Below are 56,835 nucleotides of genomic sequence, written 5' to 3'. Positions count from 1 at the left end.
CATCCTCAAGCGCTACATCAGCCGCGAACTCTTCCGGCTCCTCACAGCCACCCACACATCCCCGATGACCACTTGACAGTCATAGAAGCATCTCACTGGCTCTCCGCGGACCGATTCCGCAGCCGGTTCCCGCACGTCGAGCTGGACCCAGGGGTGCTCTACGTGGACGAGGGGCGGATTCTCACCGCGGCCGGCGAGGCATCCGGGATCGATCTCTGCCTACACCTGATCCGCAGGGACTTCGGGGCGGCGGTCGCCAACGACGTCGCCCGCCGGACCGTGGTGCCGCCCTACCGGGAGGGCGGTCAGGCGCAGTACGTCGCCCGCCCGGTCGCGCCGGTGGGCTCCGGGGCGGGCACTGCCGAGCTGCGCGGGTGGATGCTCGACCGGCTCGATCAGCCGCTGTCGCTCGACGGTCTGGCTGCACGGCTGCACATCAGTGTCCGCACCCTCACCCGCCGGTTCCGCGAGGAGACCGGGTTGAGCCCGCACGAATGGCTGCTGCGCCAACGCGTGGAGCGGGCCCGCGAGCTGCTCGAGCTCGGCGACCTGTCGATCGACCGGATCGCCGTCCGGTGCGGGTTCGGCACGACCGCCGCCCTGCGGAGACACTTCACCGCGCAGCTCGGCGTTCCGCCGGCCACCTACCGCCGGACGTTCCGCGGGAGCGAACAGCGACCGGCCCCACCCGGGCAGCCCCCGCCGGGCGCACCGAGGAGCGCTTTCCCGGACATGACCGTATCGAGTGCGAATCCGAACCCAGGGTGATCTGCTCACACGATGGAATTGCCTGAATTGAGTCCTGGATTTCGGCCGAATACGGTGCACGGCAGCCGATGTGGGCTCCCCCATGTCATCGCATCGGCACCTCGGCGGTCGTTCCCGGCCGCCCACGAACCGACAGGAGAGAATCTGTGCTGAAGAAGGCTGGAATGGTCGTGGCGGCATCGGCCGCGTCGCTGCTCGCGGTGAGCCCGATGGCGTTCGCCTCGGACGACAACGAGATCGACAAGAGCGCCGACGGCCTCGTCGCCGCCGGGAACGGCAACAACCTCGACGTGCCGATCCAGGCCTGCAACAACAACGTTCCGGTCAACGTGCTCGGCGTGCAGGTCCCGGTCGAGGACGCGGCCGCGGGCAACGGCCTCACCGGTGCGCTGGGCCTGCTCGGGTCCGGCCAGGCCAAGAGCGGTGACTCGGTCACCGACCAGTCCGACGTGTGCGCGCAGGAGTCCGGCGCGGGCGACTCGATCGACGGCTGAGCGCTCCGCTCGCGGACGGGTCACGGGACACCGTGACCCGTCCCGCCGGGTCGGGCAGGATCGCCTCGCATGGACCCTCACCGACCCCGGGGAGTTCCTGCGCTGGTTCCGGGCCCACACGTCGACGATGCGGACACCCGCACCGCTTGGGACGGCCTGCTCACGACCCTCGCCGAACTGGACCGTTGAGAGCTCCCACTGGATTCCGGCCCAGCCGGTCCGGGACCTCCGTCCCCCGGCCGGGGTTCGGATTCCCCTGTCGCGCACCGGGCGCGGTACGTGACACTCGGCCTCGAGACATGACGCGGGCGACGGGAAGGGGCCGGACGTGACGGTCGACGGGCAGGGGGTGCCGGCGGTCGTCGTCGGTGTGGACGGCTCGGAGTCGGCGCTGGGTGCGGTGCGCTGGGCCGCCGGGGAGGCGGCCCGCCGGAGCGCACCGTTGCGGCTGGTCGGTGTGCTCGAATGGTCGGCCTACCGGCCGCCGGCCGCCGCCGGGGTGCTCCCCGACGGGGACCGTGACGTGTTGCTGGAGCACCTGCGCAAGGAGCTCACCGGAGCTGCGGCGCAGGCGCGCGCGCTCGTCCCGGAGCTGACCGTCACCTATGACATCCTGATCGGCTCCCCGAAGCGGGCGCTGCTCCAGGAGGCGGGCACGGCAGCGCTGCTGGTGCTCGGCAGTCGTGGTCGCGGCGGGTTCACCGGACTGCTCGCGGGGTCGGTGTCGATGGCGCTGTCGGCGGCCGCGCCGTGCCCCGTGGTCGTCGTCCGGGGGAAGGGCGTGCCGGACGGGCCGGTGGTGGTCGGCGTCGACGGGTCCCCGGAGAGTGCACGCGCGCTGCGCTTCGCCGTCGAGTCGGCGGCCCGACTCGGTGCCCCGGTGCTGGCGGTACGGGCGTGGAGCCACGACCGGATCGATCCCTACGTGCTGGAGCTGGTCCAGTGGGACGGCGTCGAGGACGACGAACGACGGCAGCTGGAGAATTCGGTGCTGCCCGCCCGGCAGGCCCGTCCGGACGTGCCGATCACGACCGAGCTGGTGCGCGGACATCCCGCACAGGCCCTGCTGGCGGCCGGTGAACGGGCACAGCTGCTGGTCGTCGGGTCCCGGGGCAACGGCGGGGTGACCGGGCTGCTGCTCGGCTCGATCAGCCGCTCGGTGCTCCACCACGCGCACTGCCCGGTCGCAGTGCTGACCGAGCCGCCCGAGCCGGCCGTGTCCGATATCCAGCCCTGACCGCGGGCCGGGTGTCGGGTCCACCGCAACCGCGGGCGTCGTGCCGGTGCGACGCCGACCGGTCGTCGCGGGGCGCCGTCGACCACCGGTGACGGGTCCCGTCCGGCCGGCCGGGGCCTCGTCGAGAGCCGTCCCGGTGCCGTGACGGGATACGTCGAGGCCCCGCTCGGCAGGCGCCGCCCGGCGTTACTCCGCCCGGCCCGTGACCCTCGCGAGGAGCGTCTCGGTGTCGTCGGGGAGCGCGTCACCGCGCCACGCCACGTGCCCGTCGGGGCGGACGAGGACGAGATCCCGCTCGTAGACACGTCGGACGTTCGGGTCGTCGAGGGTCAGCAGTTCCAGCGGAACGCCGGCCGCCGCCGCGTCCTTGACCAGCTTGTCCGCAACAGACGCACCGACGAACGAGACGAGGGTGAATCCTGCGCGGAAGTGGTCGAGCGGGGAGGACCCGTCCGCCAACGGCACGTGGGGCGCGCGTGCACCCGGTGTCGTGGTCGGCGAGTAGGTCGCACCGTCGAAGGGTGGCGCGGGTTCGTCGTCGCCCAGCACGACCGGCGAGTCCGCGTAGCGGTACCCCATCTCGACGCCCCAGCTGCCGTGCTCGCCGGTGTTGGCCGCGAAGTACTCGGCGAGCTCCGCACGATGCTTCTCCCCGTCGGGGGTGTCGGCCTCGATGAGGTCGGGATCGGCCAGCTCCTGGGACTTGACGTGGACGCCGAGGTGCCGGAACGACCAGTCCCGTCCCAGGATCGCCACCGGGCGACGCTCGATCTCGTAGCTGTCCAACAACCGCTCCCCACCGAAACCGCGGATCACTGCGGCGAGCTTCCACCCGAGATTGACCGCATCGGCGAAACCGGTGTTGAGCCCGTAACCACCGGTGGGGATGAACTCGTGCGCCGCGTCGCCCGCGACGAACAGCCGCCCCTGCCGGTACCGGTCGGCCACCAGGACGTTGGCCTGCCAGATGCTGCTCTGCAGCACCTCGTCGATCTCCAGGTGCCGCCCGCAGACACTGTCGAGCAGCTCCTGCTTGTCCACGTCCTCGGTCGCGACGCCGTCGGTGATCGCGGTCGTCTGGAGCGTCCAGGTGTCGACCTCGTCCTGGGCGATGATGGCTCCGACCCCGCCTCCCACGAAGAAGGTGTGCCAGAACTGGCCGTGCGAGTGCAGCGTGTCGAGGTCACGGGACTTGAAGTGGACCTGGCAGAACGTGACGACTCCGCGCTCGCCCTCCATCTGCGCGTCGATCACCCGGCGCACGACGGAACCGGCACCGTCGGCACCGACGACGTAGTCGGCGCGGATCCGGAGCTCGGCACCGTCGGTCCGCGAGACGGCGGTGACATCGGCACCGTCGTCGTCCTGGGCGATCGAGGTCACCCGCCACGGACGGACGACCTCGATCCGGGGGTCGGCGAGGCAACGCTCCATGAGTGCGCGCTCGACCTCGATCTGGGTGACCCGCTGCCACGCCTGGGCGGGGGCCGTCCCGTCGGTCGTCTCCCGGATCCACGTCCACATGTCGTCGACGCTCGGGTAGTGCCAGCGCCCCACCTGCGGACCGGCCATGGAACGGGCGAACACCACGTCGAAGGAGTGCTCGGCGGGCACCCCGATCGACCGGATCGTGTCGGCGAGATCGAGCCGATCGAGCAGCTCCATGCTGCGGGCGTTCGTCAGGTCCATCTTCGGGAAGGGCGTGGTGTGCGGCGCCTGCTCGATGAGCGTGCTCGGCACACCGTGCAGGCTCAGCTCCAGGGCGAGCACCATCCCGACCGGGCCCGCGCCGGAGATCACGATGGATCGCCGGTTCGGGGCACCACCGAAGACGAGTGCGGGCTGGGGCGCGGGGGCAGTCATTCAGGGCTCCGATTGGTTCGTGATGTCCGGAGATTGCGGACCGAGCAGAGGCACACCGGTCGTTCATCGAGGCGGTAGGGATGTTCGGGCCTGCCGGCCGCGTCGCGCGGCCGGTCGCAGCGGGGATCTGCGGCCGCTACGGCCTGTGCCCCCCGGCAGCCCGTCGCAGGGCGGAGGGCGTCTCATCGAGCGGACCGTCCGCCACGGGGCGGTGACGCAGGCGACCGTCGACGGGACGGCACGGCCGGCGGACGCACCACGGGGACACCGCTCGCCCTTGGGTCACGGCAGGAAGATCAGGAGTCTGACCCGCCGAGCACGGTTGAAGCGCTCACTGCCGGATACAGCCATGACGTCTCCTTCGACGAGGCCCGGTAGGCAACTGGCTTGGCGTTATAACACCGGTCACAGCTGTTATAGCAGTCGCTCCAGGGCCCGTCAACGACGCCGGAGAGAGCGCGTCCGCACACGGATCCAGGTCAGATCGACGTGCCGACGGCGGCAGTTCACACTCGTTCCGACCTCGACGCCAGGAACAAAAGACCCTTGCTGCTATAACATATACCGGGTAGCGTTCGTCACCGTTCCGGATCCACGCGGCAGCGGGTGTCGTGTCCACGTCCCGCGTTCCCGAGCGTTCCGATCACCTGACGCACGACGCCGCCGAAGCCCTCGAGCTGCACCGCAGCAGCACCATGGCGTGGCGATCACGCCGCAGACATCGCTCCGACCTCGGGAGTCAATGATGACCCACAGTCAGGACACCGCCGGATGGGACCAGGAGGTCGACGTCCTGGTCGCCGGCAGCGGCATCGGCGGGCTCGGCACGGCCGTGATCGCGGCGTCGCACGGTGCCGAGGTGGCCGTCGTGGAGAAGGCTGCCACGATCGGCGGAACCACCGCGAAGTCCGCGGCCTACATGTGGATCCCCAACAACCGCTTCCTGCGCGCATCAGGACGCACGGACCCGCGCCCGGAAGCCTTGCGCTACATGGCCAGGTTGTCCCGGCCGAGGCTCTACGACCCGGACAGCCCGACGCTCGGCCTCCCGGCCTGGGAGTACCGGGGCATCGCAGCCTTCTACGATCACGCTTCCGAGGCGGCCGAGACCTACGAACGGCTCGGGGTCCTCGAGTTCGGACACGCCGCCGACTTCCCGGACTACTACGCGCACATCCAGGAGGACGCGGCACCCACCGGCCGGATCCTGTTCCCTGCCGAGAGCCAGGGCGGCCCGACCGGCGGCCGGGTCCTGGTCGACAAGCTCGCCGAGGCGTGTGAGCGCGCGAACGTTCCGATCACGGTCGAGGCCCGGGTGACCCGGGTGGTGCTCGAGGACGGGGCCGTGGTCGGCGCCGAGATCGAGCAGGCCGGTGTGCTCCGCCGCGTCCGAACGCGGCGCGGCGTCGTGTTCGCGACCGGTGGCTTCACCCAGGACCCGGGCCTGCGCCTGCAGTACCTCGACCAGTCCTACGTGGGTGGTTGCGCGGCCCGGACCAACACCGGTGACCTGCTGTCCATCGCTCGCGAGGCCGGCGCCGACCTGGTGAACCTCAACCTCGGCATGCGCGCGCCGATGGTGTTGGAGCGGTTGGTCGAGGACCCGGCGGGGGTGCGCGGATCCTTCATGATCCCCGGTGACTCGTTGATCGTCGTCAACCGGTTCGGCCGGCGGGTGGTCAGCGAGAAGCTGCCCTACCACGACTTCGCCCGCACGTTCTTCGCGTGGGACGGCCAGCTGGGTACCTACCCGAACAACCCGCTCATCGCGATCTGGGACGAGGCCGCCACACGCTTCGGCGGTGAGGGATTCGGGAACCTGATCCCCGCTCCCGGGGACGACCCGTACTGGGTGGTCACCGCCGATTCCCTGGCCGATCTGGAGCAGGGGATCGCCGCCAGGCTGGACAAGCTCCGCCCACTCACCGGGCAGGCCGAACTCGACGCCGGGTTCGGTACCGCGCTGGCCGGGACGGTCGAACGTTGGAACGGGATGGCGACCGAGGGCGTCGACCACGACTTCGGGCGGGGCAGCACCCCCATCGAACAGGGCCTGAGCGCCTACTTCGGGTGGGGGGACGGACCCAACCCCATGATGGCGCCGCTGTCGGGCAACGGCCCCTACCACGCCACCGTCCTCGGACCGGCCCTGATCGACACTGCCGGGGGCCCACGCTGCGAACCCGACGGGCAGGTGCTCCGACCCGACGGTGACCCGATCCCCGGCCTGTTCGCCGTCGGCAACTGCGCCGCCGCCCCCTCTGGCGAGGCCTACTGGGCCGGTGGCCACACCATCGGCCTCATCCAGTGCTCGGCCTATCTCGCCGGCCGCGCCGTCGCGGCCTGACCAGCTCCGCACGACCACCGATCGAGAGGAACCCACCCATGACGAGCTCGACGACCGACCTGGCCGGTGCGACCCGCGCCTTCTACGCCGAGGTCGACGCGAACGACCCTCAGGTTTTCCAGAAGCGGCTCATCCCGAACGCGGTCTTCGCCTTCAACGACGTCGACCCGGTCACGGGGCCGGAGGCGATCACCGAGTTCGTCGGGTCCTGGAAAGGCAACTTCCGCTCCGTCACCCACGAGCTCGGGCCCCTCACCATCGACACCACGAACAACCGGGTCGGCGTCGAGATCGTCGTCAGCTACGTCTTCCCGGACGGCCACGAGGTGAAGGTGAAGGGTTGCTCCTTCCTCGACTTCGACGGCGATTCGCTCAGCGGCTGGCGCGTCTACGTCGACACGAGCCGCCTGACCTGACGCCACCGCACAGCGCCATGACCCCGGTCGACACCGGACGGGGACAGGACGGACGTGCCGGTGCGAGCACGGCAGCGTCACCTCATCAGATCCACGAGTCCCCGACGGAAGGAAGAACGACATGGGACGCGTGGAGAACAAGGTAACCCTGATCACCGGTGTTGCACGTGGTCAGGGCCGGGCCCATGCGATCCGGCTCGCCGAGGAGGGCGCCGCCAACGCGATCCCCGTCCAGTGGCCGGACTCCGTCGACGTCAGCAACACCGTGCTCCACCTGGCTTCCGACGAGGCCCGCTACGTCACCGGTGTCGCGCTGCCGGCCGATGCCGGCTTCCTTCTCACGTAGCACACCCCAACGTCGTCGTCCTGCTGTCCAGAAGCCGGACCGTCAGTCGGACGCGCGGCACCGACACATCACGAAGGAATACGTGGTATGACCTACGACCTGCAACGTCTCGAGGCGGAAGACGCGATCACCCGCTTGCTGTTCGCCTACTGCGAGGGAATCGACTCGGGGAACCTCGACGACACCGCCCGCCTGTTCGCCGACGGCACCTGGTACCTCGATCCGGACACCCCCCTGCGCGGTTTCGACACCGTCTCCCGATTCCTCTCCGAGAACGTGATCCTCTACAACGGTGTGCCCGCTACCCGCCACACCGTGTCCAACATCCGGATCGACCTGGCCGAGGACCGGCAGTCCGCGGCAGCGCACAGCTATGTCGTCGTGTTCCAGGCCGTACCAGGAACCGCGCCCCACATCATGTTCCAGGGCACCTACGCCGACGTGTTCGCCCGCGACGGGCACGCATGGCGGTTCGACGAGCGCCGGATCCACGCCGACGGTACCGGCGACATGTCATTGCACCTACGGGGCGCCGTCGCCCAGGCGGTCGGAGCAGGCTGAGCATTGCCGCTCCCGCAACCGCCCCCACTTCCCGGAGGATTCTCATGTTCAGCACGATTCTGACCATCAGGAAGAGACGCGACATCTCGCGTGAGGATTTCATCGACTACTACGAGAACACGCACACTGCGCTGATCGGCCGGCTGCTCCCGGCGACGATCCTGCAGTACCGGCGCAACTACATCATCGACGAGGCGCCGTTGTCCCGACGGTTGGCCGAGGGCCGCGGTGACGACACCGAGCTGCCGGACATCGCCGTCATCACCGAAGCTCGCTTCGCCACCCGGGAGGACGCGGAAGCTCTCGTCGACGCGTTCCTGTCCGACGACGTCCTGCCCCGGGTGCTCGCCGACGAGTCCAACTTCATCGAGCCGGGCGGGGTCCGCTGGCGAGTCGTGGAGGTCTACGAATGAGCACGCTCGAATCCGACGTCCGCAGGCTGCTCGACCGCGCCGAGATCAACGACCTGCTCCTGGCCTACGCCCGGTGCGCGGACACCAAGGACTGGACCGGTTTCGCCGACCTCTTCACCGACGACGGTCACCTCGTCCTGCCGTTCGGCAGGCTGGAGAAGAAGGACATGGCCCGCACCGTCGCCGCCGTGCTCGCCCCGTGGCAGGCCACCCAGCACCTGTTCGCCAACGTCGCGATCACCATCGACGGGGACCACGCCACGACCAACCACTACCTGCAGGCCACCCACGTACCGGATGCGGACAACGCCTCCGAGCACGCCGATATCGGTGGTTGGTACGACAACACCTGCCGCCGTACCCCGCGCGGCTGGAAGCTGGTCTCGGTGGACCTCACCTTCGTCTGGCACGACGGCATCCCTTTCGTGCCCGGTGAGCTGTAGGGAGACGACCGGCCTCTGAGAGGTGAGCGCTCGGACCGCGGGCAGGTCCAGGCACAACGGCCCTGACGCCGGGGGCTGCCCGCGGCACCTCCACTCGCTGACCGATGCCCACACAGATGCCGCTGCACTCGTGACCGCTGGCGGCGACCGGTCGACCTCCCGCCGGATCAGGTCCGGTGGGCGACCACGGTGAGCTCGATGTCGACCATCCGGGACACCCCCGCGAGCGGAGGCAGCATGGGGAAGACCGTGCGATCGAGGCGGGTACTCGCCGCGATGTGCAACCGGTCCCCCTCGCAGTGCGACGTGGTGATCGCCATCGGCACGGACCTGCTGGTCCCGCGCACGGTCACCGTGCAGTCGACGGTGTCGGAACCGAGATCCGCGTCCGTCGCGGAGAGAGTGATCTGCGGATACCGCTTCGTGTGCAGGTAATGGGAGCTGCGCAGATGCCAGTCACGTGCTCCGACCCCGGTGGCGACCCGGTCCGCGGCGACCGCCCCTTCCCCGCTGAGCCGGCCACCGCGGACATGCAGGGTCCCGGCGACGACGGGCATCGTCCCGCGGACCCAGAGCAGGGTGAAGGCCTTGGCCCGGAACCGCAGTGCACACGCGGCCGGATCGACGGCGTAGGTTCCGTCGGGCACCGTGCCGTCACGGCGCCCGGGGGGTGTGGGGCGGATCTCGGTCATGTGTCCTCCTGACTGGTGGCATTCACTCGGGCGCGGGCCTGCGGCGAACCGGGGACGGGCCAACGGCCCGGTGGTACGGCCGGCACGAGGCTCGGACCGATCGAGTGTTCGCGCCGTCGTTGCTCGTCGACCGGCGCTCGACCCGATCGGATCGCGACGGGCACCGCCCGGCAGCCGGGCGCGCGAGCAGGCCGGACCCGCTGCTGGATGCGTACCGGCTGCCGGGCGCCCGTCCGTCGAACCCGTACCCCGGGCCGGCCCGGTCAGGAGGCGTCGGTGACCGGGGACGGATCCATGTAGATGAGGTACTCGACGACCTTGTCCCCGTCGATACGGGTCCGCGTCACGGCAGGCAGGGTGAAGCTGGCCCCGCTCTGCATGGTGTAGGTGACGTTCACCCGTAGCGCGGCGGTGTCGTCGTTGTAGAACTCCTCCAGGATGTCGTGCTTCATCCCTGCGACGGAGCCGAGGTACCGACCGACCCACGCCATGATGGCGTCCTTGCCGGTCACGACCTCGGAGTTGCCCATCCGGAACTCGGTCTCCGGGGTGAAGAACTCGAAGAACGCCGGGATGTCGGTGTCGGCGGCCTCCAGCAGCCGGCGGGCGACGGTCATGTCAGGGGCTGTGTCGACGGGCATGGGGCACTCCGGTGTGCAGTGGTGCAGTGATGGGTGGTCGGGGGTCCGTCTGACGAGGCGGTCAGTACACCTCGGGCAGCAGGATGTCGGCGGGCGGGTTCTCCGGTGCGTACTTCCCCGCGTGGGCCCCGGCGTGGATCTCGTCCTTCGACAGACCCTGCTCCCTGGCCTCGACGAGCTTGTCCGGGTCGAAGAACTGACCGATGGGGTTCTCGGCGAACTCGCGGGAGGCCCACATCCACTCCTTCGACACCGCCCAGTCGCCGAACGCGTCGACCTGGATCTCCACGCCGTTGCCCTCCGGGTCGGCGTAGTACATCGACATCGTGATGCCGTGGTCGAGGCACATGAACGGGACGATGCCCTCGTCCTTGAGCCGGCTGTAGTTGTCCAGCCACTGGTCGAAGTTCGCGTACTCGAACGCCGTGTGGTGCAACCCGGCGCTGGTCGGCTTGTCGACCGGCTTCTTGATCGCGGGATGGGCGACGAAGGCGACCCGGTGGTTCGCCTCGTCGTTGGTCAGCCAGGCGGCGCCCTCGCTGTAGTGCACCGGGGTCAGCCCGGCGACCTTCTCGTACCACGCGACCATCTCGTCGAGCTTGAGTGTCAAGAAGGTCGAGTGGTGCAGCTTCGGCGCGATCACCGGGCGCGGCTTACGGGCGGGGGCGGCCATGACGATTCTCCTCGCGAGGACGGGGGTGGATGCTCCGCAACGACCGGCGACCGGTCCGCCGGAGGGGGATACCGGGGTGCCAGGTTCTGGACCTGCACCTCGCGGCGAACATCAGGGTCCGGCCAGGGGCACGTCCGGGCAGCGCGTGACGTCGGTGAAGACGAGCATCATCGTTGACACCTCGTGGTCGGATCCCTGGACCGGCGGGCGGGCCGCCGCTGGTGGCCCTGATTCGCGACCCATGGTACCGCTTGATATTCGTTATAACAACATCTGACCGAGCGGGTTCCCGCCCTTCCCTGACGCCGGGCGGTGGTGCATGTTATCTCATATAGCGTTGCGCGCCGCGAGCGCGGACGTCACCCACCACACCGGCACGGTTGCCGCCGCCGGGATGCTCGACGAGGGAGAAGGCTGACCGTGGACGAGTCCGACCGGATGCTGACCGAATGGCAGTTGACCGGGTTGAGCCAACGCTTCGCCTATTTCCTGGACAACAACGACTTCGAGGCCATGATCGATCTCTTCGCCCCGGACGGGGTGTTCGACCGCGGCGGCACGCCGCTGCGCGGGCACGACGAGATCCGCACCGCGATGCGTGACCGCCCGGCGCTCACGACGCGCCACCTGCTGACGAACTTCCACTTCCCGGAGCTGACCGCCGACTCGGCGACCGGTGTCATCGGATCCCTGGTGCTCCACGGCCCGATGGCCGACGGTGAGGGCCCGGTGACCTACGCGACCGAGCAGGGCCGGGTGGTGGAGTTCCACGACCGCTACTCGCTCACCCACGCGGGCTGGCGACTGGCGTCCCGCGAGGTGCGTCCGATCCTGCAGCCGGAGATCTGGCCGTAGAGCGGCTGACGGCCTCCCCGGCCGGCCGGCCCGTCCTCCGGGGCAGGACGGTGCCGGCGGCCGGGTCGGAGCGGGTCAGCGTGCCTCGGCCGCGGGATCGACCGAGGGCTCCAGAGCGTGCAGGGCGATCTGCTCGTTGTGCGCGAGGTGGTCGTGCACGGCCTGGCGAACCACCTCGACATCGCGGCTGCGGAAGGCTCGGAGCAGGTCGTGATGAGCATGCTCGCGACGACCGTGCTCACGGGGGTCCGGGTCGAGCCGGCCGAACCCGATCCGGATGTAGCGCTCGGCCGCCCGCCAGAGGGTGCCCAGGATACGGGTGTCCCACTCGGTCGCCGCGGGCTTGAGCAACGCCAGGTGGAAGACGTGGTGGGCCTCGTAGATCTCGTCGATTCCGCGGTCATGGTCACCGAACTCGGTGGCCTGCCGGTCGAGACGGTCCAGCTCGGCGTCGGTGAGCAGCGGACACGCCCGGGCGGCGAGATTGGGTTCCAGATCGTGCCGCAGCCGGTAGATGGCATGCAGATCGTCCAGGTCCAGGGGCGCCACCATCGAGCTCCGCCCCGGCCGGTTGATCACCAGGCCCTCCGCTTCGAGACTGCGCAGGGCCTCACGAACGGGGATGAAACTGACGTTGAGCATTCCTGCGATCTCGCGGAGCGAGAACTCCTGCCCGGGTGCCAGCGCTCCGTTGACGATCGAGCGACGCAACTCGAAGGTGACCAGCTCGGCGACCGACCGCGACTCGATCGGCCGCACCGTCGAACCCGACGACGCCATGAACGCTCCCACTCTCTGCACGGGGATCGTCCCGCACGGTGTTATGCATGATAGCTCCCGTGCGGGCGTGGCCGGGCCGGAAGGCAGCCCGGCCCGTCGACGGATCGACGACCCGCCGACGGAGACCGGGTACGCGCCGTCAGATCAGCCGGTCCTCCAGGGGCAGGCCGAGGGCTTGCCTACCGATGGTCTCCGCGGCGGTGTCGATGTCGAGGAAGGCATGCACGGACACCACGTTGATGTCGCGGAAGAAGCGTTGCAGCGGTGAGTGCGTGCGGAAACCGTCGCCGCCGATCCCACGGACGACGTCGTTGACCGCATCCCGGCACAGATTGCTGATGAAGGCGCCCCTGAGCTTCATCTCGGCCCGGTCGCCCGGGTCCGCCCGGGTCGGACGGCGATCCAGGATGCGGTCCACGTAGTGCCGCAGGAGCGCTTCGGCCGCATCGGCCGAGGCGAGTGCCCGACCCAGGCGGATCTGAGCCGCCTGCTTGCCCACGGCCTTCTCCTGGCTGATCGTGCCCTGCCGCTCGGCGGTGCGGGTCGTGAAGGCGGCGGTGGCACCGCGGAGCGCACCCACCACCACGGGCACCACCTCGCACATCGTGAACGGCACGAACGGCAGCTGGTACATCGGGTTCGGGTGCAGCAGCTGTCCCTCGGCGGTGCCGTTCAGGGCGTCCACGAACGAGGCCGCCCGGTACTCGGGGACGAACACCTCCTCCACCCGGACGTCGTTGCTCCCCGTGCCCGCCATGCCGCTGATGTGCCAGGTGTCGACCACCTCGGTCTGTTCGCGCGGCACCATGAACAGCGTCGGAGCGGGCACGCCGTCATCCACGACCACGCCCATGAACATGATCCACTCGGCATGGACCGACCCGGAGCTCCAGGCCGTCTGGCCGGAGATGACGTACCCGCCGGGCACCCGGCGGGCTTCGCGGATCGGCGCCGCCTGGCCGGCGCCGAGGACGTAGGGCTTGTCGGCGAAGATCTCCCGTTGGACCTTCTCCCCGAACAGGTTCGCCCGCCACGCCGCACCGATGTAGAAGGCGGCCACCCATCCGGTGGACGGGCATCCGGCGCTCAGCGTCCGGATGATGTCGGTCATGTCGTGCAGACCGAGCTCGTACCCGCCGTAGACCTTCGGGACCACGGCCGAGAGCAGCCCCGAGTCGACGAGGTCGCGAACGGACTCGTCGAGCGGCGCCCGGTTCGCCTCGGTCCGGGCCGCACGTCCGGCGAACACCGGCGCGAGCTCGCGCGCCCGCTCACGCAGCTCGGCGGCGACCCGGTCGGTCGACCGCTGGGCGAGGATCTCTGTCATCTGTGTGACCTTTCGTCATGCGGCTGTCGTAGCCGCGACGGTGCTGCAGCTGCACTGAGGCCCCGGCTCGGGCCGACCACGCCTTCCTCGACGGGGCCCGAACCCCGGTGCCGGCAGCGTCGACGAGTCCGTGGACACCGCCCTCAGATCAGGTCGAGCGCGGCCGCGACGATGCGGTCGCTGTCGAGGCCGTGGTGCCGGTACACCGAGTCCAGGTCGCCGGACTGTCCGAACCGTGTGACACCGAGATGGGTTGCCCGGACGTTGTTGATCCCCGCCAGGAACGCGAGGGTGTGCGGATGGCCGTCGAGCACGGTGACCAGGGGGGCCGCCCGGCGGGCCGGGAACGCGGCCTCCAGGATCCAGGTCTCGGTGCGGGGACCGCGCGCCGGGGCTCCGGCACGTGCCTGCACGGCGTCGAAGAGCAGACCGGGGCTGGTCACGCACACCACATCGACCGCGGTACCCATCTTCTCGAGCCGCTCCGCCGCGGCGAGTGCCTCCGGAGTGACGGCGCCCATGACCGCGAGGGTGACCGCGGGTGCCCCGGCGCCCGTCCGACGGATCGGGTAGGCGCCGGCGACGACCTGCCGTCGGCGCCGTTCCCGGGCCGCGGGGTCGGTGGGCACCGCGGCGAGGGTCTGGTCGACCGGGCGGGTCGAGAGCCGCAGGTACGCACTGCTGCCGTCCGGGCGCCCGAGCCGGGCCAGCGAGGCGAACAGCGTCCACTCCGTGTCGACCGCGAACGCCGGCTCGTAGGTGATGCAGCCCGGTTGCTCCAGTCCCACCGACGGGGTGGTGATCGACTGGTGGGCGCCGCCCTCCGGTGCCAGGGTCACCCCGGACGGGGTTCCCACCAGGATCGACTGTCCACCTGCATAGATTCCGTAGGACCAGGGCTCCAGCGCCCGCTCGACGAACGGGTCGTAGAGCACCCCGATCGGCAGCAGAGGCTGGCCCCAGCGGCTCCAGGTGGCACCGAGCTCGCCCAGTAGCCCCACCAGGTTGCCCTCGGCTATCCCCAGCTCCACGTGCTGTCCGGTCGGCTTCTCCCGCCAGTGCAGGATCGTCTCCGGGTCGTCCTCGAACCAGTTGCGCCGCTCGTCCGACGACCACACACCGACCTTGTTCACCCAGCCGCCGAGGTTCGTCGACGACGAGACGTCCGGGCACAGGGTCACGACGCGGCGGGCCGCCTCGGGAGCGGATCGGGTCAGGTCGAGCAGCGCGCGGCCCAACGCGGCCTGCGTGGTCGCCGTACCCGACGGGGTGCGCCCGGTGTCGGTCGGGAGCGGGCCGACCGGCGTGTACTCACGAGGCTCGCGGCGCAGCCGCTCAGCTGCCACCGCGCACGCCCGGCCCGCGGGGCTGTCCGCGGCGAACTTCTGCCACGGGTCGTCGAGAGAGGTCCCGCACCGCTCGGCCAGCTCGGCGATCTGCTCCGCGGACAGCAGCGAGGAGTGGTTCTGCGGGTGGCCCTCACTGGCCAGGCCGCGCCCCTTCACCGTGTAGGCGAAGATCACCGTCGGTCGGGTGTCGTCGATCGCGCCGAAGACGTCACCCACCGCCCGCATGTCGTGGCCACCCAGGTTCCGGATCGCCGCGTGCAGCGTGTCGTCGTCGAGCGTCGCGACGAGCTCCTGCACTTCCGGGGTGTCGGGTAGCCGCTTCCGCAGTTCCGCCGGGGTGCAGCGCAGCAGCCGCTGGTACTCCGGGTTGGTCATGTCGTCGATCCGGCGGCGTAGCGCACCACCTCCCGGCCGGGCGAACAGCTCGTTCAGCAGCCGGCCGTACTTCACGGTGAGGACCTGCCAACCGGCCGCCTCGAACATGCCCTGCAGCCGGGGCGCACCGATGTCGGGGACCACCCGGTCCAGGCTCTGCCGGTTGAGGTCGACGATCCACACCACCTCGCCGAGCTCGCCGACCATCGGGTCGAGCACGGCCTCCCACACCGCACCCTCGTCGAGCTCGGCGTCACCGACCAGGGAGTACTGACGCCCGGTACCGGCGTCCCCGCCGTGGGAGTTGACGTAGCGACGCGACAGCGCGCCCCAGACGGGAGCCGTGGCTCCGATACCGACCGACCCGGTGGAGTAGTCCACGGTGTCGGGGTCCTTGGAGCGCGACGGGTAGGACTGGAGCCCGCCGAACGAACGCAGCGTGGTGAGGTAGGCCTCGTCGAGGTCCCCGAGCAGGTAGTTGATCGCGTGCAGCACCGGTGAGGCGTGCGGTTTGACCGACACCCGGTCCTCGGCACGCAGATGTTCGAAGTACAACGCCGTCATCAGGGTGGTCATCGAGGCGCACGACGCCTGGTGCCCGCCCACCTTCAGCCCGGTCGGGTTCGGGCGCACCCGGTTGGCGTGGTCGATGATCGCCGTGGACAACCACAGCACCCGACGTTCGATGTCCTCGAGCACCGCGAGGCGCCCCGGGTCCTGTTCGAGCGGGGTGAGGGCAGCCGTCATGACGGCTCCTTCCGGTTCGTGAACGGTGCGACCTCGGCGGCGGACGGGCGGGTGATCCGTCCGGTACGAGGCACCGTCAGGTGTTCCTGAACGTGTGGCGCATCTGCCCGATCCCCTCCGCACCGGTGACCAGCTCGTCCCCCGCGCCGATCAGCAGCTTGGGGTCGCGCGCCCAGCCGACTCCGGAGGGGGTTCCGGTGAAGATGAGGTCACCGGGCCACAGGGTGACCACGGCCGAGAGGAACTCCACGATCGCCGGGATCGAGAAGATCATGTCGCTGGTGCGGGTCCGCTGGACCTCCACACCGTTCAGCGTGCAGCTGATCGCGATGTCGTCGGGGTCGTCGAACTCGTCCGGGGTGACCAGCACCGGCCCGACGGGGGCGAACCCGGGGTAGGACTTGCCCATGCTGAACTGCTGTGGCGCGGGGCCGGCCAGCTGCAGCTCCCGCTCGGAGAGGTCCTGGCCGACGGTCAGGCCGGCGATGTGAGTCCATGCCGTGGCCGCGTCGACCCCCGAGGCCGCACGGCCTACCACCGCGACGAGCTCCACCTCGAAGTCGACCGACCCCTTCGGCAACGCGATGACACCGGACGGGCCGGTGACCGAGGAAGGGAACTTGGTGAAGACGACGGGGATCTCGGGCAGATCCAGACCGGCCTCCGAGGCATGCTCGCGGTAGTTCAGCCCCACCGCGAACACCTGACCCGGCCGGGGCGCCGGGGCGCCGAGGGAACCAGGTTCGACCGGCTCCCGCACGGACCGGTCGAACCCGCCCTCCGCCCAGGACACGAACTCGTCCCACTGCTGGTAGACGGACTGGGGGTCGGGTCCGAAGCGACCGGCGCTGGCGTGCGCGACGTCGACCGCGTGGCCGTCGTCGACCTCGATCGCCAGTCGGCCGGACAGGTTCAGGATGCGCATGTCTGCCTCTCGGCCGGCGGGTCACCCGCCGGCGGTACGGGTCGGGACTCAGGAGGTGAACAGCTCGCGGTGAGCGAGGACGAAGTCGGCGACCGTGCGCGGTGCTCGGCCGGTCAAGCGGGAGACCGGTACCGGCATCAGCTGCTCCCGTCCGCGGGTGCCCGCACCCGCTCACCGGCGGGGTCGGGGTCTGCCGTGCCTGCACGCCGTCGGGCCCCGAGCTCGGTGAACCACTGCAGCACCTCGGGGGTGTCGACCACGCCGGCGTTGACCGCACGGGCCGGCTCGAACCCCTGGAGGAGCCGTTTGACCGGCACCTCCAGCCGCTTCCCGGTCAGGGTGTGCGGGATGGCGGGCGCCTGCAGGATCTCGTCGGGGACGTGCCGGGCCGAGCAGCTGCGGCGGATCTCGTCGGCGATCCGGGCCCTCAGGGCGGCGTCGAGGACCTGACCCTGCGCCAGCGTCACGAACAGCGGCATCCAGTAGTCACCGGCACCCAGTTCGGCCCCGATGACCAGGCTGTCGGTGACCTCGGGGATCCGGTCGACGGCGGCGTAGATGTCGGCGCTGCCCATCCGCACACCGTGCCGGTTGATCGTCGAGTCCGAGCGGCCGTGCACGGTCGCGGTACCGCGGGAGGTGATGGTGATCCAGTCCCCGTGCCGCCACACGCCGGGGTAGACGTCGAAGTAGGCCTCCCGGAACCGGGAACCGTCCGGGTCGTTCCAGAAGCGGACCGGCATCGAGGGCATCGCGGCGGTCACGACCAGTTCACCGATCCGGTCCGTGGCGTGACGCCCCTCCTCGTCCCACGACTCGACCCGGGTCCCGAGGAAACGGCATTGCATCTCGCCCGCGTGGACGGGGCTCAGCGGGTTGCCACCGACGTAGGGGGTGCAGACGTCCGTACCGCCGCACGGTGCGTCCAGCCAGACGTCGCCCTTCACGGCCTCGTAGACCCACCTCCACCCGTCGACCGGGAGCACGGAACCGGAGTAGAGCACCGTCCGCAGCGCGCTCAGGTCGTGGTCGCGTCCCGGTGTCAGCCCGGCCTTCTGGGACGCGGTCAGGTAACCGGCGCTGGTGCCGAACTGGGTGGCCCTGCTCTGCGCGGTCAGCTCCCAGAGCCGGTCCGCGCCCGGCCGGTTCGGCGCACCGTCGTAGAGCACCACCGTCGCCCCCAGCAACAACGCGGACACCGAGGCGTTCCAGACCATCCAGGCGGTGGAGGTGAACCAGAAGAACCGGTCACCGGCCCGTACGTCGTCGTGCAGACCGAGCCACTTCAGATGCTCGAGCACGATGCCGCCCTGCGAGTGGACGATGCCCTTCGGGAGCCCCGTGGTACCCGACGAGTACAGGATCCACAGCGGGTGGTCGAACGGCACCCGCTCGAACACCGGCTCGGCCGGGGTTGCGGCCACGTCGGCCCAGGGCACCACCGGCACCGCGACGTCGAGGCCCACCGCGGCCCGCAGGCGCGGGACCACGACGACACGTTCCAGCGAGGGCAACCCGGCGACGATCTGCTCGATCTCCTCGGTCCGGTCCACGGGCCGGCCGGCGAAACGGTAGCCGTCGGCAGCGACGAGGACCTTGGGCTCGATCTGGGCCAGCCGGTCGATCACGGCGTCGGTGCCGTAGTCCGGTGCGCAACACGCCCACACCGCGCCCACCGCGGCCGACCCCAGCAGCGCCACCACCGTCTCGACCAGGTTCGGCAGGTACCCGACGACGCGGTCCCCCGGGCGCACCCCCCATGCGCGCAGCGCAGCGGCGAACGCACCCACCCGGCCGCGCAGCTCGACCCAGGACACGTCGACGGGGTCACGGTCCTCGCTCAGCTGAACCAGCGCCGGACCGCGGGCGTCGTCTCCGCGCAGCGCGTGCTCGGCGTAGTTCAGCTGCACCTGCGGGAACCAATCGGCACCGGACAGCTCGTCGACCCCGGGGGTCCGCTCCACGGTCCAGTCGCCGTCCGAGGCGACCTCGAAGAACTCGGCCAGTGCGGCCCAGAAGCCGGAACCGGGCCGGGTCGACCAGGCCCAGACGGCTTGATAGTCCTCCGGCACGCCCTCACGCTCGGCGACCCACCGGAGGAATCGGGCCATCGCGGTCGCGGCCGCGCGCTCGGCGGGCGGGACCCAGAGGATCTCCCCGCCGTCGTCCCGGGTCGGTGTCGACCCACCGCCTGCCGTCACCTGCGATCCCCCTCGACCACGTCGCGAATGCGCCACCAGCACGCCGGAGGAACTATAACGCAATATGTAATAACAGCAAGCAGCGGAAGCTGGGCCGCCGACAGGCGGCTCGACGGTCTCGGGCGACCGGGCCGTACGACACGGGGGTGCGACGGCCGCGTCAGACCGCGTGAACGACGTGGCAGGGTAGCCGGGCGACCGGCTCGCCGAGACGTGCGATGATCACGCAGCGTGCCGAGGCGTCGACCGCTGCGGGAGACGGGCGGGGCGTGGAGCGCGCCGGGGCACCCCGGAGCCACCTCCGATCCCGGGTCGCTGCACGGCCGCCCCGCATCGGACCGGGTTCAGCCTGCGGCCCGCGGTTCGCGGGCGGGTGACTCGGGCCGGCCGCCGGCGGCCGACAGAGCGGCGAGCAGCGTGTCCCGGCGGTGGTCGTTCATCACCCGGATGCAGAGCGCACGGTCCCGGGCGGCGAGGGCATCGACCAGCTGCTCATGCTGCAACCGGATGTCCTCGGTGTCCGACGCCGCCAGGTGCCGGAGGCGGAAGGGCTCGGCGAGCGCCCAGTACCGCTCGGCCTCTGCCACGTAGACCTTCAACGGGGAGAGCGAGTAAAGGGCGAAGTGGAAACGCCGGTTGGCGTCGTTGGTCGCGATCGGGTCCTCCGAGGCGACGGAGAGCTCCGAATTGATCTCGCGGAGTTCCGCCACCTCGGCGTCGGTCGGCCACCGGGCGGTTCTGATCAGCTCGATCTCCAGGAACTCCAGGAGCGCCACGATCTGACGGAACTCGTCCGGGCTCAGGCTCGCGACGAAGTAGCCCTGGTTGAGTCGGTGGGTGAGCAGACCCTCGGCGGCGAGCACCCGCAGCGCCTCGCGCAACGGGACCCGGCTCACGCCGAGGGTCTCCGCCATCTCGTCCTGACGGATCTGGTCACCGGGCCGGAGCACTCCGCGGACGACCAGATGCCGCAGTCCGTCCAGGGCAGCGCCTGCAGCGCTGCGCACCGCCCCCTCCCCCGCCGAAGCGGATCCCAGCCCTGCCACGATCGACCGTCCCTTCGCCGCCGAGCCCCTTTCGACAGGGCGGGCCCATCATGACAGCCGCGTCGGCGGTCACGTCCCCTGCGGACCACCACCGTCCCCAGCGGGCAGGCCCCGGTCGAGGCCGTAGAGTGCCAGGGTCGACTCACCGGCACGGATGCGATCGATGATCTCCCGCTCCTTGTCCTCCCGTTCGGCGGAAGCGCGGACCGCCTGCGCCGCCTCGGTCGCCGCGACCACCACGACCCCGTCGACGTCGCCCACGACGAGATCACCGGGCCGGACGGTCACCTCGCCGATCCGGATCGTCGCGCCGAGGGTGATCGCCGATGCCGGGTCCTTGACCGTCCCTCGGATGCAGACCCCCGCCGAGAACACCGCCAGGCCCGCCGTGCGCAGGTGCGCGACGTCGCGGACGCCGCCGTCGATCACCAGGCCAGCGAGACCGCGCTGCATCGCCGCCTCGTTCAGGATCTCGCCCCAGTAGCCGTACTCGAGGTGACCTCCGGTGTCGACGACCAGGACGTCCCCGGGCGAGGCCTCGTACAGCGCCCGGTGCAGGCCGAGGTTGTCACCCGGTGCGAGCCGCACGGTGAACGCCGGCCCCTCGACGTGCATGGAGTCGGCGACCGGTTTGATCCGCGCGGGGAGGGCACCGCGACGCCCTGCGGCCTCGTGCACGGTCGCGGCGGCGAGCTGGTGGCTCCGGGTGGCGGAACCGGACATGGGAACTCCTTCAGCGGTTGTCGTTGTCGCCGAGACCGGCCGGGGCCACCTCGTCGACCTGCCCGGTCAGACCGGGCCGGGCGCGGGGAAGACCGAACAACACGATCCCGGCCAGCAGGACCAGTCCTGCTACGGCGATGTAGAGCATCTGCGGGGTCGCTCCCCCGTCCAGCAGGGCTCCGGCGGCGAGGGGCGCCAGGATGGCACCGATCCGGCCCACCCCGATCGCGGCGCCCATCGCCGTGGCCCGGACACCCGCGTCGTACGAGGTGGGTGTCAGCGCGTAGAGCCCGCCGATCGAGCCGTTGAGGAACATCCCGATCATCACGCCCACCAGGACGAGGAGCGGGAGTGCCTGCGCCGAGGCGATGAACAGTGCGAGCATCACCGAGCTGATCCCGAGGTAGCTGATCACCACCGTCCGGATGCTCAGCCGGGCGGTCAGTGCGCCGAACGCGATCGCACCGAACATGCCGCCGACGTTGAGCAGAACACCTCCGGTGATACCACCGCTGGCCGAGAGCCCCGCATCGACCAGCAGCGTCGGCGTCCAGCTCGTGACGAAGTAGAAGCCGGACATCACGAGGAAGAACGCTGCCCACAGGACGAGGGTGGTGCGACGGCGCGGAGCGGCCAGGAGCGTGGCGAGGCCCGGTGAGTCGACGGCGGTCGACCGGGCCGGTTCCGGGAGTGCCTCGACCGGCGGCTGCCCGAGCCGGCCCACCAGACGATTGACCCGTTCCAGGGCGTCGGGGCGGCGTCGGGTCAACAGGTGGTCCATCGATTCCGGGAGGGCGAACACGACGAGGACGAGGACGAGGAGCGTCACGACTCCCCCGACCATGAAGACCGAGCGCCAACCCCAGCTGCCGATCAGCGCCACGGCCAGCAGGCCACCGAGCGTGGCACCGAGGGCATAACCGGTGGCCTGCAGGCTCACGGCCATACCGCGCCACCGCCGCGAGGCGTACTCGGCGGCGATCACGTTCGTGCTGGCCAGGATCCCGCCCACCCCGATACCGGTGAGCACTCGGAGCAGGCCGAGCTGGAGCGCGGACTGGGCCACCGCCGAGAGCACCATCCCCGCACCGGCGATCACCAGACACACGATGACGACCGGACGCCGGCCGAACCGGTCCGCGTACGGAGCGACGAACAGAGAACCGAGGGCGAGACCGAACAGGCCGGCGGAGAGCAGCAGCCCCACCGTGGAGCCGCTCAGCTGCCACTCGGCTGCGACCGACTGCGCGGTGAAGGCCATGACCAGCACGTCGAAGCCGTCGATCATGTTGAGGACGACGCAGATCAGGATCGCGCGCCACTGGAACCAGGTCATCGGTCCCTCGTCGAGGGCCGCGCGCAATCGGTGTGGTGTCATCGGATTCATAGCGATACTCCGTTGTCTCGCAGGGGCGGGCTGGATTCGGATGCGGTGATCGGCAACGACGATCACCAGGAGGTCACGACGGCCTCGACCTCACGGATCGAGAGCCAGGGTCTGCATCACGGGCGCGACGGGGCCGGGCATCCCGGTACCGCACACCTCGACCGCCCCATGCCCTCGGGACGGGGACCCTGACGCCAGGACGGGCGGCCGGGCGACAGCGTCGGTGCGACGGCGGGGGGCGTCGACCCGAGCCGTGCCGGTGCCGCACCCGCGCGGGGCCACTCGATGACGGCCTCCCCGACGGTGAGCCGCTCACCTGCTTCGAGGGCGCCTGCTGTCGTGCGCATGGACCGCTCCGTCCTGGCATGCATCGGCCTGAATGAACCTGCGCTGAGGCGGCCACGACCGCGGCAGGTTCGTGCGGGATGGGCCGAATCCCACCGTCGCGGCGCGGATCGTATAACAATCGCCGAGGTTCTGGCCAGCCCGATCGTCGCCAGATCTCCACAGGCAGGCCGGCCGCCCTTCGAGCCGGCCGTCCGTCCTGCCATCTGACGTGCATATTCCTGCCGGCTTGACCCTCCGCCACGTGCCACGTGAAGAGGGTGAGCACTTGTGCCGCACCAGTGAGACTGGTAGCAATGGGCCGCAATTGGATTAAATCTAGTTCCGCAAGGAGGCGGCTACGTGGCTGATCGTGACTGCGGCCGGGTGCAGGAAGTTCCGGTGCTGATCGTGGGCGGAGGCCCTGCCGGGTTGACGACGGCTCTCGAGCTCGCCCGCCGTGGCGTCGACGGGCTGCTCGTCGAACGGCGCGGGTTCACCAACCACTACCCCCGCGCGCACCTGCTCAACGTGCGGACGATGGAGACCTTCCATGACGTCGGCGTGGCCGACCGGATCTACGCCCAGTCCCCGCCCGAGGACCAGTGGCACCGGGTCGCCTGGTACACCTCGCTCGCCGGCCCGACACCGTTGCACGGACTGAAGATCGGCCACGTGCACGCCTGGGGCGGCGGCACGGATCTCGAGCGCTACCGGCTCGCGAGCCCGCGACCGTTCGCGAACCTGCCGCAGATCCGGTTGGACCGGATCCTGTGGGAACAGGCGGACCAGGCATGGCCGGGCCGCATCCGCGGGCACAGCGAACTCGTCGCGCTCGAGTACGACGACTCCGGGGCCACCGCCACCATCCGCGACACGCAGGAGGACCGGACGTACCAGATCCGCGCCCGGTACGTCGTCGCGGCCGACGGCGGCCGGACCTGTACGGAGCTGCTCGACGTGCAGATGGTCGGGCCCCGCGCACTGCTCGACCTGGTCAACATCTACTTCTCGGCCGATCTGTCCGCGTACGCGGACGAGGAGGCGCTGATCACCTACATCATCAACCCCGAGGGACAGGGCAGCTTCTCCGGTGCGCTGCTCGGCCTCGGCCCGGGACCCTGGGGCGCCCGTTGCCGGGAGTGGTCGATGACGATGGCGTTCCGGATCGGCGACCCCGCAGGCGAGGACCACGCATCGCTGGTCGAACGGGTCCGGCGCACCCTGGGCATCCCGGACCTGGAGATCGACGTCCATGCGGTGAGCCACTGGCAGTTCGAGGGCGTGGTGGCCGACCGGTTCCGGGTGGGGCCCGTCCTGATCGTCGGCGACGCGGCCCACCGGCACCCACCGACGGGCGGGCTCGGGCTGAACACCGCCATCGGCGACGTCAGCAACCTGGTGTGGAAGCTCGCCGCGGTGGTCACCGGTGTCGCCGACGACGCGCTCCTCGACACCTACGAGAGCGAGCGAAAACCCGTTGCCGCACGCAACGTCGAGCATTCGCTGCGCAACGCCGGCCGGCACGGTCCGATCGCCGCCGCCGTCGGCCTGCAGGCGGGCATGGACGACGCGGAGGGATGGCGACAGATCGGGATCTGGGCCGGTGACACCCCCGAAGGCGAGCGACGCCGTGCGCTCGCGACCGAGGCGGTCGCGGCGAACGCCGAGGACTACAGCCAGCTCAACATCGAGGCCGGTTTCGCGTACGAGTTCGGCGCCGTGATCCCGGACGGCACCCCGCCACCACCGCACCACGAGTCGGCCACGATCTTCGAGCCCTCCGCGCGCCCCGGCCACCATCTCCCGCACTGCTGGCTGCGCAGGGACGGGGCCCAGGTCTCCACCGTCGACCTGGTCGCGAAGGACGGCTTCACCCTGTTCGTCGGTGACGCGGGCGCGGACGAGTGGAAGGCGGCCGCCGCTGCCGCCGCGGAATCGACCGGGTTCCCGATGACCGTGGTGCACGTCGGCCGGGGCGGGGACCTGCACGACATCGACGCCCGTTGGGCCGAGGCGTCGGCCACCTCTCCCGACGGGGCGCTCCTCGTCCGTCCCGACCGCCACGTCGCATGGCGCTCGACCGATGCCCGGGCCGGCAGCCCCGAGCTGACCGGGATCGTCCGGTCGCTGCTCGCCGGCGGCGGACGCACACCCGCTCCCGATGGCGATCAGCTGGCGAGCATCACCGAGGCCGGCGAGGCGTTGCGGACCGGCCCCTCCCGGGAAGCCCGGATCTTCAGCAGCACCACGCCGGTCTGACCCGGCCCCGAGACAACGCGACACCCGGTCGACCGTCGGGGACGAGTCGACCGCCCGGCCGCGCCGGACGCCCTCGACCCTCGGCCGCGGCGACAAGGAAGGAAGCCATGGCACCCACTGTCACCGACACGTACCGCGCTGCGCGGGATCTGTTGCAGGATCTGTCCACCGACTACACCAGGGCCGTGTCGGAGTTCACCTGGCCGGACCTCGGCGACCGCTTCAACTGGGCGGTCGACTGGTTCGACGCCGTGGGCCGCGGGGTGGACCGGACGGCGCTGTGGATCGTCGAGGAGGACGGATCCGAGGCGAAGTACTCCTTCGACGAGATGGCACGGCGCTCGGACCAGGTCGCCGCACACCTGAGCGCACACGGCGTGCGGCGCGGCGACCACGTGCTGATCATGCTCGACAACCAGGTCGAACTCTGGGAGGCGATGCTCGCGGTGATGAAGCTCGGCGCGGTCATCCTCCCGACCACGACCGCGCTCGGCCCGACCGACCTCGCCGACCGCGTCCGGCGGGGCGAGGTGCGCCACGTGGTGGTCAACTCCCGGGACACCGGCGTCTTCGACACCGTCACCGGGGACTACGGGCGGATCGCGGTCGGCGAGGCCCTCCCGGGATGGGTCCGTTACGCCGACGCCTACTCGGCCGACGTCCCGCCGGCCGAGCACCCGGGCACCGCGCCGTCGGACCCCCAGCTGCTGTACTTCACCTCCGGCACCACCAGCCGTCCGAAGCTGGTGGAGCACACGCAGGTCTCCTACCCGGTAGGGCATCTCGCGACGTCGTTCTGGGTGTCCGCCGGCCCCGGGGACGTGCACCTGAACATCTCCTCGCCGGGGTGGGCGAAACACGCGTGGTCGTGCTTCTTCGCACCGTGGATAGCCGAGGCCACCGTCTTCGTCCACAACTACACACGCTTCGATCCCGCAGCTCTGCTCACCCAGATCCGCCGGGCCGGGGTGAACACGTTCTGCGCCCCGCCGACGGTCTGGCGGATGCTGATCAAGGACGACCTCACCGGCGGTCCCGGCGAGCTGCGACAGCTGCTGTCGGCGGGCGAGCCGCTCAACCCCGAGGTGATCGAGCAGGTCGAGAACGCCTGGGGGCTGACCATCCGGGACGGGTACGGGCAGACCGAGCTGCCGCTGGCCGTGGGGAACGTTCCGGGGATGCCGGTGAAACCGGGGTCGATGGGGTTGCCGCTGCCGGGGGTGCCGATCGTGCTGGTCGATCCCCTCACCGGGGTCCCCGCGTCCGAGGGCGAGATCTGTGTGGACCTGTCGAAGCGGCCCCTGTCGCTGATGACCGGGTACCGGGGGGACCCCGCGCGGAACGCGGAGGCGATGGCGGACGGTTACTACCACACCGGCGACGTCGCCTCGCGGGACGAGGACGGCTACATCTCCTACATCGGCCGGACCGACGACGTGTTCAAGGCCTCGGACTACAAGATCTCCCCGTTCGAGCTCGAGTCGGTGCTGATCGAGCACCCGGCGGTGGCCGAGGCCGCCGTCGTACCGGCACCGGACGCCATCCGGCTGGCGGTCCCGAAGGCCTACGTCGCACTGGCCGCGGGGTACGAACCCTCCGAGCAGACGGCCTTCGCGATCCTGAAGCACGCCCGGGAGAAACTCGCCCCCTACCAACGGGTGCGACGGGTCGAGTTCTTCGACCTGCCCAAGACCATCTCCGGGAAGATCCGCCGGGTCGATCTGCGCAACCGTGAGCAGGACGCGGGCTCCGGGCGGGCCGAGGTCCGGGAGTGGCGCGACGACCAGTTCCCGGAGCTGCGCCGATGAGCGCGCAGGGGCCGCAGCCGGCGGCCGACCTCCTGGCCAGGTTGCGCGCCGTCGACACCTGCGCCGTCTCCGACGCACTCGACGCCCTCGGCCTGCCGGGCGCGGTGCTCGGGCTCCGGTGCGTCACCGGATCGCACCGGATCGCCGGACGTGCGGTGACCGTGGATCTCGTCGAGATCGGCCGGACCGAGACGTCGTCCCGGCATCTCGGGACGGCTGCGGTCGACGCCTCCTCGACCGGTGACGTCATCGTCGTCGCGCACGGCGGTCGGGTCACGATGTCGGGCTGGGGTGGTGTGCTGGCCGCCGGTGCCGCGCGCAACGGGGTCGAGGGCGTGGTCGTCGACGGCGCGGTACGCGACGTCGACGAGGCCGCCGACCTCGGCCTGCCCGTCTTCGCCGTGACCGGGGTGCCCGTCACCGCGCGCGGACGCGTCGTCGAACGGGCCTGGAACGTCGAGGTCGTCCTCCGGGGCGTCACCGTGCGGCCGGGCGACTTCGTGCTGGCCGACGGGAGCGGGGTCGTCGTCGTCCCCGCCGCGGAGGTCGAACCCGTACTGGCCAAGGCCGAGGCCGTGGTCGCCAAGGAGCAGGCGATGGTCGCGAAGGTCCGCGAAGGCCTGCCCATGGTCGACGTCATGGGCGCCGACTACGAGAACCTGTTGAAGGGCTGACGATGACCGAGACCCTCCCCCACCCCGGCACCGACCAGGCGGCACACGACCTGGCGCTGCTGGACACGAGCCACCTCAGCGACGCGCTGGACAAGCTGGGGATCAACGGCCAGATCGGCGGGCTGCTCCCGCTGCAGCGCACGTCGCGCCTGGTCGGGCGGGCCTTCACGGTCCGCTACGTGCCGATCACCGGGACCGGCGGCACGGTCGGTGACTACATCGACGACCTCGATCCCGGGACCGTCGTGGTGATCGACAACGCCGGCCGGACCGACGTCACCGTCTGGGGCGACCTGCTCACGGCGACCGCATCGCAGCGCGGCATCGCGGGCACCGTCATCGACGGCGTGTGCCGCGACTCCGACCGCGCGGTCGAGCTCGGGTACCCGGTCTACGCGCGCTCCCGCTGGATGCGCACCGGCAAGGACCGGGTCCGGGTCGAGAGCTACAACGTGCCGGTGACCCTCGGCGGGGTGTGCGTCGAGGCCGCGGACTACCTCGTCGGCGACGGTGACGGCGTGGTCTGCGTACCCGCCGCCCGGGTGCGGGAGGTCATCGACATCGCGACGGAGATCCGGATCGCCGAGGACGCGATCCGGCGCGCGGTCGAGGACGGCGCGAGCCTGCGCGAGGCACGCACCGCCCACGGCTACCACACCCTGCAGACACGGAAGGACTGAACACCATGTGGCGGACGTCGATCGACGTCGAAGGGCTGCACCACGCGGGTGCACCCATCCCGCAGGCCTGCGTCGTCGGGTCGGTACTGGTCTCCAGCGGCATCAACGGCATGGACCCCGCCGACGGGACCATTCCCGACGACCCGGAGACCCAGGTCGCCCTGGTCTTCGACAACATCCGACGCATCGTGGCGAAGGCCGGCGGCACCCTGGGCGACATCGCGAAGTGCACGTTCTTCGTCCGCGACCGCTCCCTGAGGTCCGCGATCGACCGGCACTGGGTCGAGTTCTTCCCCGATCCCGCCAGCCGGCCGGCCCGGCACACCCTGGTCCAGGAGCTGACCGTCCAGGCCCTCCAGGCCGAGATCATCGCCAACATCGAAAGGCCCGCGAAGTGATCATCGACTCGCACGCACACCTGGTCGCGCCGGAGGGGCTCTACGCCTACCGCGCGAACCTGATCGCCAACGGCGGCTACCACTTCGGCTCACCGAAGATCAGTGACGATGCGCTCGCGGCCTGCGCGGGGCAGAACGTCGACGCGCTCGACGAGGTGGGGACCGATCTGCAGCTGCTCTCACCGCGGCCCTACCAGCAGGGGCACTCGATGACCCCGTCCACGCTGGTGGAGCCCTGGATCGCCGCCTGGAACGACACGATCGCCCGGACGGTGCAGATGCACCCCACCCGGTTCGCCGGGGTCGCAGGCCTGCCCGTCCTGCCCGGTGAGCCGGTCGAGCGTGCCTTCGGCGAGCTCGACCGCGCGATCACCGAGCTCGGTTTCGTCGGGGTGATCGTGAACCCGGACCCGTACGAGGGCACCGGGAACGCACCGACGCTCAACGAGTCGTACTGGTTCCCGCTGTACGAGAAGCTCATCGAGCTCGACGTCCCGATGCAGATCCACTCGGCGGGGTGCTACTCCGGACGTGAGTCCTACAGCGAGCACTTCATCACCGAGGAGTCGATCGCGATCCTGTCGCTGCTGCGCGGCGACGTCTTCGAGCGGTACCCGGACCTGAAGATCATGATTTCGCACGGCGGTGGATCCGTGCCGTACCAGATCGGCCGGTGGCAGGCCGAGCGGTTGCTCCCGCTGCTGGGCGGGAGCGCGGAGTCGGTCCGCTTCGAGACCTCGCTCAAGCAGTTCTGGTTCGACAGCGTGCTGCACAGCCCGCCCTCCCTGGAGCTGCTGCTGCGCGTCGTCGGCCCGGAGCGGGTGGTGTTCGGCACCGAGCGTCCCGGCAGCGGATCGGCGATGAACCCGGACACGGGACATCACTTCGACGACATCAAGCCGGTCATCGACAAGATCGACTTCCTGACCGACGCCGACCGCCGCGCCGTCTTCGAGGACAACGCGCGGACCCTGTTCCCGCGGCTCGCCGCACGGCTGACCACCGCCTGATGTCGGCGACGTCCGCGCCGGGCGAGGGAGAGATTCCCGGCACGATCGTGTTCGACGGGCGGCGCTCCCGCGCCGGTCTCCCGCTCAACAACCTGGCGATGGCCCTGAACCGCCGGGTGGACCGGGAGGCGTTCCTCGCGGACCCCGAGGAGTTCATGTCCCGCTTCGGGCTCTCCGAGGCGCAGAAGCAGGCGGTCCGCGACCGCGACTTCCATCGGATGATCGAGCTCGGCGGCAACATCTACTTCATCTACAAGATCGGCATGGTGGACGGGATCACCGTCCCGGACATCGTCGCGACGATGGCCGGGATGTCCACCGACGAGTTCGTCGACATGATGCGCAACGGCGGAAGGAAACCCCATGGCTGAGATCGTGGCGGGCGTCGGCGTCTCGCACGTCCCGGCGCTGGGCGCAGCGATGACCGGCGACGGCAGCGGGCCGGCGGCGGAGGTGTTCGAGAAGTTCGCCCCGCTCCGGGCGTGGATCGAGGAGCGCCGGCTGGACACGGTGATCGTGGTCTACAACGACCACGCCTCGTCGTTCTCGCTGGAACTCATGCCGACGTTCGTCATCGGTGCCGCCGAGACCTACGCACCGGCCGACGAGGGCTACGGCGCCCGCGACGTCCCGGTGGCGGTCGGGGACGTGGACCTGTCGTGGCACCTGATCGACGAGGTCGTGCCCGCCGGCTTCGACCTCACGATCGCCCAGCGGCTCGACGTCGACCACGGCCTGACCGTGCCACTCACCGTCCTGTTCGGACGGCCGGAGGAATGGCCGGTCCGCGTCGTTCCGGTGCTGGTCAACGTCGTGCAGCAACCCACGCCGAGCGCCCGGCGGTGCTTCGACCTCGGTCGCGCGCTGGGCCGGGCGGTGGCGAGCTTCCCCGACGCACGCCGGGTCGGCGTGATCGGCACCGGCGGGATGTCGCACCAGCTCCAGGGACGCCGGGCCGGCCACATCAACAGCGATTTCGACCGCATGTTCCTGGCGGCCACGGTCGACGAACCCGGACGCCTGACCGGGTTGTCCAACCTGGACCTGATCCGGGAGGCGGGTTCCGAGGGGGCCGAGCTCGTGATGTGGCTGGTGATGCGAGGCGCACTGCCCGAGCGGGTGACCGCCCGGCACACCGTCTACCACGTCCCGGTGTCCAACACCGGAGCCGGAGCGCTGGCGTTGGAGGTGTGACACGTCGTTCTCGGCTGCCCCGACCGCCCGGGTTGCGGGCGCGGAGGCACGCATGGTCGCTGAGGTCGAGAGGATCGCGACTCCCGCGGGCGGTGGAACGGACACCGCTCGGACGATGATCCCGGCGTCAGCGTCCCGCTCGGCTGCCGCTCAGCGGGGTGCCGCGACGGCGCCCCGCTGAGCGGCGTCCTGGCGGCCCACCGCGGGATCAGCCGGCGACGTAGGCGGCCAGATGCCGGCCGGTCAGGGTGGACGCGTCGGCGACGAGCTCGGCCGGTGTCCCCTCGAACACCACCCGCCCGCCGTCGTACCCGGCACCCGGCCCCAGGTCGATGATCCGGTCGGCGTGCGCCATCACCGCCTGGTGATGCTCGATGACGATCACCGACAACCCGGAGTCGACCAACCGGTCCAGCAGGGCGAGCAGCTGCTCGACGTCGGCCAGGTGCAGCCCCGTGGTCGGCTCGTCCAGGACGTAGATCCGACCCTTCTCCCCCATGTTGACGGCGAGCTTGAGCCGCTGCCGTTCGCCGCCGGACAGCGTGGTGAGCGGCTGCCCGAGGGTCAGGTATCCGAGGCCGACGTCGGCGAGGCGCTCCAGGATCCGGTGTGCCGCAGGAGTCCGGGCCTCACCGGCACCGAAGAACTTTTCGGCCTCGGCGACCGGCATCGCCAACACCTCGCTGATGTCGCGTCCCCCGAAGCGGTACTCCAGCACCGAGGAGTCGAACCGGCGACCCTCGCACACCTCGCAGGTGGTCGCCACACCCGCCATCATCGCCAGGTCGGTGTACACCACCCCGGCACCGTTGCAGTTGGGGCACGCCCCCTCGGAGTTCGCGCTGAACAGCGCCGGCTTGACCCCGTTGGCCTTCGCGAACGCCTTGCGGATCGGCTCCAGCAGGCCGGTGTAGGTGGCGGGGTTGCTGCGCCGGGATCCCTTGATCGCACCCTGGTCGACCACGACGACGCCGGGCCGCCCGGCCACCGAGCCGTGGATCAACGAGCTCTTGCCGGAGCCGGCCACCCCGGTGATCACGGTGAGCACGCCGAGCGGGACGTCGACGTCGACCCCCTGCAGGTTGTGGCTGTCCGCGCCGCGGATCTCCAGCGCGCCGTTCGGGGTCCGCACCGACTCCTTGATCCGCGCCCGGTCGTCGAGGTGCCGGCCGGTGAGCGTCCCGCTGGACCGCAGCCCGGCGACCGTGCCCTCGTAGACGACCTGGCCGCCGTCGGTACCGGCGCGCGGCCCCAGATCGACGACGTGATCGGCGATCACGATCGTCTCCGGCTTGTGCTCGACGACGAGGACGGTGTTCCCCTTGTCCCGCAGGCGCAACAGCAGATCATTCATCCGCGCGATGTCGTGCGGGTGCAGGCCGACGGTCGGCTCGTCGAACACGTAGGTGACGTCGGTGAGCGACGACCCCAGGTGGCGGATCATCTTGGTGCGCTGCGCCTCGCCACCGGACAGCGTGCCGGCGGGCCGGTCCAGCGACAGGTATCCGAGCCCGATCTCGACGAACGAGTCCAGGGTCTCCCGCAGCGAGGTGAGCAACGGGGCCACCGACGGTTCGTCGAGGTCCCGGACCCAGGACGCCAGGTCGTTGATCTGCATCGCGCAGGCGTCCGCGATGCTGATGCCCTTGATCTTGGACGAGCGGGCCAGCTCGGAGAGCCGGGTGCCGTCGCAGTCGGGGCAGGTGCGGAAGACGATGGCCCGGTCCACGAACGCCCGGATGTGCGGCTGCATCGCCTCCCGGTCCTTGGCCAGGAACGACTTCTCGATCCGCGGGATGAGGCCCTCGAAGGTGACGTTCACGCCGTCGACCTTGATCCGGGTCGGCTCCTTGTACAGCAGCGCGTCCAGCTGCGGCGTGGTGAACGTCCGGATCGGCTTGTCACCGGGGAAGAACCCCGAGTTGGCGAAGATCCGGCCGTACCAGCCGTCGACCGAGTAGTTGGGGATGGTCAGCGCGCCCTCGGCGATCGACTTGGAGTCGTCGTAGAGGGCGGTGAGGTCGAAGTCGGAGACGTTGCCGCGGCCCTCGCAACGCGGACAGGCCCCGCCGACGATCTCGAACTCGCGGCGCTCCTTGATCTTCCGGCCACCCTTCTCCACGGTCACCGCACCGGACCCGCTGATCGAGGCGACGTTGAACGAGAACGCCTTGGCAGACCCGACGTGCGGCGTGCCGAGGCGGCTGAACAGGATCCGCAGCAGCGCACCGACGTCGGTCGCGGTGCCGACCGTGGAGCGGACGTCGCCGCCCATCCGCTCCTGGTCGACGATGATCGCGGTGGTCAGGCCGTCGAGGAGGTCGACGTCGGGACGGGCCATCGTCGGCATGAATCCCTGGACGAAGGCGCTGTAGGTCTCGTTGATCATCCGCTGGGACTCCGCGGCGATCGTGGCGAACACGAGCGAGCTCTTGCCGGAGCCGGAGACCCCGGTGAACACGGTCAGCCGCCGCTTCGGCAGCTCGACACTGACCTCGCGCAGGTTGTTCTCCCGTGCCCCGTGCACCCGGATCAGGTCGTGGCTGTCGGCGACGTGCCGCTCGGACGTGCTCATTCGAAGGTCCCCCCTGGTCGTGCGGTGCGCCCGTACCCGGGCCCGCTCACGAGATCCGGACCATGGTGCCCGTCCGGCCGGCCGCCGTCACACTAGGAGCGGCCGGTCCGCCGCGCTTCTCGATTCGTGACCGCCTCCGGCGCACCGAGGAACGCCCGCAACCGGGCCGCCGTCTCCTCCGGACGTTCCAGGTAGACCATGTGCCCGGAGTCGATCGGGCGCACCGTCAGATCGTCACCGAGCTGCGCCCGGCACGCGGCCAGCCACCCCTCGCGGACGAAGTCGGCGCCGGTCGCGGGCACCACCAGGGTCGGCAGACCGGCCGGCGGGACGACGGCCGGGCGCGCCATCTCCGCCCACGCAGCGACCACGCAGGCCCGTGAGTAGCGCCAGCGGAACGCGCCGTCGCGTTCCTCCAGATGGTCGTCCAGTTCGTCGTCGACGAGCTCACCGGACACTCCCGGCCAGCTCGCGGTCCGGTCCGCGCGAGCGGCCTCCCGGCTGGGCCAGGACTGGTCGGCGCGGTGCTCCTCGGCCCGCTGCAGCATGTCGTCCGGGGCGAGACCGATCGCCGGGTCCAGCAGGGCCAGCCGGGTGACCCGGTCCGGCGCGGCCCGCGCGAGGTGCGTGGCGACCGCACCGCCGAACGAGTGCCCGACGACGGCGGCCCGGTCGACACCGTGCCCGTCCAGCACGTCGACCGCATCCTCGACGTGCTGCTCCAGGTTCCACGGCGGGGCCCACGGGGAGCGGCCGTGGCCGCGCAGGTCGACCGCGATCCAGTGCAGCTGCGGGAGCGCCTCGAACAGCGGCCGGAACCGCAGGCCGTGCCCGGTGACACCGTGGATCGCGAGCACGGGCGGACCGGCCGGGTCACCGGCGTGGTGCACGTTCAGCGGCATGAGGGGATCGTCGCACCGGCAGGTCACCGGGTGGCGGGGTCACCCGGAACGTCGAGTACGGAAACCCACTGCCGAAGCCTGCCCCAGGTCCTCGATCGGCGGGCCGTTCTCGATGCGGCCCGGCCCGGGCCCGGGTGATCCCCATCCACGCGGCGACGGTCTCCTGACGCGACGCGCGGCCGTGGAACGGATGGTTGCGCCCTGTCCGGCTCCGGCCCACGGGCATCCCGGCCACCACCGGGTGGGAGAGGCGGTGCGTTCCGCGGAACGCACCGCCAGTCACGGCAGGATGGTCCGATCATGCCCGAGATCGCGTTGCTCGTTCCGCTCGTCCTCTCCTTCGTCGGGCCCCTGCTGCTCGCCGCCGGTGTGTGCCTGTTCGTCCGGCGCCGGGTCCGGGCCGACCCGCGCCGCCTCAGCAACGCCTACTGGCTGCTCCTCGCGGCTCTGCTGGTCGGCAACGCGGCGGCGACGCTCGGGATCGTCGGGAGCAACCCGGTCGTCGTGACGGGCGTGTTCCTGGCCGTGGTGTCTCCGCTGATCGCGTTGTTCTTCGCCGGGTTCCTGCTGCTCAACGGCGTGGTGATGCTGCGAAGGGAACGGAGGAGCCTTGGCAACTCGCTGTCCCTGCTGGCCGGGCTGCTGATCGTCACCCTGATGGGGGTCACGGTGCCGGTGCTGCTGGACGGGACGCTGTGGATGCGCGCGCTGTGGCTGTTCTGCACGCTGGCGGCGATGCTGCTCGCCTTCCAGTTCGTCGCGTTCCTCGGCTACGCACGGTTGTACGGGTGGCTGGTGCACGACCGGCCCGCCGACTGGGTGCTGGTGCTCGGGTCGGGCCTGCGCGGCAGCGAGGTGCCGCCGTTGCTGGCGTCGCGGATCAGGACCGGGATGGACGAGTTCGCCCGGCGCGGCGCACGACTGCTCGTGCTCTCCGGCGGCAAGGGCAGTGACGAGCAGCTCGCCGAGGGTGAGGCGATGCGCCGGTGGGCCGTCGCCCACGGTGCGGATCCGGACACGCTGCGGGTGGAGACGGCTTCCCGCAACACCGAGCAGAACCTGCGCTTCTCCGACACGCTGGTGCGCGACGAGGTGCCCGGCAGCGGCCTCGTCGTCACCAGCAACTACCACGCGTTCCGCGCCGCCGTGCTGGCCCGCAGGCTCGGCATCGACGCGCAGGCCGTCGGCGCACCGACCGCCGGGTACTACTGGCCCAGCGCTGTACTGCGCGAGTTCGTCGCGATCCTGCGCGAGCACCGGGTGTGGAACACGGTGCTGCTGGTGCTGGTGTGCGTCCCGGCACCGCTCGCCCTGCTGCTGCTCGGCTGACCGGCCGCGCGCCCGGGACGCGCCGCGACCAGCTGCGGACCGGCGGGCCACGGTCACCGAAATGCACCTCAGCGGGCCGCACCGACCGGTGTCAGCCCGCTGATCTGCATCTCGGCGATCAGCCGTCCGGCAGTCACCATGATCCCGCCGCGACGACCGCGAACGCGTCGACGAGCGCGGCGCGGACCTGCCGGATCGCCGGGTGTGCCGCGGAGACCAGCCGGACCGAGGTGAACAGCTCGCGGTGCGACGGGCCGGGCAGCTCGATCAGCCGCACGCCGTCGCGGTTCCCGGTCCACACCAGGTCGGGCAGGATGCTCACCGCGTGCCCCGCCCGGACCAGGTGGATGTGGATCTCCAGGTCGGCCGAGTCGAATCGGATGTCGGGCTCGAACCCGGCGGCCCGGCACTGCTGGACGACCCACTGCCGCGCGGCGGTCCCCTCCGGTTCCATCACCCAGGCCAGGTCCCGGGCGTCGGACATGCCGCGCACCGCGGAACCCTCGGCGACCGCGAGCCGGACCAGGTCGGTGCCGAGCGGTTCGCGGTCCAGCGACGCCCGGTACGAGCGGCTGTGCCCGGGGTACTGCTCGGCGACGGCCAGGTCGAACCCGCGTGCCTCCAGCTCGGCCAGACCGGTCTCCGGCGGGACCACGGACGCCTCCAGGCGCAGGTGCGGCGCGCGCTCCCGGAGCCGGGTCAGCGCCCGGGGCAGCAGCGCCCGACCGGTCGTCTCCAGCGTTGCCAGGCGCACGGTCTCCGCGACCGGGTCCGCTGAGGCGAGCCTGCTCCGCACGCTCTCCTGCAGGTCGAGGACCTCCACCGCGTGCCGGGCCACCAGTTCGCCGTGCGGGGTGAGCCGGAGCCTGCGCCCGTCCGGCTGGAGCAGCTGGACGCCCACCTCGTCCTCCAGCTTCGCGAGCTGCTGGGACACGCTCGACGGCGCGTAGTTGAGCGTGCGCGCCACCTCGGTCACGGTCCCCCGCAGGCTGAGCTCGTGCAGCAGCCGGAGCCGGTGAAGATCCCACATCCTTGCACCCTTCGGTAGAATCGAAGGATAGCGTTCATAAATCGTCGCTTTTATCTACCTATGTGATCTGAGACTCTCCACCTCAGGCGAGCAGAGGACCGGAGGGTGTGCAGGTGAGCGTGGCGAACGGGGTCGTGATCGACGAGGCGCTGGCGACCGAGGCGGTCGAGCAGGTCCGCCGCTGGCTGGAGACGGCCCGTCGGGAACCGGTCGACCGCTCCGCCCGCAGGCTGGCCGACGTGCTGCAGGACCCGGACGGGCTCGCCTTCACCGTCGGGTTCGTCGACGGCGTGATCCGGCCCGAGGACGCGCGCGCCGCCGCCCGGCACCTGGAGACCCTGGTCCCGATCATCCCCCGGTTCCTGCCCTGGCCGCTGCGCGCCGCGATCCGGGCGGGCGCCGTCACCGGGCGGGTGGCGCCGGGCGTCGTCGTCCCGGTGGCCAGGGCCGCGCTGCGGCGGATGGTGCGCCATCTCGTCGTGGACGCCTCGGAGCGGAAGCTGGGCCCGGCGATCCGGCGGATCCGCCGCGACCGCCCGGGCACCCGGCTCAACATCAACCTGCTCGGCGAGGCCATCCTGGGTCGCGACGAGGCGAGCCGCCGGGTCGAGGGCACCCGCGCGCTGCTGGCCCGCGACGACGTCGACTACGTGTCGATCAAGGTCTCCTCCACCGTGGCGCCGCACGACCCGTGGTCGTTCGACGCCGCCGTCACCGACGCCGTCGAGGCGCTCGTGCCGCTCTACCGGCTGGCTCGCACCGCGCCCGGCGGGCCGAAGTTCCTCAACCTCGACATGGAGGAGTACCGCGACCTCGACCTGACCCTCGCCGTCTTCACGACGCTGCTGGAACGCCCCGAGTTCCACGACCTGGAGGCCGGGATCGTCCTGCAGGCGTACCTGCCCGACGCGCTCGGCGCGATGATCCGGCTGCAGGAGTGGGCGAGCGCGCGGGTCGCCCGCGGCGGCGCCCCGATCAAGGTCCGGGTGGTGAAGGGCGCGAACCTGCCGATGGAGCGGGTCGACGCCGAGCTGCACGGCTGGCCGCTCGCGACCTGTGGCAGCAAGCAGGAGTCCGACGCGTCGTACAAGGCGGTGCTGGACTACGCGCTGCGCCCCGAGCACACCGCGTCCGTCCGGATCGGGGTGGCCGGGCACAACCTGTTCGACATCGCGCTGGCCCGGCTGCTCGCCGAGCGCCGGGGCTGCCGCAACGGCGTGGACTTCGAGATGCTGCTCGGCATGGCGACCGCCCAGGCCGCCGCCGTGCGCGCGGACGTGGGATCGCTGCTGCTCTACACCCCCGTCGTGCACCCGCAGGAGTTCGACGTCGCGATCGCCTACCTGGTCCGGCGTCTCGAGGAGGGCGCGTCGCGGGAGAACTTCATGTCCGCCGCGTTCGACATCGACCGCGACCACGACCTGTTCGAGCGGGAACGCGACCGGTTCCTCGCCTCGGTCGCGACCGTCCCCACCACGGTCCCGGCGCCGAACCGCGTGCAGGACCGCACCCGGCCCGAACCCCCCGCGCCCGCCCACGGTTTCACCAACACCCCGGACACCGACACCGCCGTCGCCGCCAACCGCGCCTGGGGCGCCGCGATCCGCGACCGGATGCGCGACAGCACGCTGGGCGTCGCGACCGCGGCCGCCGGCCGGGTGCACACCCGCGCCGAGCTCGACGACGTCGTGACCGGCGCCCGCGACGCCGGCGTGGCCTGGCGCGCGCTGGGCACCGACCGCCGGGCCGAGATCCTGCACCGGGCCGGTGACGAGTTGGCCGCCCGGCGCGCCGATCTGCTGGAGGTCATGGGCTCGGAGTGCGGGAAGGTCCTCGAACAGGGCGACCCGGAGGTCAGCGAGGCGATCGACTTCGCCCACTACTACGCCGAGCAGGCGCGCCGCCTCGACGACGTCGCCGGCGCCCGCTTCTCCCCCGCCGCGCTCACCGTCGTGACGCCGCCGTGGAACTTCCCCGTCGCGATCCCGGCCGGATCGACGCTGGCCGCGCTCGCCGCCGGCTCGTCGGTCGTCCTCAAGCCCGCCGACCAGGCCAAGCGCAGCGCGGCGGTCGTCGCCGAGGCGCTGTGGGCGGCGGGCGTCCCGCGGGAGGTGTTGCGCTACGTCCAGCTCGACGAGAACGCGCTCGGCTCCGCGCTCATCACCCATCCCGCCGTCGAACGGGTCGTCCTCACCGGTGCCTACGAGACGGCCGAGCTGTTCCGGTCGATGCGGCCCGATCTCCCGCTGATGGCCGAGACGAGCGGCAAGAACGCGATCATCGTGACCCCCGCGGCGGATCTCGACCTGGCCGCGAAGGACGTCGCCCGCTCCGCGTTCGGGCATGCCGGGCAGAAGTGCTCGGCCGCCTCGCTGGTCATCCTGGTCGGCTCGGTCGCGAGCTCGCGGCGGTTCCGGCGTCAGCTCGTCGACGCGGTGACGTCGCTGCACGTGGGCCTGCCCTGGACCGAACGCTCGCAGATCGGCCCGCTGATCGAGCCGGCCTCGGGCAAGCTGCTGTCCGCGCTGACCACGACCGGCCCCGGCGAGAGCTGGGTCATCACCCCCGAGCGGCTCGACGAACACGGGACGCTGTGGCGGCCGGGCGTGCGCGAGGGCGTGGCGCCGGGCTCGGAGTTCCACCTCACCGAGTATTTCGGCCCGGTGCTCGGCATCATGACCGCCGCCACCCTGGAGGAGGCGATCGGGCTGGTGAACCGGGTGGAGTACGGGCTCACCTCGGGTCTGCACTCGCTCGACGAGAGCGAGATCGACACCTGGCTGCGCACGGTGGAGGCCGGGAACCTCTACGTCAACCGCGGGATCACCGGCGCGATCGTGCAACGGCAGCCGTTCGGCGGCTGGAAGAAGGCCGCGGTCGGCACCGGAACGAAGGCGGGCGGCCCGAACTACCTGCTCGGCTTCGGGACCTGGTCCGACGAGCCCGTCCCCGCCGGCACCGGCGGCGCCGCCGCCGACCCGCTCGGCGCCAGGGTGCTCGACACCACCCTGGACGACGACGACCGCGCCTGGCTGCGCGGCGCCCTGGCGACCGATGTGGACGCCTGGGCCGCCGGGTTCGGTGTCGCCCACGACGCCACCGGCCTGACCTGCGAGCACAACGTGCTGCGCTACCACCCCACGCCGGTCACCGTCCGGTACGAGGCCGGTCGTCCGGTCGAGCTGCTGCGGGTCGTCGCGGCCGGCCTGCGCGCGTCGGCGACGCTGACCGTCAGCGTCGCGGCGCCGCTGCCCGATCCGCTGCGGGGGCACCTGACCCGACTCGGTGTGACCGTCCTGGTGGAGGGTGACGCCGCCTGGCACGGCCGGTTGCGGACCCTCGCCGACGAGGGCGGGCGGGTCCGGCTGCTCGGCGCGTCCGCCCGTGACCTCACCGGTGTCACCGGTGGCTCCCCCGCGCTGGCCGTGTACGACGGCCCGGTCGTCACCGCCGGACGGGTCGAGCTGCTGACCTTCCTGCGTGAGCAGGCGGTGTCGGTCACCGCGCACCGGTTCGGCACGCCGCACCCCGTGCCGGTGCCGCCGGTCGTGCAGAAGCGTCCCTGATCGCGGGGCGCCACAGCGAACAGAGGGGTTCGTGATGCAGGATCAGACGTTCCAGATCGCCGCGCTCGTCGTCTACTTCGCGGTGATGATGGCCATCGGCTACTACGCGTACCGGCAGACGTCCGACCACGAGGGGTACATGCTCGCGGGGCGCAAGCTCCCGCCGTGGACGGCGGCACTGAGCGCCGGCGCGTCCGACATGTCCGGCTGGTTGATGATGGGTCTGCCGGGCGCGATCTACGCGGCCGGACTGATCGAGGCGTGGATCGCGATCGGTCTCACCGCCGGGGCATACCTGAACTGGCGCTTCGTGGCCCCCCGGTTGCGCTCCTACACGGAGGTGGCGCGGAACTCGATCACGATCCCGAGCTTCTTCGAGAACCGCCTGCACGACACGTCACGGGCGCTGCGGGTCGCCTCCGGGGCGATCGTGCTGGTGTTCTTCACGTTCTACGTCTCATCGATGATGGTCGCGGGCGGGGAGTTCTTCCAGCTCGCGTTCGGCGGGTCCTACCTGACGGGCATGCTGATCGTCGCCGCCGTCACCCTGGCCTACACGATGATCGGTGGATTCCTCGGCGCCTCGCTCACCGACGTCGTGCAGGGCACGATGATGCTGCTGGCGCTGCTGATCGTGCCGGTGATCGCGATCTTCTCGGTAGGCGGGATCGACGAGACGGCGACCGCGATCGCCGCCGTCGACCCGGACCGGCTGTCGCTGCTCGGCGGTGCTGCGCTGTCCGGCGCGACGATGCTCGGGATCATCTCGGCCGCGGCCTGGGGGTTGGGCTACTTCGGCCAGCCGCACATCATCGTGCGTTTCATGGCCATGCGTGACGCCGCGTCCGCCGGACCGGCCCGCCGGGTCGGGATGAGCTGGATGATCCTGTCCCTGGCGGGAGCGGTGGCCTGCGGCCTCGTCGGCATCGCGTTCTTCGCCACGACCCCGAACGAGCTCGACAACCCCGAGCTGGTCGTGCTCGCGATGTCGCAGATCCTGCTGCACCCGCTGGTCGTCGGCTTCGTGTTCGCCGCGGTCCTCGCCGCGATCATGAGCACCGTGTCGAGCCAGCTGATCGTCAGCTCGTCGGCCTTCGTCGAGGACCTCTACAAGGTCTTCGGGCGAGACACCTCACCGCGCACCCTCATGATGCTCGGCCGGTCGTGCGTGCTGGCGGTCGCGGTGATCGCCGCGCTGCTCGCCCTGGACCCGAGCGGGACCATCCTCGACCTGGTCGCGTTCGCCTGGGCCGGGTTCGGCGCGTCCTTCGGTCCGGCGATCCTGCTGTGCCTGTTCTGGCGCGGGCTGACCACCTGGGGTGCGCTCGCCGGCATGGTCGGCGGAGCGGTGACGGTGTTCGTGTGGGACACCTACGGGCCGCCGATCGCGGGCGTCGAGCTGTACGAGATCGTGCCCGGGTTCCTGGTGAACCTGCTGCTGGCGGTCGTGGTGAGCAGACTGACCCACGCGCCGAACCCCGATATCGAGCGGGAGTTCGACGAGGCCGTCGCGGTCGCCGGTGGCCGGGACGCCACCCCGGCGCGCTGACCGCGCCGCCCATGATCCGCGTTCTGGGAGCGCACGAGTGCGCACCACGCACCGCCGCTCCCAGGACGCGGATCTCCCCGGCCGCGCGGGCGGCCGCGCGTCAGAGCCCGGTCGCCCCGGTGCCCCGGGAGAACAGGTCGCCCTCCAGGTAGTGGTCCCAGTCGGCACCGGTCAGCCCGTGGCCGCCGGAACGCAGGTGGTAGCTCATGGCCGGACCGCGGAACGCCCGGTCGGTCTCCGGGCGCCACGCGGCCGAGGACAGACCGGTGTCGCCCAGCCCGTACAGCTCGTAGGCGCGGGCGGCGCCGACATAGGCGAGGAACTCGCCCTCGGGATCGGCGTTCGCGTCGTCGGTGGCGCTGCCCACGACCAGGCGCCGCGGCGCGACGAGCGCCATCAGCTCGTGCTGGTCCACCGGCAGCGCGCTCTCGTTGTCGTTGTACTCACGGTAGGTCTGCGGGAACCAGTGCGGGAAGGAGCTGTTGATCCGGGCGACCGTCTCGGCGCCCACCCCGCCGTCACCGCGGCGGGCGAGCTTCGCACCGGTCGACCCGGAGTTGTTCGTGATGACGGCGGCGAACCGGGTGTCCTGCGCGCCGGCCCACAACGACGCCTTGCCGCTGCGCGAGTGCCCGATCACGCCGACCGTGCTGGGGTCGATGTCGGGATCGGTCTCCAGGTAGTCCATCGCCCGGCTGGCGCCCCACGCCCAGGCGCTGATCGCGCGGCCGGCGTCGTCGGGCAGGTCCTGGCCGGACGGGTGGAACAGGTCGATCACGCCGTCGCGGTAGCTGCCGCTGTCGTCGGGGGCGAGATCGTTCGCGTCGATGACGGCGAACGCGTAACCGGCGTCGGTGATCGTCGAGACCGGCGCGTAGCTCGACGACCGGCCGGGATCGTCGCCGACCGATCCGCGGTGGTCGATCATCAGGAAGGTGCCGCGCGGCTGGCCGTCGGTCTGCGGGACGAACAGCCGCAGGTCGAAGCTCCCGGAGCCCTCGGGCCCGGTGACGCCGATCGTGACGGTCTTGCGCACCACGTCGCCGGTGTCGGACGTGGACACGTCGAACGTCTGCTCCGCCGGGAACGGCAGGCTCTGGCCGTACACGTGCTCCCGGAAATCGGCCAGCAATTCCTCGCGACGGACGTACTCCCACGATTCCGGGCCGTCCACCGCCATTCCGTCCTGCAACCGCAGTGGATTGGGGTAGTCGGCCCCGCCGAGCGTGATCGTGGCGTCGGCGAGCACCCCGGTCAGGCCCTCGGCCAGCTCGCCCGCCGGCTCCGACGCGGCCCCGGCCTGGCCGTCGGAAGCGGCTGCGACCTGCGGCACCGCGACCCCACCGGCTGTGAACAGCACCGCCGCGAGCACCACCGCCGGCGCCCCGCGCACGGCGCCGCGGGAGCGGCGGGATCGGTCGGACCGACGGCTCGGAATGTGCATCGATCGTGACCGTACCCGAGGATCGCCGCACCATCGGGTTGTTCTGGATCACCGGAAGGATGACCGAACACGGGATTCGGAACCGACGGCACCGGGAACCGGTGGGATACGGTCCCGCAATTCTCACCGGAAAGGGGGGTGGCGCCCACCCGATAGCATCGCGCCGTGCTCCCCGCGCTGCTGCTCGTCGCCGTCCTCGCGGTCCTCGCCGTCTTCCAGATCGCCCTCGCGCTCGGTGCTCCGCTCGGCCGGTTCACCTTCGGCGGGCGGCACCCGGGGGTGCTCCCGGTGGGGCTGCGCGTCGCGGCGGCGCTCTCGGTCGCCGTCTACGCGCTGATGGGGACGCTCGCCCTGGACCGGGCCGGGGTGATCGCGGTGTACCCGGCAGATGCCTCCCGGATCGGCATGTGGGTGGTGTTCGGTTTCCTCGTCCTCAACACGATCCCGAACGCGATCTCCCCGTCCCGCAGCGAGCGGCTGGTGATGACGCCGCTGCTGATCGTCATGTCCGTCCTCGCGCTGCTGGTCGCGCTCGGCTGACGGTTCTACGCGCCGTCCCGCCAGCCCAGCTCGGGGGCCAGGTGGGTGAGCACGCTCTCGATCACGTGCGCGTTGTAGTCGACCCCCAGCTGGTTGGGCACCGTGAGCAGCACCGTGTCCGCTGCGGCGATCGCCTCGTCCTCGGCCAGCTCCGCGACGAGCTTGTCCGGCTCGCCGGCGTAGGTCCGCCCGAACCGGGCCTCGCCGCCGTCGATGTGACCGACCTGGTCGGTGCTGTGCCGATCACGCCAGAACAGCTGCCGGTCCAGATCGTTGACGATCGGGAAGATGCTGCGGCTCACCGACACCCGGGGCTCACGCCGGTGCCCGGCCGCGGCCCACGCCTCCCGGAAACGCCGGATCTGCTCGGCCTGCAGCTGGTGGAACGGAACGCCGGTGTCCTCGGTGAGCAGGGTCGAACTCATCAGGTTCATGCCCCGCTGGGCCGCCCACTCCGCCGTCGCCCGGCTGCCGGCTCCCCACCAGATCCGGTCCCGCAGGCCCGGCGAGTGCGGCTCGATCCGCAGCAGCCCTGGCGGGTTCGGGAACATCGGCCGGGGGTTCGGCCGGGCGAAACCCTCGCCACCGATCGCCTCGACGAACGCCCGGGTGTGCTCGCGCGCCATGTCCGCGTCCGTCGTGCCCTCGGGCGGCTCGAACCCGAAGTAGCGGAACCCGTCGATCACCTGTTCCGGCGACCCGCGGCTGAGCCCCAGCTGGAGACGGCCACCGGAGATCAGGTCGGCGGCCCCGGCGTCCTCGGCCATGTACAGCGGGTTCTCGTAACGCATGTCGATCACACCGGTGCCGAGCTCGATCCGGCTGGTCCGGGCAGCGGCCGCCGCGAGCAACGGGAACGGGGACGCGAGCTGACGGGCGAAGTGGTGCACCCGGAAGTAGGCGCCGTCGGCGCCGAGCTCCTCCGCGGCCACGGCCAGCTCGATCGACTGCAGCAGCGCGTCCGACGCCGAACGCACCTGCGACTGCATGGACGGGGACCAGTGCCCGAAGGACAGGAACCCAATCTTCTTCATGGTGCAAGTAACCCCGTCACCGGACTCCCCTATTCCGGGACCGGCGCGCGGGGGCTGCCGGCCGGGTCGGGACGGGTGGCGAGCCGACGCCCGGAGCGGGCGGGGGCACCGGCGCCCACGGCGTGGGCGAGGAGAGGATGATCGACGTCGCGGGCTTCCCGAGCCCGTTCAGGTCGTCGATCAGCGGTTCCAGGTCCCGGATGCGCGGTGCGACCACGCGCAGGACGTGGTCCTCGGTGCCGGTGACCCGGTGGTCCTCCAGCACGGTGGGCCGCTCGGCCGCTAGACGGGCGAGGTCCAGTGACTGGCGGCGCCCGGCCGTCGTCACGACGACGAAGGCGTGAACCTCGTGCCCGGCGGCGATCGGATCGACGCGCGCGCTGTACCCGGTGATCACGCCGTTGTGCTCCAGCCGGCGCACCCGGGCCGCTACGGCGGGTGGGCTCATACCGACCGTGCGGCCCAGCTCGCGGTAACCGAGCCGGGCGTCGTCCTGCAGGAGCGCGAGAAGGTGCCGATCGACGGCGTCCAGTTGCGTCATGGACCCGATCCGAGCGCTCGGCCGTCCGAACGGCAAGTTTTTCTCCGCTGGGCCTTCCGAAGTGCCTTCGATGCCGCGGACGCCCTGCCTAACCTTCCGCGTCGTGACGAGGATGGACGGCCGGTGCTGGGCCTTGTTCGTCGTGGTGTCCGTGCTGTGGGGTGTGCCGTACCTTCTCATCGGCGTCCTGCTGCGGGACGGGGTCGGGCCGCTGTCCACGGCGGCCGCACGCGTGCTGTTGGCCCTGGCGGTGCTGCTGCCGCTGGCGTTCCGCGGCCGCCACGCGGCCCCGGTGCGGGGTCGGTGGGGGCGGCTCGCGGTACTCGCTCTCGTCGAGGTCGTGGTCCCGTTCAGCCTGATCCCGCTCGGCGGACAGACCGTCTCGTCGGGCACGTCCGGGGTGCTGATCGCGACGGAACCGCTGTTCGTGCTGGTGGTCGGGCTCGTTCTCGGCACGAGGGCCCGACCCGGTCCCGCCGCGGTGATCGGGATCGTGGTCGGTTTCGCAGGCGTGGTCGTGCTGCTCGGGGTGGAGGGGCCGGGCCCCGGTGTCGGGCTGTTGGTCGCCGCGGCAGCGTTCTATGCGGTGGGCGCGGTTCTGGTGAGCCGCTGGTTCGGCGATCTCCCGGCGATTCCGGTGGTGGCTGCCGTGCTGATGCTCGCCGCCCCGGTGCTGACGGTGACGGCGGTGCTCGTCGAGCCGTTGCCGGCACCGTCCGCGGCAGGATGGGCGGCCCTCGCGGTACTCGGTCTGGTCACGACACCCGGCGGCTTCGTGGCGTTCTTCCGGTTGATCGCCGTCGCAGGTCCCGACCGCGCAGCGCTCATCACCTACGTCGCGCCGGTGGTGGCCGTCGTGGCAGGTGCAGTCGTACTGGCCGAACCGGTCGGTCCGCGGACGGTGGGCGGGACGATCCTGGTACTCGTCGGCGCCTGGCTGGCCACCCGCGTCCCCGCTGCCGCTGAACAGCAGGCGAGCAGGTAGGCCGCCCGGGCCAGGGCCTCGGCGGCCTCAGCCCTGACCCCGCCGGACCCGCAGCAGGTGCGCCGCAGTGAGCGACACCTGACGGTCGGGGTCGGCCGAGAGCGAGTCCAGTACGGCCTCCGCCTCCGGTCCGGGGATGTCGGCCAACGCCGACACCAGCCGCAACCGGGTGGCTCCGGTACGGCCTGCGATCTCGTCGGCGAGCGCCCGGACGACCCCCTCGGCCCGGTCGTACCGGGAGGCGAGGAGCCCGAGCGCGTCGGCCGCCTCCACGTCGTCCCGGCCCTCGACGACCAGCGCGACGAGCGCGGGGAGGGCGTCGGCCCCGCCGAGCGTGCCGCGCACGATCGCCGCCCTGCCCCGCACCACCGGATCCGCGTGCCGGAACGCCTCGGCGACGGCCGCCAGCGCCTGCGGCGAACCGATCTTCATCAGTGCTCCCAGCGCACGGTGCCGCCGGTCGGTGTCCGGCGAGTCCAGGGCGGTGGCGACGACCCGGACGCCGGCGTCCCCGGCGCGGGCGAGCGCCCAGACCAACGCACCCGCGACCGTCGGGTCGGACTCGCCCAGCACCGCCTCCGCCAGCAGCACCGCGTCGCGCTCGTCCTGCCCGGTGAGGGACAGGGCCAGCCGCTGGCGGGACGACGGGTCGTCCACCTCCAGGCCCCGCATCAGGCCGATCGTGCGCAGCACGTCGGACCAGGCTGCCGGGTCGCTCGCCCGGACCCGCTCCAGTCTGCCCAACAGCTCCTCGTCCCTGGCCAGCCGGTCCCTGGTCCGTTCGATCAGGTGCTCGACGATCGCGCCCGGGTCGAACGAGACGCCGTCGAGCACGTCCGCGATGCCCTGCAGGCTCATCCCGAGGGTGCGCAGGCCCTCGACGTGGAAGAGCCGGCGCACGTCGTCCTCGGAGTACCGCCGGTATCCGCCCCCGGTGCGACCGGTCGGCGACACCAGCCCGATCGCGTCGTAGTGGCGCAGCATCCGGGCGCTGATCCCCGAGCGCCGGGAGACCTCTCCGATCAGCACCGCGTGATCACCCCTCGACGAGCGGGGCCCCACGCAACGCGACGACCCGGCGTGCCTCCGCGAGCGCGGCCTCGAACCCCGTCTCGGGATTCTGCATGATCTGTTCCGTGGCGATCGCGTGCGCACGGACCTCCGGATCCGGTGCGGTGGTCGCGCGCTCCACCACCGGTGCCGCCGCCGCACCGAGCATCGCGAACGCCCGACTCAGGCTCCGCCGCACCTCCCGGTCACCGCGGGCGAACTGGGTGGCCAGGGTCTCGGCCAGGTGTGGTTCGCCGCCCTCGGGCACGAGGCCGGCAGCGGCGCGCCAGGCCGTTCGGGCGACCTCGTCGTCGGTGTCGCGCAGGAGCGTGGGCGTGATCGCCTGCCAGGCACGCTCGTCACCGATCTTGGACAGGGTGTGCAGTGCCTGGCTGCGGGCCTGCGGGATCTCCGAGTCGAGCTCCCGCAGCAGCAGCGGCACCGTCGCCGACCGGTCGTGCCGGGTCAGCGCCCACGTCAGCATGTCGCGCACGTAGAAGTCCGGTTCCACGGCACAGCGCTGGACCAACACCTCGACCTGGCGTGGATCCGGGTGGGTTCCCGCGGTGAGCGCGGCCTGCAGGCGCTCCGACGTGGTGCGGGCTTCGGGCTCGGTCATCTCGACCACCTCCGGCACCGATCGAAGACGTTGTCACGGTGTGAAGGTCAAGGGTGCTGATCGGAACGGTGCACCCGGAGCGTCACCGGCTCCCTTCGCGGCAGCTCACGGAACACCTCGCTGTGCGCCTCCGCACCGGGCCGGCCCCGGGACTCCCGGCGGTTGCCGGTCAACCAGCGGGCGACGTCGATGAGCTTCACGTTCGTGTCCTGCGACGAGCGGACCAGCATCTGGAAGGCCGTCTGGTCGTCGACGTCGAACCGTTCCATCAGGATGCCCTTGGCCTGCCCGATGAGGTCGCGCAGTGACCGCCGTGTGAGCAGGTCGGACGCTGCGCGAGCCAGTGAGCTCAGCAGGTCGCGGTCAGGGTGCGAGGGCATGGAGCCTCCGGCCGGCACGAGGTTCGTGCCGCGGTGCGGCAGAGCCGAAGCGGCATGTACGGCGTTCTGCCTTCCGCCGGTGGCTCGGCGGCCAAGGAGGCACATGAACAACGGGTTCGACAAGATCCGACGTCACTGGATGTGGGACCGGTTCCTACTCTCTGAGCGGTCGGCGACCGCATCCGAGGGGCACCCACCGTGTCGAGGCACAAACCTGACCACCGTCCTGATCGGTGTGCCCGGCCCCCTGGCCGCTCGGGCTGCGACTCATGGGCGTTCGCACGGCAGGAACGCCGGCCGGTGTCGTCCCGCGGCGGGATCGCGGTGGTCGCCGAGCAGGCGATGCGTGCGGCGGACGGTGCGTAGCGATGCGGTGATGCCTGCGCGATCGGGGTCGTGGCCGCCGTGATGGACGGGCGTCGTCCATCAGGCTGCGAATGGCGTAGTGGCCGCGCAGGTGTCCCGGATCGAGTTCGGCTCCGCACCGCCGGACCGGCGGGCACGCACTCCGCCGACCGCCACGCGGGTGCGCCTCCTCGGCCGCGGTCAGCCGGCGCCGCGCAGGCGCCGGCTGTACCAGGCGGTCCATCCCACGATCCCGACCAGCACGATCACGGTGAGTGCCTCGGTGAGCCCGACCGCAACCGGGATCGGGAGCAGGTAGACCAGAGGTATCCGGGCGAGTGCCTCGATCAGCAGGCCGACGCCCCAGACCGTGGACAGGAGCCGGTGGGCGCGGCGGGCCGCCGGGCTGGTCGCGTACTCGTGGGCGGCCTGCGCGGCGCGTGCGGGATCGAAGCTCTGCGTCGCGGCCAGGGTGAGTGGGCGGCGCCCGCGGGCCGCCGTCACCAGGAACACCACGCCCACGGCCGCGGTGATGAACGAGGTGCGCAGCAGCAGCGTGCGTGGGTCCCCGGTGAGCAGCGCCAACGTGAGGCCGATACCGCACACCAGCAGCATGATCAGGGCGAACGCGTTGAGGGTCCGGTTGCGCAGCGCGGACCAGGCCACCCGTGTGGCTGCGAGCCCGGAGGCGACGAGCAGCGCCAGCCAGTCGCTGGCACCGAACAGGTGCAGCAGGTAGTAGCCGGCCACCGGGAGCCCGACGTCGAGCAGTAACCCGCGCAGCATGATCAGCGACCCGCCCGCGCGGTCGGTGGTGGGCGGGTCGTCGGCGACGTTCACGGCCGCTGACTCCCCGCGTCGGGGATCCACGACCCGTGGGATCCGGCGAGCACCACCGGGCGCGGTTCGACGCGCGCGACCGGTGGGCCTGCGGCGCCGGTCGCGTCGAGCACCAGCAGTTGGCAGTCCCGCCCGTCCCGGGTCACGGTGTTCGACTCGGCGGGTACAGGTGCGGGGTGGCCCTGCAGACAGGGCCGGAGATCGCTGGTGGTCGTCATGCACACCAGCGTCACGTGTCGATATTGACCTGTCAAGATTGTCATGTCAGTAGTGGAACCCAGGGGCGCGGAGGACCCTTCCGCGCATTCTGTTCGGACTGATCGCTGCACCCTTGCCACCGGGCACGACCTGGCCCGGATGTTCGACGGCGACCTTCGTCGCTGCGCCCTGCAGGCCGGACGCGCCAGCGTGCACCCGAGCTCGCGAAGCTCACCGCTCGCGGCACACAGGACCTACGCCGTCACCGACGAGGGCCGCGACGAGCTGCGTCACTGGATGCTCGCGTCGCCACGGCAGGGGCAAGATCCCGACGAGCACGTCCGCTGATCGTCGCCCACCCGCCCGAGGACGCACCGACCCTGCTCGACCGGACCGCCGACGGACGAGCGGAGCGGGGCCGACCCGCGACCGGCCCCCGAAGCCCCGGGCGGCTCGGTGCTCGGCGCGGACGGCCCGGATGACGACGAGCCGGACGACGGGCCGACGGGCGCAACGGCGGTGCTGCCGTGATCCGGGAATGGTTCTCCATGTTCCTCGGGAACGACTGAGGCCCAACCCGACGGCGTCGGATTGGGCCTCTGACCTGCGTGGGCGATACAGGGATCGGAGCAGTGACCTCGTCGGCGTCAAGGGTGGCGCCGCAGCCGGGCCAGCTCGGCACGCTTTTCCCCGTTGACCGCCGCGGGCCCGTCGCGCCGTTCCCGGTGCAGGGCCTCGACCCAGTTGCGCAGGGCCTCGTGGTTCACCCCGAGCTCGCGAGCCACGTCGCGAGCCGAACGCCCCCGTCGAGAGCCAGCTCTGCGGCGTTGCGGCGGGACTCCTCGAGGCACTTACCTCGACGCCCCATCGCGCGTCCTCCTCCTCGGCTACTGCCAAGTCTGGAGGCGTCCGGCCAGGAGGTGTCACTTCATACCGACACGAGCCAGCCAAACTAGGCCCGGCTCTTCATGAGCGTGGGCGATGATCAGGACCCCGAATCGAAAGTGCCTCATGACCAGGTAAGACAGGGCTTGCTGAAGACCCTGTCGCCGCAGCCGAGGAGACGCTCTCCAGGTGCAGAGCACAAGCAGGCCCACCGGTTGTCGTGACCGCTGATGGGGCGGGGATGGCGTCGCATGTCGCCCAGGTCGCGCTGCTGCTGCGCTCCGCGGTCACCGAAACCTCGTTCCAGACCGCGCCGCACCCCTACCGAGTGGACGCCCCGCGGGCTGCGGCACAGCTTCGCGTCCCTGCTGTCGGACAGCGGCATGACCCTCGACCAGATCGCGGCTCATCGGCCACACGGTCGGCAGCTCGGTCACCGAACTCGTCTACCGCAAGCAGATCCGTCCCGTGATCGACGACGGCGCCACGGCGACGAACGACCTGTTCCCCGGGGGAAGAGCGATAGTCAGGCAGTTCGACAGGCAGCACACCCGAGAACGACGAAAACCCCTGGCCACATCCGGCTCGTCGAGCCTGCGACCAGGGGTTTTGACTGTGGGCGATACTGGGATCGAACCAGTGACCTCTTCGGTGTGAACGAAGCGCTCTCCCCCTGAGCTAATCGCCCTCAGCGGTGTCTCGTACTTTACACAGCCGCATCCCAGCCCCCCACGGGGGGTCGGTAGTGATCACCGCACCTCGGGCACGACGTCCGGCGGCGGCGCGGCCGGGGGCGGCGGCGCCATCATCGGCTTGAACGGTGACTCCAGCCAGGCCCAGTCGATCCCGACCCACCCGCCGACGGTGTCGAACACTCCGACCAGCCAGGCACACACGGCGACGAGGCCCAGGATCAGTGTCATCACCAGCAACTGGACCGGCCGGGCCCGCCGGTGCATCCAGGCCACCCAGGCGTCGTATCGGACGCGGACCCAGTGCAGCAGACGCTTCGCCCACCTGAACTCGGCGGCGAGCACGCCGAGGCCGAGGAAGATGATCGCCCAGCCGGGGCCGGGCGCCGGGAGCGCGATGATCCCGAGGATCACGATCGCGGTGCCGAGCACGCCCGCGGTGATCCGGTAGCTCAGGTCGAGCACCGGTCTGCCGGCGACCTCCGCCCGGAAGGCCCGATAGCGGACCTTCGTCCGCCGGAACCACCTGCGGATTCCGGTGTAGCGGCGGCGCGGCCGCGGCCCCGCCGCCGGGACCCCGGTGTCGTTCTGCTCCGTCGTACTCAGGTCCCCACCTGCCCGGCCGCGACTGACATGTGATCCGGAAGGGGAACCCCTTCCGTGCTCCGGCGAGACGGCGCACGTCCTGCACGCCGCTCCGTCGACCGATGCTACTGACAACGGTCCTCCGGCCCCCGACCGGATGACGAAGGTCCCGACGGTCGTCCGTCGACCTCGCGCCACTGCGCGAGGTGCCGGACGCACCGGACCGGCCCACCCCGGGGCGACGACGTCCGCGGCCGGGCCCCGTGCGCGCGGATCCGTGGCGCCGACGGTGACGGCCGCCGCCCGAACCGGTTGCGGAGCTCACCCGGTGCGGTCGACTCCCCGGCCACGATCCGTTGCCCGGACGGGCAGCGTCGGCACCGTCGCGGCGAGCCGGCCGCGGCGCACGGCACGGGCGCCGGACAACCCGGGGGGCCGGGATCCCGAGGGATCCGGACTCCGGCGAGAGTAGTCGCGACCCGCCGTCGGCCTCACACGCCAGGACGGCGGAGGGCCCGTTCAGCCGTGTCCACGCAGCGGGGAGTTACACCGGTGTGACTCGATCGGGCGTCATCCCGTGGTGATCCACGTTGATGCGCGCCGGACCCGTCACCCCGAGGGTCGCTTGCTCGTTCTCCCGACTGACGCCCCACGCAACGCCCCACGAAAGAGGATGACCGATGCGCGACGAGTCCAAGACGATCCGGGCGACGGCCATGTTCGAGCTCATCGCTCCGGACGCGCCGGTCGTGCCCGTGAAGGTCGAACTGTCCTACACGAGCCGCGACCCCTACGCCGTCCAGGCCTCGTTCCGGACCGGACACGACACCACCGTGGACTGGGTCTTCGCCCGCGACCTGCTCGCCGACGGCCTGGTCGACTCGGCCGGCACCGGTGACGTGCGGGTGCAGCCCATGAGTGACGACCCGACCCGGATCGAGCTCGAGCTCACCTCGCCGTCCGGGCACGCGTTGTTCACCACCGCGGCGCAGACCCTCTCGGAGTTCCTGCAGGCGACCTACGACGCCGTCCCGGCCGCCGCCGAGTACTCGTGGCTCGACTTCGACGCCGCGCTCGCGGACCTGCTCGACACGACCGCCCGGGACTGATCGACGCACCCCGGCACCGGGCGGAGCCGAGCTCCGCGCCTGAGAGGACATCCGGTGCCGGAGAGGGGGCGGACGCCTCCTCGGGGCGGGTGCTAGTGTTCTCTCACCGCACCGTGGACCGGTTCCGGCCGGAGATGCGGTGCTCGTGCGGACGTAGCGCAGCTGGTAGCGCATCACCTTGCCAAGGTGAGGGTCGCGGGTTCGAGTCCCGTCGTCCGCTCGGAGGAAGTCACTCCACGATTCCGGCGGAGTGGCCGAGTGGCTGAGGCAAGGGCCTGCAAAGCCCTGTACGCGGGTTCGATTCCCGCCTCCGCCTCGCGCGATTAGCTCAGCGGGAGAGCACTACCTTGACACGGTAGGGGTCACTGGTTCAATCCCAGTATCGCGCACCATCGAAGTCCCCGGGCCCCACGGTCCGGGGACTTCGTCGTTCCCGGACCCGGCACGACGATCTTGACCCACCCCCCTCGCAGGCCAGCACGGACCGTGCGCTAGTGTTCTCTCCAACGCACCGGGGAACGGTGCGATGCGGACGTAGCGCAGCTGGTAGCGCATCACCTTGCCAAGGTGAGGGTCGCGGGTTCGAGTCCCGTCGTCCGCTCGGCCGGTCTCGGAACGAGTCGGGAATCCGGCGGCGTGGCCGAGTGGCTTAGGCAAGGGCCTGCAAAGCCCTGTACGCGGGTTCGATTCCCGCCGCCGCCTCGCGCGATTAGCTCAGCGGGAGAGCACTACCTTGACACGGTAGGGGTCACTGGTTCAATCCCAGTATCGCGCACCACCAGGGAGAACCCCCTGATCGACACGGTCGGTCAGGGGGTTCTCGCATGTTCGGGGTCACCGCTCCGCAGGCCGCTTGACACCGCCGGACCGGCCGGTGACTATGCGCTTAGTAAGCGGCTGTGACGCGGGACACGACGACGTGAACGGAGGACACCGATGGAGGTGTCGTGCGCCTTCCCGACGAGCCTGAGCTCGCCGGACGACATCGCGCTGGCGGAGGAGCTGGGATACGACCGGGCCTGGGTCTACGACACCCCGCAGCAGAGCCCGGACGTGTGGATGACCCTGGCGCTGGCCGCCGAGCGGACCGGGCGGATCGGGCTCGGCCCCGGCGTCCTGGTCCCGAGCCTGCGACACCCCATGGTGAACGCGGCAGCCACCGCCACGCTCGCCGCTCTCGCCCCCGGCCGGGTGGCGGTCTCGTTCGGCACCGGGTTCACCGGTCGGCGCGCGATGGGCTACCGGGCGATCACGTGGGCCTTCATGGACGCCTACATCCGTGCCTTCCGCGGCCTGCTCCGCGGCGAGGTCGTCGAATGGGAGGGCGCCCGGATGCAGATGCTGCACCCCGACGGCCACTCCCCCGCCCGCCCGGTCGACGTCCCGGTGCTCGTCGGCGCACTCGGCCCCAAGGGTGACGCGGTCGCTCGCGAGCTCGGCGACGGCCTGTACGCCACGCTGCAGGCCCCGGAGTTCATGAAGGACCACCCGTGGGCGGCGTTCCTGGTGTGGGGCACCGTGCTGGACGACGACGAGCCGGTCGACACCGAACGCGTCCGCGCCGCGGGCGGCCCCGGCTGGGCGCTCGCCTACCACGGCGCCTACGAGTTCGGCGGACCCGACGCGGTCCGCGCGCTTCCCGGCGGCGACGCCTGGATGGCGACCGTCGAGCGGAGGGCGGAGGACGAGCGGCACCTGGCGGTGCACGCGGGCCACTGCGTCGAACTCAACGACGCCGATCGCGCCGCCTGGACCGCGGGCGGGCACGCGCTGCTGCGCGACGCGACCATCAGCGGTACCCGGGACGAGGTCCGGCGCAAGATCGAGGAGCTCGGGGCCCGGGGCGTCACCGAGATCGTCTTCCAGCCCTGTGGCCCGGACACCCGCACCGAGCTGGAGCGGTTCCTCGACGCGGCCCGCGCCGTCGCGACCGTCTAAACCGACCCCTCGGCCGGGTCTCAGCCCGCCGGCGGGCCGGGCACCGCGGAGACCATGCTCACCGCGAGATCGGCGTAGAACCGGCCGAGTTGTTCCGGCGAGTCCGGGCCGTCCGGCCGGTACCACCGGACGAGATCGACCCCCAGCGAGAGCAGGGCCCGCACCACCCGGCCGGCGTCGACCGGGGCGAACTCGCCCCGGTCGACGCCCTCGGTGATCACCGAGCGGAACAGCTCCGGGAACTCCCGGCGGATCGTGACGATCTCGTCGAGATGCTCGGGGCTCAACGCCGACAGCTCGTACTGGCACACCCGCGCCGCCACGTGGTGGCGAGCGTGCCAGGCGACGAACCGCGACATGACCGCCCGCAACCGGGCCGGCGGGCCGTCGGGCCTCGCCGTCTCCCCGGGCACCGCGAGGGCCTCCAGGGCCCGCAGGTGGCCGCGCCGGGTGATCTCGAACAGCACGTCCTCCTTGGAGCGGAAATGCACGTAGAGCGCCGCCGGGCTCAGCCCCGCGCCGGTGGAGACGTCCCGGGTGGTCGTACCGGTGAAACCCCGCTTCGCGAAACAGTGCACGGCCGAGGTGAGCAGCGTCCGAGCGACCGGCGCGAGATCGTCGCCCCACAGCTCCGTCACCGGATCCACGACGTCACGCGTCATGCCACTCCCTCCACCGCACCTGAACAGCATGTTCCTTGACACATCTCACAGCCCCACTGACTATGCGCTTAGTCATCTGCGCTCGTCGCCGCCGGAGGAACCCCATGACCCGTGAGATCACGACCATCGTCAGCGGCCTGACCTACACCGAATGCCCCCGCTGGCACGACGACCGCCTGTGGTTCGTCGATTTCTACACCCACCGCGTGCTATCGGTCGCCGAGGACGGCAGTGACCAACGCCTCGAGGCCGAGGTGCCGCAACAGCCCTCCGGGATCGGCTGGTTGCCCGACGGGCGGCTGCTCGTGGTCTCCATGCGCGACGCGCGGGTGCTCCGCCGCGAGCACGACGGCACCCTGGTCACCCACGCCGACGTCTCGGCGCACACCGGTGGACACCTCAACGACATGGTCGTCGACGCCCAGGGACGTGCCTACGCGGGCAACTTCGGGTTCGACCTGATGGGTGGTGCGCCGCTGCAGACCGCATCGCTGGTGCGGGTCGATCCGGACGGTTCGGTCGCCGTCGTCGCCGACGACCTGTGGTTCCCCAACGGCAGCGTGATCACCGACGACGGCACCCTGCTGGTCGGCGAGACGTTCGGCAACCGGATCACCGCGTTCGACATCGCCGCGGACGGTTCCCTGACCGACCGGCGGGTGTGGGCGTCGTTCGGCGAGCTGCCGGACCGCGACGTCGAGAAGGCACTCGGCCAGATCTCGGTCGCACCGGACGGTTGCGGCCTGGACGCCGAGGGGGCCCTGTGGGTCGCGGATGCGCTCAACGCCCGGCTGATCCGGGTCCGCGAGGGCGGCGAGATCGTCGACTCGATCGACACCGGGACCGGTGTGTTCGCCTGCATGCTGGGCGGAGCCGACGGCAGGACCCTGTTCGCCAGCGTCGCGCCGGACTTCCACGAGCAGGCCCGCCGCACCGCCCGCGAGGCCGCCGTGATCGCGGTGCGGGTGGACGTCGGGCACGGCGGAACCCCCTGAGCTGCTGTGTCGGGGGGGGGGGCGGGCGGCCGCGCGGCCCCCCCCCGGCGAGGGCTGGGGGGGGGCCGCCGCGCGGACCGGCC

At 71.2% G+C, this 56,835-nt stretch carries 51 protein-coding genes, 7 tRNA genes and 2 pseudogenes; 32 read left to right on the top strand and 28 right to left on the bottom strand.

The window, feature by feature from the left end; genetic code table 11:
• The first annotated feature begins 162 nt into the window (after positions 1-162).
• From AB0J24_RS10825 to AB0J24_RS10815, 3 genes are all read left to right on the top strand, one after another.
• Positions 163-768 (top strand): helix-turn-helix domain-containing protein, encoded by a 606-nt coding sequence (locus tag AB0J24_RS10825; protein WP_358678746.1) that lies wholly within the window; start codon positions 163-165, stop codon positions 766-768.
• 146 nt (positions 769-914) lie between these two features.
• Complete coding sequence (locus AB0J24_RS10820; protein ID WP_358678743.1) at positions 915-1,262, top strand: hypothetical protein; 348 nt, start codon at positions 915-917, stop codon at positions 1,260-1,262.
• A gap of 328 nt (positions 1,263-1,590) precedes the next feature.
• Positions 1,591-2,499: a universal stress protein gene (locus AB0J24_RS10815; RefSeq protein WP_358678741.1), complete on the top strand. Its 909-nt coding sequence runs from the start codon at positions 1,591-1,593 to the stop codon at positions 2,497-2,499.
• A 186-nt stretch (positions 2,500-2,685) separates the two neighbouring features.
• Here the strand turns inward: AB0J24_RS10815 and AB0J24_RS10810 are convergent, their stop codons facing one another.
• Positions 2,686-4,362 (bottom strand): FAD-dependent monooxygenase, encoded by a 1,677-nt coding sequence (locus AB0J24_RS10810; protein ID WP_358678738.1) that lies wholly within the window; start codon positions 4,360-4,362, stop codon positions 2,686-2,688.
• A 745-nt stretch (positions 4,363-5,107) separates the two neighbouring features.
• Here AB0J24_RS10810 and AB0J24_RS10805 point away from each other — a divergent pair.
• The 6 genes from AB0J24_RS10805 (at position 5,108) to AB0J24_RS10780 (ending at position 8,888) form a co-directional block, all read left to right on the top strand.
• The gene (locus tag AB0J24_RS10805) at positions 5,108-6,709 is read left to right on the top strand and encodes an FAD-dependent oxidoreductase (RefSeq protein WP_358678735.1); all 1,602 of its coding nucleotides are present in this window, start codon (positions 5,108-5,110) and stop codon (positions 6,707-6,709) included.
• A gap of 38 nt (positions 6,710-6,747) precedes the next feature.
• Positions 6,748-7,125 (top strand): nuclear transport factor 2 family protein, encoded by a 378-nt coding sequence (locus AB0J24_RS10800; protein WP_358678732.1) that lies wholly within the window; start codon positions 6,748-6,750, stop codon positions 7,123-7,125.
• 121 nt (positions 7,126-7,246) lie between these two features.
• Entirely contained in the window at positions 7,247-7,471 is a 225-nt protein-coding gene (locus AB0J24_RS10795; RefSeq protein ID WP_358678729.1) for a hypothetical protein, read from the top strand.
• A gap of 87 nt (positions 7,472-7,558) precedes the next feature.
• Positions 7,559-8,032 (top strand): nuclear transport factor 2 family protein, encoded by a 474-nt coding sequence (locus AB0J24_RS10790; protein WP_358678726.1) that lies wholly within the window; start codon positions 7,559-7,561, stop codon positions 8,030-8,032.
• Positions 8,033-8,076: 44 nt separating this feature from the next.
• Positions 8,077-8,445: an EthD domain-containing protein gene (locus AB0J24_RS10785; RefSeq protein WP_358678723.1), complete on the top strand. Its 369-nt coding sequence runs from the start codon at positions 8,077-8,079 to the stop codon at positions 8,443-8,445.
• Entirely contained in the window at positions 8,442-8,888 is a 447-nt protein-coding gene (locus AB0J24_RS10780) for a nuclear transport factor 2 family protein (RefSeq protein ID WP_358678720.1), read from the top strand. Before AB0J24_RS10785 ends, AB0J24_RS10780 begins: the two co-directional genes overlap by 4 nt.
• Before the next feature lie 167 nt (positions 8,889-9,055).
• On the opposite strand, the gene AB0J24_RS10775 is transcribed toward AB0J24_RS10780, so the two are convergent.
• The 3 genes from AB0J24_RS10775 to AB0J24_RS10765 all read right to left on the bottom strand — a co-directional run bounded on the left by AB0J24_RS10775 (position 9,056) and on the right by AB0J24_RS10765 (position 10,894).
• A complete protein-coding gene (locus tag AB0J24_RS10775; protein ID WP_358678717.1) occupies positions 9,056-9,580 on the bottom strand; it encodes a YceI family protein in 525 nt (174 codons plus the stop codon).
• 263 nt (positions 9,581-9,843) lie between these two features.
• On the bottom strand, positions 9,844-10,221 hold the full coding sequence (locus AB0J24_RS10770) for a nuclear transport factor 2 family protein (protein WP_358678714.1): 378 nt from the start codon (positions 10,219-10,221) through the stop codon (positions 9,844-9,846).
• 61 nt (positions 10,222-10,282) lie between these two features.
• The gene (locus AB0J24_RS10765) at positions 10,283-10,894 is read right to left on the bottom strand and encodes a VOC family protein (RefSeq protein ID WP_358678711.1); all 612 of its coding nucleotides are present in this window, start codon (positions 10,892-10,894) and stop codon (positions 10,283-10,285) included.
• 420 nt (positions 10,895-11,314) lie between these two features.
• Between AB0J24_RS10765 and AB0J24_RS10760 the strand changes: the two genes are divergently transcribed.
• Positions 11,315-11,749 carry a nuclear transport factor 2 family protein gene (locus AB0J24_RS10760; protein ID WP_358678708.1) on the top strand — a complete coding sequence of 145 codons (435 nt, stop codon included), beginning with the start codon at positions 11,315-11,317 and terminating at the stop codon, positions 11,747-11,749.
• Positions 11,750-11,824: 75 nt separating this feature from the next.
• On the opposite strand, the gene AB0J24_RS10755 is transcribed toward AB0J24_RS10760, so the two are convergent.
• The 8 genes from AB0J24_RS10755 to AB0J24_RS10720 form a co-directional block, all read right to left on the bottom strand.
• Positions 11,825-12,529, bottom strand: coding sequence for a GntR family transcriptional regulator (locus AB0J24_RS10755; protein ID WP_358678705.1), 705 nt, complete (start codon positions 12,527-12,529; stop codon positions 11,825-11,827).
• 139 nt (positions 12,530-12,668) lie between these two features.
• Positions 12,669-13,856: an acyl-CoA dehydrogenase family protein gene (locus AB0J24_RS10750; protein WP_358678702.1), complete on the bottom strand. Its 1,188-nt coding sequence runs from the start codon at positions 13,854-13,856 to the stop codon at positions 12,669-12,671.
• A 143-nt stretch (positions 13,857-13,999) separates the two neighbouring features.
• Positions 14,000-16,327, bottom strand: coding sequence for a pyruvate dehydrogenase (locus AB0J24_RS10745; RefSeq protein WP_358678699.1), 2,328 nt, complete (start codon positions 16,325-16,327; stop codon positions 14,000-14,002).
• Positions 16,328-16,403: 76 nt separating this feature from the next.
• A complete protein-coding gene (locus AB0J24_RS10740) occupies positions 16,404-17,252 on the bottom strand; it encodes a fumarylacetoacetate hydrolase family protein (RefSeq protein WP_358678696.1) in 849 nt (282 codons plus the stop codon).
• Between the two features lie 137 nt (positions 17,253-17,389).
• Positions 17,390-19,453 (bottom strand): acetoacetate--CoA ligase, encoded by a 2,064-nt coding sequence (locus tag AB0J24_RS10735; RefSeq protein WP_358678694.1) that lies wholly within the window; start codon positions 19,451-19,453, stop codon positions 17,390-17,392.
• Between the two features lie 344 nt (positions 19,454-19,797).
• The gene (locus tag AB0J24_RS10730; RefSeq protein WP_358678692.1) at positions 19,798-20,460 is read right to left on the bottom strand and encodes a GntR family transcriptional regulator; all 663 of its coding nucleotides are present in this window, start codon (positions 20,458-20,460) and stop codon (positions 19,798-19,800) included.
• Positions 20,461-20,568: 108 nt separating this feature from the next.
• Positions 20,569-21,222, bottom strand: a complete 654-nt coding sequence (locus AB0J24_RS10725; RefSeq protein WP_358678690.1) for an RraA family protein — start codon at positions 21,220-21,222, stop codon at positions 20,569-20,571.
• Between the two features lie 10 nt (positions 21,223-21,232).
• The gene (locus AB0J24_RS10720) at positions 21,233-22,558 is read right to left on the bottom strand and encodes an MFS transporter (RefSeq protein ID WP_358678688.1); all 1,326 of its coding nucleotides are present in this window, start codon (positions 22,556-22,558) and stop codon (positions 21,233-21,235) included.
• A 738-nt stretch (positions 22,559-23,296) separates the two neighbouring features.
• On the opposite strand from AB0J24_RS10720, the gene AB0J24_RS10715 reads away from it, so the two are divergent.
• The 8 genes from AB0J24_RS10715 to AB0J24_RS10680 all read left to right on the top strand — a co-directional run bounded on the left by AB0J24_RS10715 (position 23,297) and on the right by AB0J24_RS10680 (position 30,959).
• On the top strand, positions 23,297-25,195 hold the full coding sequence (locus tag AB0J24_RS10715) for an FAD-dependent monooxygenase (RefSeq protein ID WP_358678686.1): 1,899 nt from the start codon (positions 23,297-23,299) through the stop codon (positions 25,193-25,195).
• A gap of 107 nt (positions 25,196-25,302) precedes the next feature.
• Positions 25,303-27,003, top strand: coding sequence for an AMP-binding protein (locus tag AB0J24_RS10710; protein ID WP_358678683.1), 1,701 nt, complete (start codon positions 25,303-25,305; stop codon positions 27,001-27,003).
• Complete coding sequence (locus AB0J24_RS10705; RefSeq protein WP_358678680.1) at positions 27,000-27,677, top strand: 4-carboxy-4-hydroxy-2-oxoadipate aldolase/oxaloacetate decarboxylase; 678 nt, start codon at positions 27,000-27,002, stop codon at positions 27,675-27,677. The genes AB0J24_RS10710 and AB0J24_RS10705 overlap by 4 nt, the downstream gene beginning before the upstream one ends.
• Before the next feature lie 2 nt (positions 27,678-27,679).
• Positions 27,680-28,357, top strand: a complete 678-nt coding sequence (locus AB0J24_RS10700) for an RraA family protein (RefSeq protein WP_358678677.1) — start codon at positions 27,680-27,682, stop codon at positions 28,355-28,357.
• 5 nt (positions 28,358-28,362) lie between these two features.
• Positions 28,363-28,755 (top strand): RidA family protein, encoded by a 393-nt coding sequence (locus AB0J24_RS10695; protein ID WP_358678674.1) that lies wholly within the window; start codon positions 28,363-28,365, stop codon positions 28,753-28,755.
• Positions 28,752-29,765, top strand: a complete 1,014-nt coding sequence (locus tag AB0J24_RS10690; protein ID WP_358678671.1) for an amidohydrolase family protein — start codon at positions 28,752-28,754, stop codon at positions 29,763-29,765. The genes AB0J24_RS10695 and AB0J24_RS10690 overlap by 4 nt, the downstream gene beginning before the upstream one ends.
• Entirely contained in the window at positions 29,765-30,136 is a 372-nt protein-coding gene (locus tag AB0J24_RS10685) for a protocatechuate 3,4-dioxygenase (RefSeq protein WP_358678668.1), read from the top strand. The genes AB0J24_RS10690 and AB0J24_RS10685 overlap by 1 nt, the downstream gene beginning before the upstream one ends.
• Entirely contained in the window at positions 30,129-30,959 is an 831-nt protein-coding gene (locus AB0J24_RS10680; protein ID WP_358678665.1) for a class III extradiol dioxygenase subunit beta, read from the top strand. Before AB0J24_RS10685 ends, AB0J24_RS10680 begins: the two co-directional genes overlap by 8 nt.
• A 208-nt stretch (positions 30,960-31,167) precedes the next feature.
• Here the strand turns inward: AB0J24_RS10680 and AB0J24_RS10675 are convergent, their stop codons facing one another.
• Together AB0J24_RS10675 and AB0J24_RS10670 are read right to left on the bottom strand one after the other, a co-directional pair.
• Entirely contained in the window at positions 31,168-33,534 is a 2,367-nt protein-coding gene (locus AB0J24_RS10675; protein WP_358678662.1) for an excinuclease ABC subunit UvrA, read from the bottom strand.
• Between the two features lie 92 nt (positions 33,535-33,626).
• Complete coding sequence (locus tag AB0J24_RS10670; RefSeq protein ID WP_358678659.1) at positions 33,627-34,436, bottom strand: alpha/beta hydrolase; 810 nt, start codon at positions 34,434-34,436, stop codon at positions 33,627-33,629.
• A gap of 300 nt (positions 34,437-34,736) precedes the next feature.
• On the opposite strand from AB0J24_RS10670, the gene AB0J24_RS10665 reads away from it, so the two are divergent.
• A complete protein-coding gene (locus tag AB0J24_RS10665; protein ID WP_358678656.1) occupies positions 34,737-35,765 on the top strand; it encodes a YdcF family protein in 1,029 nt (342 codons plus the stop codon).
• A 133-nt stretch (positions 35,766-35,898) separates the two neighbouring features.
• Here the strand turns inward: AB0J24_RS10665 and AB0J24_RS10660 are convergent, their stop codons facing one another.
• The gene (locus AB0J24_RS10660; protein WP_358678653.1) at positions 35,899-36,795 is read right to left on the bottom strand and encodes a LysR family transcriptional regulator; all 897 of its coding nucleotides are present in this window, start codon (positions 36,793-36,795) and stop codon (positions 35,899-35,901) included.
• Positions 36,796-36,908: 113 nt separating this feature from the next.
• On the opposite strand from AB0J24_RS10660, the gene AB0J24_RS10655 reads away from it, so the two are divergent.
• Complete coding sequence (locus tag AB0J24_RS10655; RefSeq protein WP_358678650.1) at positions 36,909-40,361, top strand: proline dehydrogenase family protein; 3,453 nt, start codon at positions 36,909-36,911, stop codon at positions 40,359-40,361.
• Positions 40,362-40,395: 34 nt separating this feature from the next.
• On the top strand, positions 40,396-41,910 hold the full coding sequence (gene putP, locus AB0J24_RS10650; protein ID WP_358678647.1) for a sodium/proline symporter PutP: 1,515 nt from the start codon (positions 40,396-40,398) through the stop codon (positions 41,908-41,910).
• 100 nt (positions 41,911-42,010) lie between these two features.
• Here putP and AB0J24_RS10645 read toward each other — a convergent pair whose 3' ends face one another.
• A complete protein-coding gene (locus AB0J24_RS10645; protein ID WP_358678644.1) occupies positions 42,011-43,354 on the bottom strand; it encodes an acetylxylan esterase in 1,344 nt (447 codons plus the stop codon).
• A gap of 165 nt (positions 43,355-43,519) precedes the next feature.
• Here AB0J24_RS10645 and AB0J24_RS10640 point away from each other — a divergent pair, with 165 nt between their 5' ends.
• The gene (locus tag AB0J24_RS10640) at positions 43,520-43,894 is read left to right on the top strand and encodes a hypothetical protein (protein WP_358678641.1); all 375 of its coding nucleotides are present in this window, start codon (positions 43,520-43,522) and stop codon (positions 43,892-43,894) included.
• 5 nt (positions 43,895-43,899) lie between these two features.
• Here the strand turns inward: AB0J24_RS10640 and AB0J24_RS10635 are convergent, their stop codons facing one another.
• A complete protein-coding gene (locus AB0J24_RS10635) occupies positions 43,900-44,928 on the bottom strand; it encodes an LLM class flavin-dependent oxidoreductase (protein ID WP_358678638.1) in 1,029 nt (342 codons plus the stop codon).
• A 16-nt stretch (positions 44,929-44,944) separates the two neighbouring features.
• Positions 44,945-45,469, bottom strand: a complete 525-nt coding sequence (locus tag AB0J24_RS10630; RefSeq protein ID WP_358678635.1) for an Lrp/AsnC family transcriptional regulator — start codon at positions 45,467-45,469, stop codon at positions 44,945-44,947.
• A gap of 112 nt (positions 45,470-45,581) precedes the next feature.
• On the opposite strand from AB0J24_RS10630, the gene AB0J24_RS10625 reads away from it, so the two are divergent.
• Complete coding sequence (locus AB0J24_RS10625; protein WP_358678767.1) at positions 45,582-46,454, top strand: DMT family transporter; 873 nt, start codon at positions 45,582-45,584, stop codon at positions 46,452-46,454.
• Positions 46,455-46,481: 27 nt separating this feature from the next.
• Here AB0J24_RS10625 and AB0J24_RS10620 read toward each other — a convergent pair whose 3' ends face one another.
• The 9 genes and pseudogenes from AB0J24_RS10620 to AB0J24_RS10580 form a co-directional block, all read right to left on the bottom strand.
• Entirely contained in the window at positions 46,482-47,483 is a 1,002-nt protein-coding gene (locus tag AB0J24_RS10620; protein ID WP_358678632.1) for a MerR family transcriptional regulator, read from the bottom strand.
• Positions 47,484-47,490: 7 nt separating this feature from the next.
• Entirely contained in the window at positions 47,491-48,123 is a 633-nt protein-coding gene (locus AB0J24_RS10615; protein ID WP_358678629.1) for a HEAT repeat domain-containing protein, read from the bottom strand.
• 170 nt (positions 48,124-48,293) lie between these two features.
• Positions 48,294-48,434, bottom strand: a pseudogene (locus AB0J24_RS10610) (ANTAR domain-containing protein); the annotation flags it as partial.
• A gap of 336 nt (positions 48,435-48,770) precedes the next feature.
• Positions 48,771-48,966: pseudogene (locus AB0J24_RS10605) on the bottom strand (hypothetical protein); the annotation flags it as partial.
• A gap of 83 nt (positions 48,967-49,049) precedes the next feature.
• Positions 49,050-49,688 carry a VC0807 family protein gene (locus tag AB0J24_RS10600; RefSeq protein ID WP_358678626.1) on the bottom strand — a complete coding sequence of 213 codons (639 nt, stop codon included), beginning with the start codon at positions 49,686-49,688 and terminating at the stop codon, positions 49,050-49,052.
• Positions 49,685-49,906 carry a hypothetical protein gene (locus AB0J24_RS10595; RefSeq protein WP_358678623.1) on the bottom strand — a complete coding sequence of 74 codons (222 nt, stop codon included), beginning with the start codon at positions 49,904-49,906 and terminating at the stop codon, positions 49,685-49,687. Before AB0J24_RS10595 ends, AB0J24_RS10600 begins: the two co-directional genes overlap by 4 nt.
• Before the next feature lie 627 nt (positions 49,907-50,533).
• A complete protein-coding gene (locus AB0J24_RS10590) occupies positions 50,534-50,737 on the bottom strand; it encodes a transposase (RefSeq protein ID WP_358678620.1) in 204 nt (67 codons plus the stop codon).
• A 650-nt stretch (positions 50,738-51,387) separates the two neighbouring features.
• A tRNA-Val gene (locus AB0J24_RS10585) sits at positions 51,388-51,459 on the bottom strand.
• Between the two features lie 61 nt (positions 51,460-51,520).
• Positions 51,521-51,928: a TIGR02611 family protein gene (locus tag AB0J24_RS10580; protein ID WP_358678617.1), complete on the bottom strand. Its 408-nt coding sequence runs from the start codon at positions 51,926-51,928 to the stop codon at positions 51,521-51,523.
• Between the two features lie 800 nt (positions 51,929-52,728).
• Here AB0J24_RS10580 and AB0J24_RS10575 point away from each other — a divergent pair.
• The 8 genes from AB0J24_RS10575 to AB0J24_RS10540 all read left to right on the top strand — a co-directional run bounded on the left by AB0J24_RS10575 (position 52,729) and on the right by AB0J24_RS10540 (position 55,095).
• Positions 52,729-53,157, top strand: coding sequence for an SsgA family sporulation/cell division regulator (locus tag AB0J24_RS10575; protein ID WP_358678614.1), 429 nt, complete (start codon positions 52,729-52,731; stop codon positions 53,155-53,157).
• Between the two features lie 147 nt (positions 53,158-53,304).
• Positions 53,305-53,377 (top strand) — tRNA-Gly (locus tag AB0J24_RS10570).
• Between the two features lie 24 nt (positions 53,378-53,401).
• A tRNA-Cys gene (locus tag AB0J24_RS10565) sits at positions 53,402-53,473 on the top strand.
• 1 nt (position 53,474) lies between these two features.
• Positions 53,475-53,549, top strand: a tRNA-Val gene (locus tag AB0J24_RS10560).
• Between the two features lie 136 nt (positions 53,550-53,685).
• Positions 53,686-53,758, top strand: a tRNA-Gly gene (locus AB0J24_RS10555).
• 29 nt (positions 53,759-53,787) lie between these two features.
• A tRNA-Cys gene (locus tag AB0J24_RS10550) sits at positions 53,788-53,859 on the top strand.
• 1 nt (position 53,860) lies between these two features.
• Positions 53,861-53,935, top strand: a tRNA-Val gene (locus AB0J24_RS10545).
• Between the two features lie 158 nt (positions 53,936-54,093).
• On the top strand, positions 54,094-55,095 hold the full coding sequence (locus AB0J24_RS10540) for an LLM class flavin-dependent oxidoreductase (protein ID WP_358678611.1): 1,002 nt from the start codon (positions 54,094-54,096) through the stop codon (positions 55,093-55,095).
• Positions 55,096-55,115: 20 nt separating this feature from the next.
• Here AB0J24_RS10540 and AB0J24_RS10535 read toward each other — a convergent pair whose 3' ends face one another.
• Positions 55,116-55,757 (bottom strand): TetR/AcrR family transcriptional regulator, encoded by a 642-nt coding sequence (locus AB0J24_RS10535; RefSeq protein WP_358678608.1) that lies wholly within the window; start codon positions 55,755-55,757, stop codon positions 55,116-55,118.
• A gap of 104 nt (positions 55,758-55,861) precedes the next feature.
• On the opposite strand from AB0J24_RS10535, the gene AB0J24_RS10530 reads away from it, so the two are divergent.
• Complete coding sequence (locus AB0J24_RS10530; RefSeq protein ID WP_358678605.1) at positions 55,862-56,752, top strand: SMP-30/gluconolactonase/LRE family protein; 891 nt, start codon at positions 55,862-55,864, stop codon at positions 56,750-56,752.
• Positions 56,753-56,835: the final 83 nt, after the last annotated feature.

Source organism: Pseudonocardia sp. NPDC049635 (assembly GCF_040659795.1).
GTDB lineage: Bacteria > Actinomycetota > Actinomycetes > Mycobacteriales > Pseudonocardiaceae > Pseudonocardia.
The sequence above is the reverse complement of the archived record's forward strand: the minus strand, read 5'-3'. Positions and strand labels throughout refer to the sequence as shown.

Bases quoted from the DNA above. Each gene is read 5' to 3' on its own strand.
- AB0J24_RS10810 (WP_358678738.1), bottom strand. From the start codon at position 4,362: ATGACTGCCCCCGCGCCCCAGCCCGCACTCGTCTTCGGTGGTGCCCCG.
- AB0J24_RS10805 (WP_358678735.1), top strand. From the start codon at position 5,108: ATGACCCACAGTCAGGACACCGCCGGATGGGACCAGGAGGTCGACGTC.
- AB0J24_RS10800 (WP_358678732.1), top strand. From the start codon at position 6,748: ATGACGAGCTCGACGACCGACCTGGCCGGTGCGACCCGCGCCTTCTAC.
- AB0J24_RS10795 (WP_358678729.1), top strand. From the start codon at position 7,247: ATGGGACGCGTGGAGAACAAGGTAACCCTGATCACCGGTGTTGCACGT.
- AB0J24_RS10790 (WP_358678726.1), top strand. From the start codon at position 7,559: ATGACCTACGACCTGCAACGTCTCGAGGCGGAAGACGCGATCACCCGC.
- AB0J24_RS10785 (WP_358678723.1), top strand. From the start codon at position 8,077: ATGTTCAGCACGATTCTGACCATCAGGAAGAGACGCGACATCTCGCGT.
- AB0J24_RS10780 (WP_358678720.1), top strand. From the start codon at position 8,442: ATGAGCACGCTCGAATCCGACGTCCGCAGGCTGCTCGACCGCGCCGAG.
- AB0J24_RS10775 (WP_358678717.1), bottom strand. From the start codon at position 9,580: ATGACCGAGATCCGCCCCACACCCCCCGGGCGCCGTGACGGCACGGTG.
- AB0J24_RS10770 (WP_358678714.1), bottom strand. From the start codon at position 10,221: ATGCCCGTCGACACAGCCCCTGACATGACCGTCGCCCGCCGGCTGCTG.
- AB0J24_RS10765 (WP_358678711.1), bottom strand. From the start codon at position 10,894: ATGGCCGCCCCCGCCCGTAAGCCGCGCCCGGTGATCGCGCCGAAGCTG.
- AB0J24_RS10755 (WP_358678705.1), bottom strand. From the start codon at position 12,529: ATGGCGTCGTCGGGTTCGACGGTGCGGCCGATCGAGTCGCGGTCGGTC.
- AB0J24_RS10750 (WP_358678702.1), bottom strand. From the start codon at position 13,856: ATGACAGAGATCCTCGCCCAGCGGTCGACCGACCGGGTCGCCGCCGAG.
- AB0J24_RS10745 (WP_358678699.1), bottom strand. From the start codon at position 16,327: ATGACGGCTGCCCTCACCCCGCTCGAACAGGACCCGGGGCGCCTCGCG.
- AB0J24_RS10740 (WP_358678696.1), bottom strand. From the start codon at position 17,252: ATGCGCATCCTGAACCTGTCCGGCCGACTGGCGATCGAGGTCGACGAC.
- AB0J24_RS10725 (WP_358678690.1), bottom strand. From the start codon at position 21,222: ATGTCCGGTTCCGCCACCCGGAGCCACCAGCTCGCCGCCGCGACCGTG.
- AB0J24_RS10720 (WP_358678688.1), bottom strand. From the start codon at position 22,558: ATGACCTGGTTCCAGTGGCGCGCGATCCTGATCTGCGTCGTCCTCAAC.
- AB0J24_RS10710 (WP_358678683.1), top strand. From the start codon at position 25,303: ATGGCACCCACTGTCACCGACACGTACCGCGCTGCGCGGGATCTGTTG.
- AB0J24_RS10705 (WP_358678680.1), top strand. From the start codon at position 27,000: ATGAGCGCGCAGGGGCCGCAGCCGGCGGCCGACCTCCTGGCCAGGTTG.
- AB0J24_RS10700 (WP_358678677.1), top strand. From the start codon at position 27,680: ATGACCGAGACCCTCCCCCACCCCGGCACCGACCAGGCGGCACACGAC.
- AB0J24_RS10695 (WP_358678674.1), top strand. From the start codon at position 28,363: ATGTGGCGGACGTCGATCGACGTCGAAGGGCTGCACCACGCGGGTGCA.
- AB0J24_RS10685 (WP_358678668.1), top strand. From the start codon at position 29,765: ATGTCGGCGACGTCCGCGCCGGGCGAGGGAGAGATTCCCGGCACGATC.
- AB0J24_RS10680 (WP_358678665.1), top strand. From the start codon at position 30,129: ATGGCTGAGATCGTGGCGGGCGTCGGCGTCTCGCACGTCCCGGCGCTG.
- AB0J24_RS10675 (WP_358678662.1), bottom strand. From the start codon at position 33,534: ATGAGCACGTCCGAGCGGCACGTCGCCGACAGCCACGACCTGATCCGG.
- AB0J24_RS10670 (WP_358678659.1), bottom strand. From the start codon at position 34,436: ATGCCGCTGAACGTGCACCACGCCGGTGACCCGGCCGGTCCGCCCGTG.
- AB0J24_RS10665 (WP_358678656.1), top strand. From the start codon at position 34,737: ATGCCCGAGATCGCGTTGCTCGTTCCGCTCGTCCTCTCCTTCGTCGGG.
- AB0J24_RS10660 (WP_358678653.1), bottom strand. From the start codon at position 36,795: ATGTGGGATCTTCACCGGCTCCGGCTGCTGCACGAGCTCAGCCTGCGG.
- putP (WP_358678647.1), top strand. From the start codon at position 40,396: ATGCAGGATCAGACGTTCCAGATCGCCGCGCTCGTCGTCTACTTCGCG.
- AB0J24_RS10645 (WP_358678644.1), bottom strand. From the start codon at position 43,354: ATGCACATTCCGAGCCGTCGGTCCGACCGATCCCGCCGCTCCCGCGGC.
- AB0J24_RS10635 (WP_358678638.1), bottom strand. From the start codon at position 44,928: ATGAAGAAGATTGGGTTCCTGTCCTTCGGGCACTGGTCCCCGTCCATG.
- AB0J24_RS10630 (WP_358678635.1), bottom strand. From the start codon at position 45,469: ATGACGCAACTGGACGCCGTCGATCGGCACCTTCTCGCGCTCCTGCAG.
- AB0J24_RS10625 (WP_358678767.1), top strand. From the start codon at position 45,582: ATGGACGGCCGGTGCTGGGCCTTGTTCGTCGTGGTGTCCGTGCTGTGG.
- AB0J24_RS10615 (WP_358678629.1), bottom strand. From the start codon at position 48,123: ATGACCGAGCCCGAAGCCCGCACCACGTCGGAGCGCCTGCAGGCCGCG.
- AB0J24_RS10595 (WP_358678623.1), bottom strand. From the start codon at position 49,906: ATGACGACCACCAGCGATCTCCGGCCCTGTCTGCAGGGCCACCCCGCA.
- AB0J24_RS10575 (WP_358678614.1), top strand. From the start codon at position 52,729: ATGCGCGACGAGTCCAAGACGATCCGGGCGACGGCCATGTTCGAGCTC.
- AB0J24_RS10540 (WP_358678611.1), top strand. From the start codon at position 54,094: ATGGAGGTGTCGTGCGCCTTCCCGACGAGCCTGAGCTCGCCGGACGAC.
- AB0J24_RS10535 (WP_358678608.1), bottom strand. From the start codon at position 55,757: ATGACGCGTGACGTCGTGGATCCGGTGACGGAGCTGTGGGGCGACGAT.
- AB0J24_RS10530 (WP_358678605.1), top strand. From the start codon at position 55,862: ATGACCCGTGAGATCACGACCATCGTCAGCGGCCTGACCTACACCGAA.